Annotated in this window: 42 protein-coding genes and 2 pseudogenes (1 of these 44 cut by a window edge); 26 read left to right on the top strand and 18 right to left on the bottom strand. The window is 48.8% G+C overall.

Features of this window, described 5'->3' with window-relative positions:
* Window positions 1–141 precede the first annotated feature (141 nt).
* The gene (locus ACO0LK_RS22340; protein ID WP_422978995.1) at window positions 142–543 is read left to right on the top strand and encodes a hypothetical protein; all 402 of its coding nucleotides are present in this window, start codon (window positions 142–144) and stop codon (window positions 541–543) included.
* A gap of 195 nt (window positions 544–738) precedes the next feature.
* Window positions 739–918 (top strand): annotated as a pseudogene (locus tag ACO0LK_RS22335) (exonuclease); the annotation flags it as partial.
* A gap of 135 nt (window positions 919–1,053) precedes the next feature.
* Here the strand turns inward: ACO0LK_RS22335 and ACO0LK_RS22330 are convergent.
* A pseudogene (locus tag ACO0LK_RS22330) lies at window positions 1,054–1,113 on the bottom strand (hypothetical protein); the annotation flags it as partial.
* Between the two features lie 238 nt (window positions 1,114–1,351).
* Between ACO0LK_RS22330 and trhA the strand changes: the two are divergent.
* From trhA to ACO0LK_RS22305, 5 genes are all read left to right on the top strand, one after another.
* On the top strand, window positions 1,352–1,969 hold the full coding sequence (gene trhA / locus ACO0LK_RS22325) for a PAQR family membrane homeostasis protein TrhA (RefSeq protein WP_422978993.1): 618 nt from the start codon (window positions 1,352–1,354) through the stop codon (window positions 1,967–1,969).
* 679 nt (window positions 1,970–2,648) lie between these two features.
* Complete coding sequence (locus tag ACO0LK_RS22320) at window positions 2,649–3,494, top strand: AraC family transcriptional regulator (protein ID WP_422978991.1); 846 nt, start codon at window positions 2,649–2,651, stop codon at window positions 3,492–3,494.
* 267 nt (window positions 3,495–3,761) lie between these two features.
* Window positions 3,762–6,071, top strand: a complete 2,310-nt coding sequence (locus ACO0LK_RS22315) for a TonB-dependent siderophore receptor (RefSeq protein ID WP_422978989.1) — start codon at window positions 3,762–3,764, stop codon at window positions 6,069–6,071.
* 115 nt (window positions 6,072–6,186) lie between these two features.
* Window positions 6,187–6,600 carry a hypothetical protein gene (locus tag ACO0LK_RS22310; protein ID WP_422978987.1) on the top strand — a complete coding sequence of 138 codons (414 nt, stop codon included), beginning with the start codon at window positions 6,187–6,189 and terminating at the stop codon, window positions 6,598–6,600.
* A complete protein-coding gene (locus tag ACO0LK_RS22305) occupies window positions 6,587–6,991 on the top strand; it encodes a hypothetical protein (RefSeq protein WP_422978985.1) in 405 nt (134 codons plus the stop codon). The genes ACO0LK_RS22310 and ACO0LK_RS22305 overlap by 14 nt, the downstream gene beginning before the upstream one ends.
* 862 nt (window positions 6,992–7,853) lie before the next feature.
* Here the strand turns inward: ACO0LK_RS22305 and ACO0LK_RS22300 are convergent.
* Complete coding sequence (locus ACO0LK_RS22300) at window positions 7,854–8,426, bottom strand: helix-turn-helix domain-containing protein (protein ID WP_422978983.1); 573 nt, start codon at window positions 8,424–8,426, stop codon at window positions 7,854–7,856.
* Between the two features lie 90 nt (window positions 8,427–8,516).
* On the opposite strand from ACO0LK_RS22300, the gene ACO0LK_RS22295 reads away from it, so the two are divergent.
* The 9 genes from ACO0LK_RS22295 to ACO0LK_RS22255 all read left to right on the top strand — a co-directional run bounded on the left by ACO0LK_RS22295 (window position 8,517) and on the right by ACO0LK_RS22255 (window position 15,830).
* Entirely contained in the window at window positions 8,517–8,723 is a 207-nt protein-coding gene (locus tag ACO0LK_RS22295; RefSeq protein WP_422978981.1) for a DNA-binding protein, read from the top strand.
* Window positions 8,724–8,733: 10 nt separating this feature from the next.
* Window positions 8,734–10,995: a transposase domain-containing protein gene (locus tag ACO0LK_RS22290; RefSeq protein ID WP_422978979.1), complete on the top strand. Its 2,262-nt coding sequence runs from the start codon at window positions 8,734–8,736 to the stop codon at window positions 10,993–10,995.
* Between the two features lie 69 nt (window positions 10,996–11,064).
* A complete protein-coding gene (locus tag ACO0LK_RS22285; protein WP_422978977.1) occupies window positions 11,065–12,171 on the top strand; it encodes an AAA family ATPase in 1,107 nt (368 codons plus the stop codon).
* Between the two features lie 3 nt (window positions 12,172–12,174).
* Entirely contained in the window at window positions 12,175–12,612 is a 438-nt protein-coding gene (locus ACO0LK_RS22280; RefSeq protein ID WP_422978975.1) for a phage protein GemA/Gp16 family protein, read from the top strand.
* A complete protein-coding gene (locus ACO0LK_RS22275; RefSeq protein WP_422978973.1) occupies window positions 12,609–12,992 on the top strand; it encodes a hypothetical protein in 384 nt (127 codons plus the stop codon). The genes ACO0LK_RS22280 and ACO0LK_RS22275 overlap by 4 nt, the downstream gene beginning before the upstream one ends.
* Before the next feature lie 409 nt (window positions 12,993–13,401).
* On the top strand, window positions 13,402–13,965 hold the full coding sequence (locus tag ACO0LK_RS22270) for a hypothetical protein (protein ID WP_422978971.1): 564 nt from the start codon (window positions 13,402–13,404) through the stop codon (window positions 13,963–13,965).
* A 136-nt stretch (window positions 13,966–14,101) separates the two neighbouring features.
* Entirely contained in the window at window positions 14,102–14,485 is a 384-nt protein-coding gene (locus ACO0LK_RS22265) for a Mor transcription activator family protein (protein ID WP_422978969.1), read from the top strand.
* A 28-nt stretch (window positions 14,486–14,513) separates the two neighbouring features.
* The gene (locus ACO0LK_RS22260; protein ID WP_422978967.1) at window positions 14,514–15,137 is read left to right on the top strand and encodes a hypothetical protein; all 624 of its coding nucleotides are present in this window, start codon (window positions 14,514–14,516) and stop codon (window positions 15,135–15,137) included.
* A gap of 12 nt (window positions 15,138–15,149) precedes the next feature.
* Window positions 15,150–15,830, top strand: a complete 681-nt coding sequence (locus ACO0LK_RS22255) for a phage protease (protein ID WP_422978965.1) — start codon at window positions 15,150–15,152, stop codon at window positions 15,828–15,830.
* A 263-nt stretch (window positions 15,831–16,093) separates the two neighbouring features.
* Here ACO0LK_RS22255 and ACO0LK_RS22250 read toward each other — a convergent pair whose 3' ends face one another.
* The 10 genes from ACO0LK_RS22250 to ACO0LK_RS22205 form a co-directional block, all read right to left on the bottom strand.
* Window positions 16,094–16,363 (bottom strand): DUF4124 domain-containing protein, encoded by a 270-nt coding sequence (locus ACO0LK_RS22250; protein ID WP_422978963.1) that lies wholly within the window; start codon window positions 16,361–16,363, stop codon window positions 16,094–16,096.
* A gap of 323 nt (window positions 16,364–16,686) precedes the next feature.
* Window positions 16,687–20,481 (bottom strand): EAL domain-containing protein, encoded by a 3,795-nt coding sequence (locus ACO0LK_RS22245; protein WP_422978961.1) that lies wholly within the window; start codon window positions 20,479–20,481, stop codon window positions 16,687–16,689.
* A 133-nt stretch (window positions 20,482–20,614) separates the two neighbouring features.
* Complete coding sequence (locus ACO0LK_RS22240; protein ID WP_422978959.1) at window positions 20,615–23,137, bottom strand: ATP-binding protein; 2,523 nt, start codon at window positions 23,135–23,137, stop codon at window positions 20,615–20,617.
* An 8-nt stretch (window positions 23,138–23,145) separates the two neighbouring features.
* On the bottom strand, window positions 23,146–24,189 hold the full coding sequence (locus ACO0LK_RS22235) for an ABC transporter substrate-binding protein (protein WP_422978957.1): 1,044 nt from the start codon (window positions 24,187–24,189) through the stop codon (window positions 23,146–23,148).
* Window positions 24,190–24,369: 180 nt separating this feature from the next.
* A complete protein-coding gene (locus ACO0LK_RS22230; RefSeq protein ID WP_422978955.1) occupies window positions 24,370–25,185 on the bottom strand; it encodes an arginase family protein in 816 nt (271 codons plus the stop codon).
* Window positions 25,182–26,420, bottom strand: a complete 1,239-nt coding sequence (locus tag ACO0LK_RS22225; protein ID WP_422978953.1) for a sulfotransferase — start codon at window positions 26,418–26,420, stop codon at window positions 25,182–25,184. The genes ACO0LK_RS22230 and ACO0LK_RS22225 overlap by 4 nt, the downstream gene beginning before the upstream one ends.
* Window positions 26,417–27,127 carry a methyltransferase gene (locus ACO0LK_RS22220; protein ID WP_422978951.1) on the bottom strand — a complete coding sequence of 237 codons (711 nt, stop codon included), beginning with the start codon at window positions 27,125–27,127 and terminating at the stop codon, window positions 26,417–26,419. Before ACO0LK_RS22220 ends, ACO0LK_RS22225 begins: the two co-directional genes overlap by 4 nt.
* A 113-nt stretch (window positions 27,128–27,240) precedes the next feature.
* Window positions 27,241–28,863 (bottom strand): response regulator, encoded by a 1,623-nt coding sequence (locus ACO0LK_RS22215; protein WP_422978949.1) that lies wholly within the window; start codon window positions 28,861–28,863, stop codon window positions 27,241–27,243.
* A 429-nt stretch (window positions 28,864–29,292) separates the two neighbouring features.
* Window positions 29,293–29,853, bottom strand: coding sequence for a lipocalin family protein (locus tag ACO0LK_RS22210; RefSeq protein WP_422978947.1), 561 nt, complete (start codon window positions 29,851–29,853; stop codon window positions 29,293–29,295).
* 53 nt (window positions 29,854–29,906) lie between these two features.
* Window positions 29,907–30,296 carry a FlxA-like family protein gene (locus ACO0LK_RS22205; RefSeq protein WP_422978945.1) on the bottom strand — a complete coding sequence of 130 codons (390 nt, stop codon included), beginning with the start codon at window positions 30,294–30,296 and terminating at the stop codon, window positions 29,907–29,909.
* Between the two features lie 286 nt (window positions 30,297–30,582).
* Here ACO0LK_RS22205 and ACO0LK_RS22200 point away from each other — a divergent pair, with 286 nt between their 5' ends.
* Window positions 30,583–31,992, top strand: a complete 1,410-nt coding sequence (locus ACO0LK_RS22200; protein WP_422978943.1) for a patatin-like phospholipase family protein — start codon at window positions 30,583–30,585, stop codon at window positions 31,990–31,992.
* A 42-nt stretch (window positions 31,993–32,034) separates the two neighbouring features.
* Here the strand turns inward: ACO0LK_RS22200 and ACO0LK_RS22195 are convergent, their stop codons facing one another.
* Window positions 32,035–33,027 (bottom strand): helix-turn-helix domain-containing GNAT family N-acetyltransferase, encoded by a 993-nt coding sequence (locus tag ACO0LK_RS22195; protein WP_422978941.1) that lies wholly within the window; start codon window positions 33,025–33,027, stop codon window positions 32,035–32,037.
* Window positions 33,028–33,362: 335 nt separating this feature from the next.
* On the opposite strand from ACO0LK_RS22195, the gene ACO0LK_RS22190 reads away from it, so the two are divergent.
* From ACO0LK_RS22190 to ACO0LK_RS22180, 3 genes are all read left to right on the top strand, one after another.
* Window positions 33,363–35,228 (top strand): AI-2E family transporter, encoded by a 1,866-nt coding sequence (locus ACO0LK_RS22190; RefSeq protein ID WP_422978939.1) that lies wholly within the window; start codon window positions 33,363–33,365, stop codon window positions 35,226–35,228.
* Window positions 35,229–35,660: 432 nt separating this feature from the next.
* Window positions 35,661–37,703 carry an alpha-L-arabinofuranosidase C-terminal domain-containing protein gene (locus ACO0LK_RS22185; RefSeq protein WP_422978937.1) on the top strand — a complete coding sequence of 681 codons (2,043 nt, stop codon included), beginning with the start codon at window positions 35,661–35,663 and terminating at the stop codon, window positions 37,701–37,703.
* 43 nt (window positions 37,704–37,746) lie between these two features.
* Complete coding sequence (locus tag ACO0LK_RS22180; RefSeq protein ID WP_422978935.1) at window positions 37,747–40,629, top strand: glycoside hydrolase family 2 TIM barrel-domain containing protein; 2,883 nt, start codon at window positions 37,747–37,749, stop codon at window positions 40,627–40,629.
* A 149-nt stretch (window positions 40,630–40,778) separates the two neighbouring features.
* Here ACO0LK_RS22180 and ACO0LK_RS22175 read toward each other — a convergent pair whose 3' ends face one another.
* The 5 genes from ACO0LK_RS22175 to ACO0LK_RS22155 all read right to left on the bottom strand — a co-directional run bounded on the left by ACO0LK_RS22175 (window position 40,779) and on the right by ACO0LK_RS22155 (window position 48,031).
* Window positions 40,779–43,952 (bottom strand): TonB-dependent receptor, encoded by a 3,174-nt coding sequence (locus ACO0LK_RS22175; protein WP_422978933.1) that lies wholly within the window; start codon window positions 43,950–43,952, stop codon window positions 40,779–40,781.
* A gap of 412 nt (window positions 43,953–44,364) precedes the next feature.
* Window positions 44,365–45,933, bottom strand: a complete 1,569-nt coding sequence (locus ACO0LK_RS22170) for a glycoside hydrolase 43 family protein (protein WP_422978931.1) — start codon at window positions 45,931–45,933, stop codon at window positions 44,365–44,367.
* A 35-nt stretch (window positions 45,934–45,968) separates the two neighbouring features.
* Window positions 45,969–46,289 (bottom strand): hypothetical protein, encoded by a 321-nt coding sequence (locus tag ACO0LK_RS22165; protein WP_422978929.1) that lies wholly within the window; start codon window positions 46,287–46,289, stop codon window positions 45,969–45,971.
* Window positions 46,290–46,727: 438 nt separating this feature from the next.
* Window positions 46,728–47,144, bottom strand: coding sequence for a divergent PAP2 family protein (locus ACO0LK_RS22160; protein ID WP_422978927.1), 417 nt, complete (start codon window positions 47,142–47,144; stop codon window positions 46,728–46,730).
* A gap of 2 nt (window positions 47,145–47,146) precedes the next feature.
* Entirely contained in the window at window positions 47,147–48,031 is an 885-nt protein-coding gene (locus ACO0LK_RS22155) for a decaprenyl-phosphate phosphoribosyltransferase (RefSeq protein ID WP_422978925.1), read from the bottom strand.
* Window positions 48,032–48,069: 38 nt separating this feature from the next.
* On the opposite strand from ACO0LK_RS22155, the gene ACO0LK_RS22150 reads away from it, so the two are divergent.
* The 6 genes from ACO0LK_RS22150 to ACO0LK_RS22125 form a co-directional block, all read left to right on the top strand.
* The gene (locus ACO0LK_RS22150) at window positions 48,070–48,471 is read left to right on the top strand and encodes a GtrA family protein (RefSeq protein WP_422978923.1); all 402 of its coding nucleotides are present in this window, start codon (window positions 48,070–48,072) and stop codon (window positions 48,469–48,471) included.
* On the top strand, window positions 48,468–49,766 hold the full coding sequence (locus ACO0LK_RS22145) for an FAD-binding oxidoreductase (protein WP_422978921.1): 1,299 nt from the start codon (window positions 48,468–48,470) through the stop codon (window positions 49,764–49,766). The genes ACO0LK_RS22150 and ACO0LK_RS22145 overlap by 4 nt, the downstream gene beginning before the upstream one ends.
* Before the next feature lies 1 nt (window position 49,767).
* Complete coding sequence (locus ACO0LK_RS22140) at window positions 49,768–50,520, top strand: SDR family NAD(P)-dependent oxidoreductase (protein WP_422978919.1); 753 nt, start codon at window positions 49,768–49,770, stop codon at window positions 50,518–50,520.
* Between the two features lie 5 nt (window positions 50,521–50,525).
* Window positions 50,526–52,364 (top strand): hypothetical protein, encoded by a 1,839-nt coding sequence (locus ACO0LK_RS22135; protein ID WP_422978917.1) that lies wholly within the window; start codon window positions 50,526–50,528, stop codon window positions 52,362–52,364.
* A 789-nt stretch (window positions 52,365–53,153) separates the two neighbouring features.
* Entirely contained in the window at window positions 53,154–54,740 is a 1,587-nt protein-coding gene (locus tag ACO0LK_RS22130) for a DUF5597 domain-containing protein (RefSeq protein WP_422978915.1), read from the top strand.
* Window positions 54,741–54,889: 149 nt separating this feature from the next.
* Window positions 54,890–55,047, top strand: partial view of a LacI family DNA-binding transcriptional regulator gene (locus ACO0LK_RS22125; RefSeq protein WP_422978913.1) — the beginning only. It continues 967 nt past the right edge of the window; only the first 158 of its 1,125 coding nucleotides appear in the window; it begins with the start codon at window positions 54,890–54,892; its stop codon lies beyond the right edge, outside the window.

Here is a 55,047-nt window from a genome sequence, read left to right as displayed (position 1 = left end):
CACGATGGCTTTGGACGTACAATCATGAGCGGCCTAACATGGCCTTGGGAGGGTCTACTCCGAAACAAAAACTCGCCATTGCGGCATAGTGCTACTTTTAGCTGCGGTTAAAAATGGGGGGATTACCCATTGTTAGCCTTCATGGCCGCATTTTTCTTTTTCAGTATGGCGCACGAATTTGGGCACTGGCTAGCTGCAGAGGTAACTGGAGCCAAAGGTGGAAAATTCGGCTTCAGAGTGTTGCGTAAGAAATCCATTCCTTTGCTGGTTCCTACGATGACGCTATCCAACGAGGCAATTGCATCGGTGTCCTGCACTCGCCGACGTATTATTTTTATTTCAGGCGTCGCCGCCGAAGTCGTTTGTATGCTTTCGATATGGTATTTCCTTCCTGATTTCAGCTTGAGGGATTCGATTCAAAATGGGGTCTTTTTCGCACTGGCATTCCGGCTTTCTATTTGCCCACTGAACTTGCTGCCTTTTTCAATCGGTGATGCTCGTAGCGATGGCTGGAGGGTGATTCATCCCGAATCGATCGATTAATTTTTGGTAATCATCTGAATTGCCGGAATATGCAGGGCTATGTATTTGCTGATTGCGTCCTGGACATCTAAAGCTGTCTTAATAAGACCGTAACATTGTATTCTTTTGTTTGGTCTATCAATGACCGTGGATTTGGCTGGGGAATTGTTGCCAGATAAATTAAAGTGTTTAACGAAATTTTTTGTAGCGGTTCAATTGCAAGAAATTTATATCAGTACTGATGTGGAGACTGACGGGCCAATTCCGGGTCCAAATTCCATGCTCAGTTTTGGATCGGCTGCTTATACTGCCGATAAAAATTTGATTGGTACTTTCAGCGCCAATTTGGAAACATTGCCTGATGCGTCGGCTGATCCCGGCACCGCAGCATGGTGGCTTATCCTTCAATGGCAAATTAAGATGATGCTTGGTTCTCACCGATTTGCCAGGCTGTTGCGGCAGCATACGATTAACCACAGCCACAGGAGTCGATTGATAGTATTCATGTGCCCAGCCGTAGGCCATCACTACATGCAAGCGTTGCTTTAATCTACTGACCGTTTCAGCTTTATCTAACCAAGTAGGACGCAGAGTATCTGTGATATGCCTTGGTAAAATTTTATCAAGCGCAAACTACCGACAAAAGGCAGGGTGTACTCAATGAAAGTATTGATCCATTACAATAGGGCCACTTCTATCGGATAGAACTGGGACATGACAGGTCGTGTCAACGGTTGGTAGCCGTCGCCAGGAAGTACACAACGCGCCCACGCAAATTACAATGTTTGGGCCGCAGCTTTCAATAGTGGGAAATTTGTAGGGGATACGCATGTATTATGGAGAGCGCTTCAACAGCATTACCCATGCGGTGGGTGCTGTGCTGGCGGCAGTGGGCGGCGTATCGCTGATTACAATAGCAGTTCGCAGTGGTGAATATTGGAAGATTGTTAGTTTTAGCATCTACGCTGCCACGTTATTTGCCCTGTATTTTATATCTGCGCTGTATCACAGCTTACAAGGGCCAGCCAAGGACGTATTGCGTCGGCTCGATCATTGCGCGATCTACTTGCTAATTGCTGGTACCTATACTCCATTCACACTGGTCAGCCTAAGGGGGGCGTGGGGTTGGTCGCTGTTCGGCGTGGCGTGGGGGCTTGCCGTTGCTGGCGTCCTGCAAGAATTGTGGTACGCCAAAGGAATGCGACTAATGTCGTTGCTAATCTACGTGGTGATGGGCTGGGTTGGCGTGATTGCTGCTAAGCCGCTCATCAATGCGCTCACGATGGACGGCTTCTGGTGGCTGGCAGCAGGCGGTGCACTCTACACTGGAGGCATCGCGTTTTATGCAACAGATCACAAATGGCGTCACGGACACGGAGTTTGGCATCTGTTTGTGCTTGGCGGGAGCATGTGCCATTTTGGCGCGGTATTGCTGTACGTGGCGTAGTAGAGAGCAAGCAGAGCGATTTGACTTCCATAGCAATGCCATTTGCTGACTTAGCATCGACAGAATTTTTCCGTTGGCGCTGGTATCAAACTCGTTAATCAAGCCGGTAACTTCATGGGCGAAGTGGTCGCTAGTGTGAAACACGAATCGGATATTCATTATGTCGTCGCGTATTCAACACTGCATTCTGATGGCATATCCGATTTGAAGAAGGTGATTGTCGGATCAAATCAATTATTCAAAGTGGTGATTTTATCGAGCCAGACCTCCTTTCCGTCACTCAGAGTTTGCATAACTTGCCAAAGGCAGGCTGCTCAACGGCAAAGGCAGCGACCGCTAATTCTGTCGCTTCATCGACACGATTTCGGAGATTCTTTTTTGCAGTTAACATCAAGCAGTGCCTCGACACAGCCTTTGTCTACCGCAAATTGATAACAGTAATTATTACAATGCCATTTGTTTGTGTCCTGAATATCTTAACTTCAAAAATTTATTCGCCAACCTTCAACATGATCTGCGCAGTAGCCGCTTTTCGGGCCGCCATATGCTCAGCGCTTGAACCGGAATTATCGTTAATTCAAGGTTCCCCGATGTAATGGCTAGACGTTATTAAGCAAGTTGGTCATAATATTTTGCATTCAGGCCAATGCCTCATCTTCCATCCGAGGCTTTACACATAATGTCGAGCATTGCCATCACCGATCTAACTGTGCCTAGGGACATCGACAGCGTCTCGCGCCCCGTTGTGGCCTTGAGTGCCACATCGGTAACAAAAGACTGGGAAAATGCGAGGCATCAGCACCGCAAGGCGCAGCTAATCTACTCCGTGCGCGGCATCCTCAACTGCGAAATTGAAGACGGTGTCTGGATCGTGCCGCCGCAGTGCGCCATATGGATACCGGGAGACTTGCCCCACTCGGCACGGGGGGCGGGTGAAACGGAATGCTATTGTCTTTTCGTCGAGCCTGACGCCATACCGAATCTTCCGAAAACCTGTTGCACTATTTCGGTATCGCCATTGCTACGCGAGTTACTGCTGAAGGTGGCAGGTGTTCCTGAGTTGTATGCGCAGGGAGGGCGGGAAGACCGGTTGATTGCCGCATTGCTCGATGAATTGGTGGCGGCGCCGGTGGAAGACTTGCATTTGCCCATGCCGCGCGATCTCCGATTGCGCCGCCTCGCAGAAATGATGCTCGCCGACCCCACGGACAAAACTTCGAAGGCCGATTGGGCTACTCGCATTGGTATGAGTGAGCGAAGCATGAGCCGTCTTCTGTTGCACGAAATTGGAATGAGCTTCGGGGGCTGGCGTAGGCAACTGCATGTCATTCTTGCGCTTCAACGTTTGACCAAGGGTAACAGCGTGCAAACAGTGGCGTTGGAACTAGGATATGAGAACGCCAGCGGGTTCGTCACCATGTTCCGTAAGGCGGTGGGCAAGCCCCCGGCGCGCTACCTCTCGGATCGCACCATCGGCGCGGAGCTTGCTCCCGTGCCTGGCATCAGGCTCCCGACGGCATCTTAATCTGATTGGATATTGCGGTCTTGGCCCGGAACTGCCGACTGCTGTTTAGCGCCCGCTGTCCGGCAAAGCATGCTGGGCCGAGTGCAGCCTACCCACGTTGGCAACCTGTAGCATTGTGATATCAGGTCAAAATATTGCTCAATACGGCCAACGTACTGGTAATGATAGAGGTTGGCCTAAGCGAATAACAATCTGGCCTGGTTTCACTACTGCTTCTCCCTCTCCCTATTGTTAAATACGGCATCTAAATACAAATGAGTCTTGTTTATGCCTATCCTCACCACTCTTGGGAAGTTCCGTTGGTCAACCGATATGCGCGCAGATGCCGCCTTCTACCGTCATCGGGACGGGTCGTCCAAGGACGCCAACTGGAGCGCGCCTCGCACCGTGCTGGGCTCGGCAGTGGCAGCAGCAGTTCTCATTGGCGGGCAGGGCGCATTCGCCGCCGAGTCAGGGCAGGTACAAACCAAGGCAGGAGGGACGTCTCAAGAGGAGATAGCCTTGCCAGCCATCACCGTAACGGGCCGCAAGGATACGGCGACCACCGAAGGTACCGGCTCCTACACCACGGGCCAGACGGCGGCGACGCGCCTGCCGCTGTCGCTGCAGGAGACGCCCCAGTCGGTGACGGTGATCACGCGCCAGCGTATGGACGACCAGCAATTGAATTCGGTGCAGGGTGTGCTGGAGAACACTACGGGCGTCTCGTCGTACCAGTCCGACAGCGAACGGACGAGTTTTTATTCGCGTGGCTTTCTGATCAACAACGTTCAGTATGACGGCATCCCCACCGTCGTCGGTAACATCGTCAATGGGAGCGGCATCGGTTCTATCGATACAGCGTTCTATGATCGTGTCGAGGTCGTGCGCGGCGGCTCCGGCTTGCTGACCGGCACCGGCAACCCCTCGGCCGCCATCAACCTGGTGCGCAAACGACCGACCCGTGAATTCTCGGCGTCCGCCTCGCTCGGTGCGGGTAGCTGGGATACCCACCGGGGAATGGCCGACGTATCAACTCCGCTGACCGAGGACGGTCGCATTCGCGCGCGCATGGTGGGGACGTACCAGGACGGACATTCCTATATCGATGGCTACAAGCCGCAGAGGAAGGCGTTCTACGGCATTATCGAGGCTGATCTAACGCCACACACGACGGTGAGCCTGGGCTATGACTATCAGGACATCACACCGAAGGGATCCACCTGGGGAGGTTTGCCTCTATGGTTCAGTGACGGCACGCAGGCGGCGTATTCACGCTCCAAGAACTACGCGCAGGACTGGAGCCATTGGGACAACACCCTGAAGACGGCGTTTGCCGGGATCGAGCACCGCTTCAACAACGGCTGGAACATCCGGGCCGTCGCTAACCAGTACCGCACGGAATACGATGCCGAACTGCTCGGCTTGGTCGGCCGCCCCGATCGTGCCACGGGACTGGGCTCTTTTCCCTACGGGGCTTATTCGGTAGCGCTGGCGGCCGAAGGTCGCAGCCGTCAAAACACCTTCGACGTGATGGCGAGAGGCCCATTCGAACTACTGGGTCGCCAGCATGACCTGGTGATAGGGGCGACGAGTTCGCATCGCACGGCCAGCCAGGGGGATATCGCGCCGTTCTATGCAGGCTTTGCGCCGGTCAATGTCCATGACCTGAGCGCGGCCTATCCCCGCCCTGACTTCGATGCCATGACTTCGATACCGACCCGCACCCAAATCAAGCAGAGCGGTATCTATAGCGCAGCCCGGTTTTCGCTCGCCGAACCTCTGAAACTCATCGTCGGCGGCCGCTTCAGCAACTACGAAATAGACGACAACGTCAGTGGCGCGTCGTTGCACTACAAGAAGAGCAGTGAATTCACCCCGTACGCCGGCTTGATCTACGACATCGACAAGACCTATTCGGCCTACGTCAGTTACACGGGCATATTCAATCCGCAAACCGACTATCGCGACAGCAGGGGCAACGTACTCACGCCATCCAAGGGAAAAACCAAGGAAGTAGGCCTTAAAGGCGCTTACATGGAAGGGCGTCTGAATGCGTCAGTGGCCTTGTTCGAGACCGAGCTGGACAACGCGGCACAGATGCTGGCCGGAACCTATACGCCAGGCGGCGCCCAAGCCTATAAAGGCGCGGATGGGACGAAGTCGCGCGGGATCGAACTGGACTTGCAGGGCGAGTTGACGCGTGGCTGGAATGCCTACGGAGGTATCGCCCACTTCACTGCGCAAGATGGCGATGGCGCCCGCTTGAATTCGCAAATACCGCGCACCACGGCCCAGCTTTTTACCACCTACCAGTTGCCCGGAGAGTGGAACCGGTTAACGCTGGGGGGAGGTGTCAAATGGCAAAGCCGCTTCTACCAGGCACCCAACACAGGCACCAGTTCGCTGGGCGGGGAACAAGGTTCTTATGCCCTTGTATCACTGATGGGGCATTACGCCATCACGAAAAAGACCAACGTGGCCGTCAACCTCAACAACGTATTCGACAAGAAGTACGCGCTACAGAAGGGCGATTTCGACACCATAAGTTATGGCGCACCACGCAACGTGATGGTGACGCTGAACTATAGGTATTGATTTGTCCGCAGGCGAACGCTTCACACGTTGGAAATCCGCAGACATACAACCATTGATTATCGAGAAATCCCCTATGCCCCTTCAGCCCCCTCTAAGCCCCGCCCAGGACTTCGTCATGAACAACCCAAACAAGGTCGCCATGTTCTGGTTGACGACAGCCGCCGGTGCCGTGCTGTTTGTAACGTTCCAGCTATTCTTCTACGTAAACGACTTTGTGAGAGCGCAGGGAACGGCACCGGCGATGACGTTTGAGCCCGGCGTACTGTGGATGTTTTCCGCGTTTTATGGTTCCTGGATCGTCACGGTGCTTCTCGCATTGATCGGAACCCGTACGGCCCATTGGGTTGTCTTGATCCTCGGCAGCCTGCTCGTCATTCTCAATACCCTCGGGGGGATTTCCGACGGGCTGCGCGACGGCTGGCACGTTGCTTTCTCGGCAGTATTTTTCATCGCGTTACCGGGCGTGTTCGCCATCGCGGTCACCTGGCGTCGCATCAAAAGCAAAGGCAACAACCATGTCTATCAATAGTTCTCACTTCCCCTTGGTCTGGATGAATCTTACGCAAGAGCCGGGACATGATCACCAAAAAGACTTCGCCGAATTCGAGGCCAATTTGCAGCGCGGGGAGCCCTTTGTAATCTTGACCGATACCGTACCTGCCGAAGACCATGAGCACTCGCCGGAAGAAAAAAAACGCACCGCGCTCTGGATGAAAAAGCACAAGGTTCAATTGCGCAAGTTGGTTCTGGCAATGATCATGATCGAGCCCAACGCGGCCAAACGTCTTGGCTTCAAAGCGTTTGCGGTGGTTTTTGCCAAGTTCTGGGGCTATCCTTTATTTCTTGCTGCTTCACGTGAGCAGGCAATGGAAATGGCAAGAGCACTGCTTCTAAAGAAAGTCATCTCACTGATAGCCTAAGCTGGCGTCAGATCTGCCATTGAATCCTGCCGTCGCGCACGGTCGCGGCGAGCTGCTGCTTCGACCGTGGTTCGATCTCCGGCTTCCACGGCGCCAGCCAGGGCTCAGTCACGTAGGAGATGCAGGGGGAGGGCCTGCCGATCGACGAGGAGATCCTGGCCGGTCTAGCTCCATATCGAACCGAGCACATCAACCGGTACGGCAATTACACGCTCGATCTGCAACGACAGCTGCCTCCGATGAACTATAAAACGAGAATTCTTCAATAAATCAATCGGTTACAGCGCAATTTGAGTATTTTTACATCAATCCCGGCCGACCCTGAATAAGGCTAATCAAAGCATGTTGGGGGTATTTGATGGCCGCGACGGTGTTGCCGACATAACGTCAGACGTTGTAGCCCAAATAAACGGAATCGTTATCGCCTACGGTCATGGGCAAATTTATGCTCGAGATAACCGATTTCGATTTGCGCTGGCATCCGGAGAAATTCGTCGAGAGGACAATCTGTTGCAAGATTTCCCGTCACCAGTGTAGGCAGCGGCTCAACTGAGGGGGAGTGATTGAATTGAGATATTCAGCGAGGGGCAAGGAAAACGCTGAAAACTAAGCGCGGCGCGGCTTTCGCGGTATTTTCTGAAAATCTTGGCTCTGAAACTAAATGGAGAGATTTAGTAAATTCCGCACATATTTTGACACAGGAATGAAAGATAGTGATTTGATTGTGCTAGGTTTCTAAGCAATATCGGAAATATTCATGCAAAAGGCGCTACTACAACTAAATCGGAAAGCAACGTAATTCTATTCGTGTGCGTCAATTTGCATGCTATTTCCCGCTTGGGATCAAAGCGTTAAACCATATCTAGGAAGCAGCCAATTTAACTGCATCCTCTACCATGACTTTATCTATATTTCCGTTTGCCTTGAATGCACGGTAAAGCATCATGGTAACTGTGTAGTTTTTATCGAGAGATAACGAAATATTATTTTCGTGTTTAGCTGCTGCAATTGCCGTTATAACATCGGCCAATAAGTCGCCTGAACTACATAGCTCATCTACCAAATATAAGAAATCCGTTTGTTTAATTAGAAGCCCGTCCCCGCCCCAATTTTTGGATTCTGATTCTGCCGCTCTTTGAAGTATCCATAACAAAGCATCAATGTTTAGGCCCACTTTTTCGGCGACGAACGGTAATACATTTGCCGCCCCAAGAGCGTATGCAGTCGATGATGTTGTGCGTTCAGAAAATAAAAGATAACCAACGTCTACGCCCAATTCACCTGCCAAGTATAGGTATTCCCCACTAGGCCAACGAAGATTCGACTCATAGTTAAACTGAGCCGTCTTCCCAACTCCACAAGCAGATGCAAATTTGGCTTGGCTGAACCCTAATCGCTCTCGCTCTTCTTTTAATCGACCGCCGATGTTTTTCATTGAATACCTATTGACGCTATCACAAACGAGGTATATATTCACAAATGTGATATATATTCACAAACGAGATACTATTATATAGGGGAGTCTATGAAGCCTACAACATTAAAGACAGCCGCAGAAGTGTTAAGCGATTTTGCCACTAAGGGAATAAGCATATCTCAGTGGGCGCATGAAAGAAATCTACCCCCATCTGTAGTGTATGGGGTCCTTAAAGGAAAGCGCAAAGCGAGAATAGGGAAGAGTCACAAAGCCGCTGTATTACTTGGCTTAAAGCATGGCGAGATTGTTGACTGAGGTCGGACACATGAAATCGAAAAACGACCGTTTAATGTCCGACCTTCAACAGAAAAGGTTGGACACTCAAGCTGTGAATCAAATAAAAGTGTCCGACCATGGTCAAGCCATTGAAAGTACTCATATTTTTGACGAGTCGAGAAAAAATGCTGTCCAACCATTGGAAAATCCGGTCGGACAAAGGTTGGACACATTGTCTGTCATTTTAACGGTGGTTCAGGTTGCCGATTTAATAGAAGAACACGTTAAAAAAATACGTCGCCACTGTGCAGCCGGAAAATATCTAGGTGCGCAAAAGCAGACTATCAACGGCGGTGAAGGCTGGCTAATTCCCTTATCTAGTTTGCCCAAAGCCGCCCAGAAAGCCTACGCAGCGCGAAAAGCTGCGGAAATCTTAGACAAAGCCACTACATACGATGTGGTTGAGTTGGCCCCTAAATCGGCACTTCCAAACGATGAATACAATCAGCTATGGGAGCGTTACGAACGCAAGGGCAGCAACTTCAAAGAAAAAGCCAGGAACGCTTTATTAGTCGCGCGTGCCTACCATGAGCTACTGGAAACCGGCGTTAGCATTGGTTTTGCTGAAAAAGCCATCGAATCCAGTCATGGGGCTTCTCGTGCGACATTACGGCGTTACCTTGACTACACCAAGGGACATCCCCGTCAGCACTGGGAGCCGCTGCTCTGCCCTGATTATCACGGCGGACGCAAAAGGGCGGAATTTACACCAGCGGCATACGAGTTCTTATTAGCGTTAAAAATCAAATCTCCTGCCAGTAACTTAAGAGTGCTGATTCGTGCAACGTTAAAAGAGGGCGTAGGTAAGGGCTGGGTATTGCCGAACGAAGACACGATTGCAAAGCGATTGAAGGAAGAACCGGCATGGGTGTTTAACACACGCGAGCAACTAGAACGCAGTTTCCCCACTGCCGAGCGTGATTATTCGTCATTGGCACTGCATGAGATGTGGGATTCAGACGGGCGCAAAGCTGACGTTTGGTGTGTCTGGCCAGATGGCACAATCAACCGCCCATTTGTTATTGCTATTCGTGAAGTCAGGACACGGCGGGTTTTGTCCATTCGCGTTTGTCAAGCCCCTGATGCTGAGGCGGTACTTGGTGCCTATGGTTCAGCCTTGAGCAGAGCAAATGCCGTTCCAAAGTATTTCAATCTGGACAATGGCCGCGAATATGCCAATAAGGCATTCACCGGACACCAGCGCACCCGCTACCGCTTCAAATATAACACTGAGGAAGCGCAAGGCATATTGACTGCAATGGATGTCAAGGTGAAATGGTCCAAACCCGGCCAGGGGCGCGGCAAATCTATTGAATCATGGTGGAACGTGATTGGCGACAATTGCGACAGAGCGCCCGATTTTATAGGGGCTTATTGCGGCCACAACCCATTAGCGAAGCCCGAAGACTTTGATAAAAACCGCGCCGTTTCCATTGATGTCTATGCGGCCAAGCTGATCGAGGTCATTACCCAGTATGAAAAAGGAGATTTCGGAGGTCATCGCGGCCAAGGCATGAACGGAAAAACGGTATTGCAAGTGTATGAAGAACTTGCCAAGGTTGCGACCGTTCGCCAGCCCACAGTGTCAGAAATTCGCCGTTGTCGCATGGGCGTTAAATCGCTGAAGCTGGATAAGAAAGATGCAACGATACGCTTTGCCATTGAGGGTTATTTAGCCCGTCGGTATTGGCATGAAGCCTTATCGAACTTGCCGCCTGCAAAGCGAGAACGGCATTTTAACGTGCATTACGAGTGGGGCAATCCAGACGCGTCGATTTCCGTTTACTGCGGTGACGAGTTCATTTGTGATGCCGCGCCAATAGGCAGCATTCCATTCAATGACCATGAGGGGGAATTGGTCAGAAAACACATGGCAGACAAAGGGGAATACTTGAAACCACGTGCCAATTTCATCAAAACGATGAAGGCAAAAGCAGGAATTGACTTGCCACAGCTTGAAAATGGCGCATCACTGAGCCTGCCGCCGATTGCTTCAGGTGCCGATACCGTCATTGCACCGTCCACCAAATTGCAGACCGTCGAGGAGTTGCCGTCTGCATTACAACCAGTGGCAGGCAACAAAAACCAACTTGTCAGCACCAAAACAGGTCAGATTTATCAACGTAAAGACCTAGAGAAAATCGACAAAATGGCAGAGGAGCAGAAAGAAACTGACGCAAGAAATGCAAGGCTGGAAGAATTGAGGAAGAGGAAGCTGGAGAAGGATTTAGCCCACCTCAAGGCAGGCTAAACACCAAAAAACCAAACTGCGTAACGGGGCGCATCCCTTTACGCAGCATTATTTAACGCTAGGAGCCATATGTTAAGCGAATTGAGAAATGCTGTAAACAACGGATTTAACGGTCGCACAACTGACCATCACGCCAGACAGCACATGCTGAATTGGATAGATGAAAAATACGGGCAATTGGAAGAGGCAGAAGCCGAAACCTTGCTCAAGCAGGAATTTGAACACTGGGAATCGTTAAAAAATCGGCTGGCAGATGAAATATCAAGGGGATTTTCTGTTACGCGCATTGCCAATGAAACAGGCTTAGAGGTTGAGCATATCAGCGCATGGGCGAAGGATTTCACGCATTTTAGGATGGCACGAAGGATAGGGGATGATTGTCAGGCAAACCTGATCGAAACGGCATTGGCACAACGTTTTCAGGAAATTGACCAGGAGCGCACCACGCAACGACGCAGGGAACCTGGCCGGATTGAAACTAGCGTCATTCGTGAGGTCACAGCGGCCATCAGCCGGGCGCGTGAATTTTCTGTGATCGTTGATATTTCTGCTCCTTCCGGCAGCGGCAAAAGTGAAGGCGTTGAAGAATACCTTGCCAGAATACGCAAGGCAGAAGGCTTTGAATGCCCGGTCTGGAAAGTGACACTGAAACCGTCCCACAGCACCACCAAAGCACTGCTTGAATTGATTTCGCGTGAGTGTATAGGCTCAGTCCATGAAAACCGTAGCGAGAGCCGCGTTTTTGACGACATCATGAGTGCAACACAGGGGCGGGGAGGGGTGCTAGTCATTGATGAGGCACAGCAAATGGCTGATGCCAAGAACGCCAACGGTATAGCCATGATTAATACACTGCGCAGCTTTGTGGATGCCAAGGCTTTTGGCGTTGCCCTGATCGGCAACAATGAAATTTACAGGCGACTGAACAAAGAAAACGCTTTCCAGATTCTTGGACGTATGAGTCCTTGGCGAGTAGAAATCAAAGGTGCCAGTGAGGATGATATCGATGACCTGATTCGCGCATGGGGTGTTTCCGGCAAAAAAGAGAGGGAGATTTGCCATAAGCTCGTCAGGGGAGGCGGTGGCCTGCATAAACTTATTGGCACATTTAAAGCATCCCTAGGCTCATTTGATGAAATCAGCGCAGATACCTTAGCTGCTCTATCAAAAGGATAAGCCATGCCAACCAGAAATGATTACATTAAATTAATTCATGTCGGCGCACATCGTTTGGGCTATCTGGATGATGCTGATTATCGGGCATGGCTGGAAAGTTTAACGGGCAGGAGGAGTACCAAAGACTGCACAATGACCGAATTGAGTGCAGTTGCCAATACCTTACGCGCTTGCAATGCGCTGAATCATCCGCGCATTCAGGCGGTGCAAGGTGCAACAATCACTGATGACCGTCCGACTAAGGTGCAGTGGAGTGTAGCCAATCGCCGATGTCAGGCTTTGGGGATGACTGGATGTGATGACGAACGGTTTACCGCCTTCGCCAAAAAGGTATGCAAAGTTGATCATCCAAGGTTTTTAACGCGAGAGGCCATGCGTAAGCTGATCGCTGCGTTAAACAACTGGATAGCAAATAATGGGAAAAAGGAGATGAAATCATGAAACCAGCAAGCCAATGTGAAATCTTGTTCAATGATGTGCATGACCTTGGCTCAGGTATAGCTGCGATAGGGCAGCTACTGAGATTCAGCCACGAAGAAACCTACCCAGATGTACTGGATGGAATCGGCGCGGCCCTGCACCATCTTGGCCGCAGCATGTGCGAACTCAATGCCAAGTTTCTTGATGGCGCGTATCAAAGCATCCGTGATTTGGAAGACGGGCACGAACAGGGGGCAATGCCGCGATCATCACTGCCTGGCGATGAAGCGGCTATCGCAGAACTGAGGCATTTGCTAGACGCTGTGAGTAATACGACTGATGTAAATCGTATCCGGCCAGCACGGGCAGCACTCAGACTAGTCTCTGTGCAGAAACCATAGAGCTATTAACGACGCGCAAAAAAACCGCTGGCAACAGCGGTTTTTGCTTTCCTGTAACGATAAGTTCGCGCTTAACAGCAAAATTGGCTAAACGCGCTACAAGGCGTTTTTATTCTCTGCTGGTAACTTTCCATGTCCGCAAGATTTCGGCAGTTTTTAACGGGGGTTTAACGCGCTTGCTATTGATATTCTGTTGAGGCAGGCAAACGAATGAGTAGGGGGAATGTGTAGCAACGGCGGGCTAATGTTTACTTTCCTTAACCATTACGTCCCAGACGATGCCGTCTATGAGTGCTACACACGGAGAGATTTTACTACCTCATGTGCTGACTGCACAGCTATATCCTTTGATTTAGTGACAAATGTCAGTCACACTAAACTTCAGATGAAATACCAAGGCTTTCTTACCATGACCATATCCGTAACCTTAGATGCCAATGTTTGGAATTATTTATTCAATTCCAAGATTTGCCTCGTGGATGAGTTGCCACCTGAATTTTTTTCATTGTATCAAACAAGAGAAGTGGAAATTGAGATTGAAGAAATCCCAAATTTCGGCAAAGACTCCTCGGACAAACAAGCACTTAAAGAATATATCGGACGCAGCATACAAGCTAGCAACGTTATTACTTCAGCGATTTTTGGCTTCGCTGAAGCGAGCGCAACAGGCGGACCAGTAATATATGCTGGTTTTGGCCAAGGCACTTTCGAGTCTGAACAAGAGCGTGCATGGAGAGAGCGTGAAGAAACCAAGCGTTTTATGAATGCTAAATCACGACGACCAACTGGCTTAGCAAAGAATGAGGCAGATGTTTCTGTCGCAGTCGCATCGTTAAGCTCCGTGGTAATAACCGCTGATAAAAAAGCAGGTCCGATATCTGATGCCGCAAAAAATGGTGGTCGCGTTCTCTATTTAGATGATGTTATAGCAAGTGGTTTATCTTTGAGTGAATTTATTACGAAAAACGTCTAGATTCATCGCACTAATTTGAATTGATACGATTTAACGCCACCAGCCCCATCCCTACTGAAGCACTTCTAATTATGTCACTGATCGCTATCAGGGACAATTCTCCCATCGACTACGTAATAGGATTAAAGGGGGAATGATGACTTGCAATCGACATGAAACAAGGGCGTTGCTTATTAACGTAATCGGCACAGACGCTGCATTCAAGCTGATGCAGACCAGGAATTTGGCCGGATGTACGTTTGACATTCCTAAAGGCGGTAATGGCAGAGGCGAAAAGACAATCGCTCTTTTTAGCCAGGCAATCGGCAGCGAAGCCACAGACAAGCTGATGTCTCATTTTGGCGGCGAACGAATCTACATTCCACGTGACCAGGAATATAGAAGAATGCTTCGTAATCGTCGCATTGTTGAAGCATATAACAAAGGCCAATCGGTCAATGAAATTGCCAGTGACTTTGATTTGTCAGATCGCCGTGTTTGGGAAGTCTTGAAGACAACCGACATGAGTGCTGTGCACTAAACCCAAATTACTCTATCTAGGAATTCACATGAAACAAAACGATATAAGCGACTCGCTCGCGGCAGTCGAAATAGTTAAAAACTCTCTTGCCGCCCTGCGTGAACAGCGCGAAGCCATCATTGCAGAAGAAAGCGCGTTGACTCAAAAGAAAAAAGAACTGAAAGCGCAGCCGGTGCCAATATCTGATGTAAAACGAGCGCTGATGGACTATGTAGATGCGAGAGCGTCATTATTCTTACAGGATGGCCAATGGGTACGCAACTTGCGCCAGTTCCTCTACCCAAATCGTGACCCCTATACCATTCAAAAATCCCCGGCAGCGTTGAATTACGACGAAGCAACTGATTTAAGTACAGGGGATACTTTGCGAAAAGTGTTCCCTATGTCGCATCCAAAGTTGGTCATTCCAGACGTGGGATTATTTGAAACGACAGATGTACCCTTGCTATTCTTCTTTGGTGATCTTATCAAGGCCAAAATTGGCGCGTATTTTGACGCAATGCAGATAAGCCATGAAGACAAAGATTTAAACAAGATAGGCACGCCAATTGCCGAGCGAACATTAGAAATTGAGCGCATTGACACGCGCCTCAGTGACCTTGTTAGTCAGCGTAGCGCTATTGATAGTCAAATTAGCTCACTCAGTGTTTAACGGGGACACGCAATGACTCATTTAACCATGTGCGCGTCGGCACTGACACAGCCGCTTACGCTTAGCAAAGAATTTCGTATTCTGCCTGCTGGCCGCTTTAAAGCTGTCGATGGCAGACCTGGACAGGACCAATACTGGAACTTGAGCGAAGCCACAGGCCAGCGCCTTGTGGCAGAAGCTGTTAGCCGTAATCAGGACTACTTGATTGATTACGAACATCAGAGCCTGTCCGGCCAGCAATCGCCAGCAGCAGGGTGGTTTAACACCCTTGCATGGAAACCGGATGGCTTGTACGTCCAAGCCGCAGAATGGACAGCAGCAGCAAAAGCCATGATCGTGACGAACGAGTATAGGTTTATCTCGCCGGTATTTACCTATACAAAAGATACCTATGAAGTGCAATCTCTTGTTAGTATTGCATTAACTAATACACCGGCATTACCTCAACTAACTGACCTCAGTAGCGTAGCTTTGACCCAAGAAAACCTGTTACAGGTTGCATCTTTAACGGACAAAGATATTCTGAACTTGGCGCGTATGACTGGGAAAACTGTCCCTGAATTCACAGCGGCACTTAGCAATGGAACTCTTAATCCGCCTAAGAGCGAAGATAAGAAACCAAAGATCAAGACCGAAATGCAAGGAAGAAGCCTTGAAGTGTTCCAACAGAACTTCCCTGAAATGTTCAGTTAAGGCTATAGGATCGAGTGCCATCGAGTGCCAGTAAGAACAGAGCGCCACGAGCACCACGGATAGTTAGAAAAAGAGGCTGCAATTTTTGCGGCCTTTGTTTTATATAGAATCAATAGCGGAAATATCAAATCAATTCCGTATGTGTGTCAAATCAATTTCGGCCCGTCAGAAGGGTGATTTTTTGAAAAGAGGCAGAAACAGTGCCTATTTCAATACAGCCTGCGATTTGACATAATATAAATTATGCGAAAATTAGGAGTGTTTTAAAATGGCTGCAAAAGGTGCTGAATTTTGCTCACGTAGATTGAATTTTGATGCGGACCCGGAACAGAAACCGGTGCTGGTGCCGGACTTAACGGTTTAATTTGCGGCGGCTGGGCAGGATCGCGAACAATTCTGGCAACTGTGGTTCCTGGACACTCACCGTCGGTGTACGTCTTCTTGCCATCCGTATCTACACAAGCTGTTATGTGAGCATTGCCTATCAACGGAAGGAATAAAGCAAAAATCAAGAGAAGCCGAACACTAAACATTTGACATGGTTATATCACTTTGGGATATGAAACGATAAGGCGCATCTTTCATATATGTCAAGTATTTCGAGTCCGTACGAACCATATGCCGTACCTCAGAAATAGCCCGTTACAAGTAAGCTTGCCTACATCGCGCCTCGATAGGCCGCACCTTCCGCAAATATCCACCAGGCAAGATTTTTACAGACATAGACCGGATGTCTGACATATGCGCAAAATCCGGTGTCTACTACTCCCCTACTCGTCAAATGTACAAATCCACCGTCAAATAGTTCACGTCGCGGACGTGTCTCAGGAATGTCTTTTTGAAACGCCTGACAACATCAGGCATTTTTTTTCTGCAAGGTTGTGGTCAAACGTTTTCCTTCAACCAGCATGGCCAGGAATTTTTTTGCAGGTACTGGCGGACTAAAATAATAGCCTTGAAGTTCATCACAATGGTGATCCAACAAAAACTGCAATTGTTCCATGGTTTCAACTCCTTCCGCTACAACACGAAGCCCTAAACTGTGTGCCATTGCAATGATGGCTTTTGCTATGGCAGCGTCCTCCGGAGAATTACACACATCAGTAATAAAGGCCCTGTCAATTTTAATAAAATCAAATGGGAATCGTTTTAAATACGCCAATGACGAGTACCCGGTACCAAAATCATCCAGCGATAATTTGGAACCTAGATCCTTCAACTCTTGCAAATTGCTAATCGCATCTATGGGTTCATCCATTACCACAGATTCAGTTAATTCAAATTCGATATATTCTTGAGGTAATTCATATTTTGCAACGATGTCACGTACGGTCTGTAATATTTTCCCTTTTTTAAACTGAACTGCCGATAAATTGATTGCTACCGGAACTATTTCAATTTTCTCCTGGCGCCACAGCGCTTGCTGAGCAGATACCGTATCGATAACCCATTCACCGATAGCGACAATCTGCCCGGTATCTTCTGCAAGAGGAATAAACTCTATGGGGGAAATTTGACCGCGTACAGGGTGATGCCATCGAATTAAAGCTTCCGCACTGACGATACTGCCAATACGTAAATCAACACGGGGTTGATAATATATTTCAAATTGCCCATTTTCCAGGGCCTCCTTTAATGCGTTTTCCAAAGCGATTCGTTCAGCAATTGCCTCATTCATCTTCCGGGAGTAATACAGATATTGTTCAGTTGATGACTTTGCTTTCTTTAAAGCGACTTCGGCATGTTTATACAGTGTCTCTGCATCTTCTCCATCAGCAGGATAAAGAGCAATGCCGGCTCGAATAGAAAGCCGGATTTCATGTTGTGACAATTTGAAGGTCTGACCAAGCGGTTCCAGTATTTGCTGCGTTAACTGTGCGATGACATCGGCCTCCCGTTTGATTGCACCGAAAGCGATAGCAAATATATCTCCGCCAACACGCGCAAGACTATATGGTTCTTTTAATCCCGCACTTAAATGGTTGGCAACCAATTTAAGTATTGCATCGCCTGAATGTCGTCCATGAACTTCATTAAATTGCGCAAAATGGTCGAGATTGATCATAATCACTGCAACCAGATCATCCGAATTAAACGATGCGTGTAGCAATTGCGTTAATCGATCATGAAACAACATGCTATTGGGTAGCCCGGTCAGCGCATCGTAATAGGCAAGATAATTGAGTCGCTCTTCTTTTTCTATAAATTGCAAACCAAATGATAAATCGCCAGCTAATTCATCGAATAGTTTTCTCGTGTCTTTTTGGGAAAAACAAGCAATAGAATCTGCTACTACAACAATCACACTGATGACCTGATTATCAAGGGTCAAAGGTAATGCGATTAAGGATTTAAAACCGTTTTCCAAGAATTTTGTCTTCAGAGCTGACTGCGCTAAGTCTGTTTGAATATTGTCGTAAATTATCGGCCGATTTTCCTTGAAAACTGCACTAGCCGCCCCATTATTTATCGTTGACTTTATCGCTTTTACGAGCGGATTTTTTGAATCACCAATCTCGCATACAGACCATGCGCTCATAATGATGTCGTTTGTATTCGCATCAAGGACACTAGCCCAGGCAACACAAAACTCACCTTGATTGACCAATACCCTGCACGCCTCGTGTAGTAGTTCATTTCTGTTGCGAATACGAACGATGGCAGAATTGATTCCGCTCAAGACAGCATAAATACGATTTAAGTGAGCGATGTTCTGCTGCTGTATTTTTTGTTCGGTCACGTTCTGAATGGTATTAAACCAGCGCAGCGAACTATCCAGATAGTTTTTATCGGGTAAAGGTTCCATGACTTGTCGCACATGAATTAACTCACCATCACCACGCCTGATGCGATATTCAATATCCTGACGCTGCTTGCTTTTACCTGCGGCAACAGAAATGGCACGAAAGCGTTCGCGATCAATTGGTTCAATTATACTTAACCAATCACGTGTATTGGTTGGCAGGGCTGCGCTCGTTGTTCCAACTAGCTGAGGTAAAGTAGCCGACCAACTTTCAAACGAACCATCTGACTGAGTAATAACATGAGAGAGTTTTGCAATTAACTGCGCTCTTTGCAAACCAGCCTCACGCTCCAATAATGAAGTTTGCAAATTTTCCTGCGCTGTAATATCTTCGGCAACACCGGCGATTCTATATATGTCCCCAGCGTCATTGCGAATTGGAAAACCACGAACGTGTATCCACCTCACAACTCCATCTGAGCGAATTATTCTGTATCGGTGATCGAAATTGTGATCTGCTGTCACCGGCAAGGGAAATTTCCAATTTTTCTCCGCAAGCTGTATGGCCGACATATCATCGGGATAGATCGATTCTCGCCAGGATTGTGGTTTGGCATATAAACTTAAACAACTACGCCCCCAGATTTTTTCATATGCTGGACTAATGTACAAAACAACTACATTTACCGGATCGATCAGAAAAAAAACTTCATCGATGTTCTCGGCCAATTGACGAAAGCGAGTCTCGCTTTCGTATAGTTGATCTGCAATTCGTTTGCGTTCAGCAAGATCAATTTCCAGGCGATTTGCATGCTCTTGAACTACTTCAAACAAATCCAGGTTTTCATAAGCAATTGCCAATTGGGTGGCGACTGTCATCACTGTTTGTTCATCAATTTCATTGAATTCATTGGCATCAAATTTATCAACGAGATAAATCCAGCCGTAGCAGCGTTTTGAACTGGCAATCGGCACACCAAGAAATGAATGAACGGGCGGATGATCAACCGGCAATCCCACTCTCTCTGGATTCCCGCCAGGGTTTTCAAAACGCACGGGATTTTTTTGTCTCAACAGTTTTCCAAGCACTCCCGTAGCAATTGGGAGCGAAAAGAAATATTCACTGAACTTGGGTTCTAATCCTCTTACACAAGAATTCAATATTGTTTCATAATCAGAATGGACTATGCCTGCAACAGCGTATTTTGCGACACAGACATGGCGAGCAACACGGCAGCCACTTTCCAACAAGCGAATCGGATCCCTTTCAGAATTCAATTCAATACCCATATCGATCAACGCCGTTAGCCTCAGGCTTACCGCTTGTAGATCAGCAAGTGACTGCGACAATCTTTTATTTGTTTCTTTTACTTCGTCGTTCTGAGGAAGCTGTGAATTTGTATCTTCCGCTATTTTGGAAATTAACTGACTGCTGCTTTCCAATTCACGTAAATATTCGGTCAACTGATGGTCGATGGACCCGAATCGGTTTCCTGCCTGGGGTGCATTGAGAGGTAGAGCAGCAATCTTGACTGGTGTCGTTGTTCCAAGCGCATCGCGCACGGTTTTCAAAATTAAATCCGGTGGCGAAGGTTTTTCCAGTACCCATTTGACGCCACAAGAACGCGCCATAACGTCCGCTTCACGTGTGCTATAGGTTGAAGTATAGAAAATGACTGGTATGTTGGCGATAGAAGGCTCAGTACGAATGCGCAACACGAATTCGTAGCCGTTCATATGTGGCATCAAGATATCTGAAATAACCAAATCAGGATGTTCTTGTAAAGCTAATTTCAAACCTTCCAAACCATCTGACGCCAATAACAATTTGTGATGCTGAAAATTGAGCAATGCAGCCAAAAATTGTCGATTTAACGCGTGATCATCTACGATCAATATAGTAGCCATTCATGTTCCTTTCATGAACTACTAGCAAACGTCGAAGCAATCGATGATTGCAAGAAAATTAATTTAATAATACCTCCAATATTAAATTGGTACATCATGCCTTACTGTCATCAACACTTACTATGCGCACCTGTCACAATATTTTTCTTAAAGCCTCTCGCAACTCAGATAATTTAGGTGGCTTGCTGAGCACGCAATTTACGTGCGTCGGCTCGTCTCCATCATCAACCAGTCGTTGTCCCCAGCCGGTCAACATAATAATCGGTGTCATGGGTGACATTTTCTTGATTGAGCTGGCGACTTTGCGACCATCAACGTAAGGCATTCCCAAATCAGTGATGACGACAGCGAATGACTCACCTCTTTCTTGTGCCTCACGAAATGTATCAATTCCAAGTTGACCGCCGTTAACAGCAACAACACTGTGACCATCTATTTCCAAAATATCCCTTACAGATTTAAGGACCATAGGGTCGTCGTCTACCACAAGCATACGCTTGTGAGTGGGAATAGCACGTGACGTTACAGCTTGCGACACTTCTTTAATTGCTGTCGGTACCAGAAAACTCAAGCGCATCGTTGTTCCTTTATTGAGCTCAGTGTCAATCTCAATATCAGCGCTATGCCTTTCTATCATTCCATATACCATTGCCAACCCTAAACCGGTACCGCGCTCGCCTTTGGTTGTAAAGAAAGGTTCCAGGCATCGACGTCTGGTATCCTCGCCCATACCTACGCCACTATCGCTAACCTCTATCAAGACCCGCATTACTTTCATGTCGTCAGTTGACAAATGCGAGTGCTCTACCAGTCTCGTTCTCAGTGTTAAGATGCCTCCATTCGGCATGGCATCTACTGCATTGAATATGATATTCGTCAGCGCTTCCCTGATTTCACCATTAACGCCCATAATGTCAGGTAAATCATTGGCCAGTTCGGTTCGTAATTCAATCACTATCCCGCGTTGCTGTGGCATATCGCTCCATCTTGCGCGCGTCAGATCAATTACTTGTTGCACTAATTTATTTACTTCCACTGGCATTAAATTAAGTTGAGGTGGGCGCTGCCGATAAAATTCCCTCATCCTGGCGACCGTGGCGGCGACATCATCGATCGCCCGAGAAATTATTTCCAGGTAACCTCGTCCTTTTTCACTAAGATTTTTTTCCGTTTCAAGTAAAGATTCGGTATACAGTGTCACCGGGGAAATTGCATTATTAATATCATGCGCAATGCCACTCGCCATTTGCCCCAATGCACGCAATCGTTCCTGCTGCATTACTGATTGCTGTGTTTGCCGCAGATCATCGTAAGCCTGCTGCAATGATCCATATAATTGAGCTTGATTAGCCGCCAGAGCGACATGTTCACTTAACTGCTGCAAAAATTCACATTCACCACTGTTAAAACTAAATGCCTGATTTTTTGCAACAACGAGCACGCCGAATACCACACTTTCCGCTCTTAATGGAGCCATCACTAATGCGTTCAAGCCAGCTTTAAGCAAACGCTGAGGGAAAGAAAAAGCAACATTACTGATGTCGGCTTCATAAACCAAATGCCCACGTACGCAACGAGACAAACCATTTTCGTCAATAGCGATCTCGCTATTGACAGTCATGGCCAGTTCTTGCGCCAACATTTCGCTGTGCAGGCCAATACTGGCAACCAGAAGTATATTTTTTTGTTGGTCGTAGAGACAGATGCAACTGAAATCGACGGGTAAATGTTCTTCAAGACTACGAATAACTACTTGAAAGATACTACGCAAATCCTGGCGCTCACCGATAGACCGGGTAATTTGATGTAAGAGATTTAAACGACTAAGTTGCGCCTGCGCTTTCTTTTCTACTTGCTGTCGCTCAATAATTTCTGTCTGCAACGAATTATTGATGTCTGCGAGTTTGTCGCGCGAAACTGTGGTCAATTTCAATTTTTCTGTCATGCCATCGAACGCACGAGCAAGATCACCAATTTCATCCTGCGTCTGGATATTGAGTGAAAACTCCAAATCCCCTCCCCCAACAATAGCTGTGCCTTGGCGCAATTTTTCAAGTGGTTTGGTTACGCTTCTCAGCGTCAGGTAGATAGTGAAGGTGACAACGAGTATCACCATACCTCCAAACAGAATTACTCCATTAAATGATTGTCGTTGTGCGTCTAAAGCACCAGTCCTGCTTTGTTCGGATAGATTTATAGCATCAGAGATCATACCCTGTGCCTTATTGGAAATTTGCCCCAACAGTCTGGATTCGAGCTCTTTCAGCATGTCACTTTTATTGCTGTCATTCTCCAGCTCTGAACGATTGGCAATTAATAAGGCAAATAATTTTTCAAGATTTTCATTGGTATATATCAATCCTTTTATAACGCTCTTTCCCTCAGGCTCAGTAAACTCCTCTATTGATAAAAGACGTTTTTTCAATGAGGCATTTCTCATTTTCCACTGTGCTATGGTGCGTTCCTCATGGAGCAAGGCATATTCCAAAGTCAGATATCGAAGCGAAGTAACCGCTTGCAAAAGTTCTCCAGCAATTTCATTTTTTGCAATTTCACGACGCATCTGCAAGTTTGTCGATAACAAAACGACGACAATTGCTGCAACTACTGCAAGAGAAAATAGTTCGGCGAATTTCAGTCGAGTTGAAATTTTCACTTTATTTCTCAATGAATAATGGTAACTGATGACGGTTTTACTGCCTCCAAACCATCTAGATAAATGTAATCAAGATAATTAGGAGTTGCCGTTTTATTTGTTAGCTTATTTTTGATAGCCCATCTCGCTTCATCTTCCAATGCGAGAAGTAAGCCCTGGTCAAGAGCGAGGTCAAATCGATAGGATGGCCATGCGTCTGCCAGATTCTTGGTGTCAGTTTTTATCATGCCATCCACCAGTTTTCGGGCCGCTTCGGGCATCTGATTACAAAAACGTCCACCCAGGGCCAAGGCCCGCAATGTTTTTTTAATTGTTTCAGAATGTTTGCTTACATAATCCCTTACGCCCACAACGGCATATAGGCTTTCATACACGTCTTGTCCGTTAAAGGCGATGCCGTTGCTACCTAATTGCGTCAGAATATTGCCTAGAAATGGCTCCCAACCCGCTACCGCATCAACTTCTCCCTTTTCCAGTGCTTTGCCCAGTTCTTCAGGTTTATAGTTGTGCTTGGTCACGTCGTCAGGATTCAATTTTTGTCTGTTAAGGAATGCATCCAGCGTAAAATGTGCAGAAGTGCCTTGTGTCACTCCGATATGTTTACCCTTAAGACTAACCGGTGTTGTTACCCCCCGATCCTTCCTGCCGACGATACCATGATCTTTCTCTGCCTTGAATATGGTGGCAATAACTAATATTGGCCGGTTATCAAGGCCTGCAAACATAATTGGAATGTCGGCAACCGTTCCCAAATGGGCCTGTCCTTGCATGACAGCTTCCATTGCGGCCTTACCGCTTGAGTGAGACTGTATCCTGACCTGCAAGCCCTCATTTAGAAAATAACCGTTCTCTACGGCCGCAATAATGGAGCAGGTTCCTACATATTCAGTATTAGTTGCAATCGTTATCTGTTCGAAAACTTTGGGGCGATCATTTGCAGGAGTACGCGACATCAACATATAAGCCGCGAGCGCAATAATTACCATCAAAATACTTGCGGTAGCATAGATATAAACTGGGGGGATTTTTTTTGTACTCGTCGCATATCTCATTGCGATTCCTCTTCCACATTATCGAGACTCGTATAACAAACAAAAGAGTGAGGCGAATACAACAAAAGACAAATTTACAAGAAACACCCAACTTTAATTGCAACGAGGAGAAATTGAAAAGACGCGGAAGCTGAGCATACAATCGGTTCTAACTACCACTAAGGCAAAGAAACTTGCTTTTTATTCTAGTTCCTTTAATAAACTTAGGCAAGCAATTGCAGTTTTATCATCTTTATCCATTTCCTCATGCCAGGCAGAGACTGAAATGGCAACGATTTTTCTATTACGCAACATTCGAAAGAGCTGGGCAATGTCTGCGTAGCCGGGCCCATGTTTCACATGATATTTAAGCGCCGGCATTTCTACTTCAGCATCAATGACATCTGTGTCAAAATGCAGATAAATACTTTCATCAATCGATAGATACGTGAAAATGTCTTCTAGCTTGCAGACAGTGATGCCAGAATTTTGAACAGCTTCACGTTCGCCAACATCCAAATCGCGTGCATCAGATAAAACGATTCTTTTTTCCGGATAAGCTCGTACGCCGACCATGTTAGTAAAGGCTGCTACAGAATCCCGCTCCCTTTTTCTTCTGTCACCCTTGCCAACCAAGAAAGCCAGCGGCATTCCACCAAGATATTTCGTTTGTGTCGTCTCCCACGTGTGGAAATCTCCATGCGCATCCAACCAAAGAATGCGATCCGGTTCTTTCCCCCCGTGTTGTAGCCCACTCAGTACACCCAGTGTAGAGATGCAATCACCCGCAACACAGACAGGCCGTAAGCCGTGGTTAAGGATACGCTCTACGGATTCGGAGAGACGTCGGTAAATTATTCCCATTCTGTGCAGTTTTTCATTTGCATCGCCAATATCTGTTTCAGAAAAATCAGGCACATCCAATATGTCCCACACATCGCCATCTATGTCACGAATACGGCATAAACCGTCGCGACGCTGTCCTGTTAAAAATGGAATTATGAGGCGGTGATTCATATCCATGTTTCCGGGGCCATCGAATAATCAAGCGCCGCCATCATTGTGATGACTTTTGGATCTGTTCCCAAATTCGTCAGCAAATTCTTTCGTTTTTCCCATCGTTTTAATTTGGGTGTTTCCGTTGCCATCATGGGTCGAAATTCTGGCAGTGATTGCATTTTACTGAGGCCAAGATATTCAGTGATTTTTATTATTACGTCGATTGGTCGCAATAAAAATTCTTCAAAAGTTACGCGTAGTGTTTTTACTCCGCTGTCAAGAACTGTCTGGTGTGCCGACAGCCATTGATTGAGGCAAACATTTTCTAAGCGTGCTCTGGTAAATTCTTTCCAGTTTGGTGGCAAGTCAAATTTCCACCATTTTTCACCAAAATCGACCACGTTTGAATAGCCCTCGATCGCCAGTTGCACGTCGACTTGGCTACAGTCCAGCGAAAAGAACCCTATTGGAGACAACCAGCCATCCATCAAGCCATTCACGGACTGTGCATATCCTCTTGTTAAATGTATGTACTTTATTTTTGCATTAGGGAAAAGTTGCTCGTACATGCCAACACGATAGACATCCGGAGGGGATTTGAATAGCAAGGTCTTTTCTAGAGCATCCTGCCCGGTAAACTGTCGTCGATACAGTCCTGGCAATACGAATGGTGGTTCTTCCAATTTTATTTTTTCATTAAAACAAACCGCGCCCGCTGTATCTTTTCGACCATCATAATATGCCATTCTCCATGGCGTACGCCGGAATACTTTGGTGAGCATTATCTCTTGCAGAGCGAATTCGTCTTTGCCGCTGCCGGCCTTAAATTCATCCAACGCCTCATCCAGAGAGTCCATTAAATCAAGATGCTGCTGAGAATCGGAAAATAAACTCGGGAATTGCAATAACAAACGTTTTTCCCATTTTTTTCTTAAAAATCCTGAATCCGGTATCTCCTTTGCAGCCACGGTCAAGTCATCAAGTGTATTATCAGCCAATGTATCTAAATTTGAAAAACTATTGATAGCATCACTATCTGAATTGAAGCCAAAACCATTATTTGTAAGAGTCAAAAATGGAGTAATTTCTCCATCTAGGGTAGCGATATCTGGATGAGATGCCAGTACGCTTTTCAATAAGGTAGAACCGGACCTGGGTGAGGTTAAAATCACCGCCACCTTTCGGACCTGCAAATTAAGGCTTGAGTGCGTCACGTTGCGCAACTCATTGACTGCTCGAATAGTCTTTATCATGTAGGTTTTCTGGCTGCAATCCTTTTCATAACAAATGCAAAAAATTTCTTCGTTTCTTCTTGGTCTGCCGCAGCACTACCTATTGCACGAACAGAAAACCCCGCTGCCTTTGCCAGGACTTTCATTTCTTGGACGCCCCCAAAATTGGATTGCGCAAAATAAATTCGTCCGTTTGGTTTCAAATAGTGACCGACCTCTTCAAAAAAGCGAGCATTCGTTTTGAAATCTGTATCCCATTGAGATTGCGCTACGACATCATGTGCAAATTTATTCCTGAAAGGAAGATTCGCTGTAATTACATCAAATTGAATATCTTTAATTTTTTGAAAAAGATCTGAGTTTTTGACTTGCATTATTTTGTCAAATCCATGCAATTTTGCATTGTGCTTTGCGCTCTTGATGGCGGACGGATTGATGTCTACTGCCAATACCTTGCTTGCACCTTGATAACAGGCGAAAATAGCAATAACACCTGAACCCGTACCAATATCCAACACGCTGTCTTCGGGCTTAATTCGAAAATTCCGGACAAGCGGCTGACTATCAACAAATGGCCAAAATGTGCCCGGATAGAGCAGAAATTCCTTACCAAGATATTTAAACGTTTTTCCTGTTGAGGGAATTGCCTTGAATGCTTTTTGTCTACCTTTTTGCCAACGGTCTATACGCGCAATGTTGTCAATATTTTCGTTAGAAAAATGCTTCATCTTTTCCCCACTTTCATAAAAGTGACTTCAAGACTACGCAGCAAATTTTCATGGCACGTAAATTCAAGTATCAAATACATGCTGACTGAATGGATTCGTTAAAAACTATCGCTTCAATTCAGTTTCAGGGCCGCGTCTATGGCTTCAGTGAATTTATTGATATCGATGGGTTTGGTAATGTAACGAAAGAAACCCGAAGCTATCCCCCTTTCTATATCAGAGGGCATCGCATTTGCCGTAAGAGCGATAACCGGAATATGTGCCGTTCTTAAATCCTCACTGAGAATTTGCCGTGCTTCAATTCCGTCGATGCCGGGTAAATTAATATCCATCAAAATAATTTGAGGTGAATGCAAGCGAGCCAATTCTATTCCTGAAAATCCATCCGTGGCAGACAGGAAACTGAAATCTGGACGAAATCGCATAAGCTCTTTGACCAATCTGAGGTTCGTCGGATTATCTTCTATGTAAAGGATGGTTTTTTCTCCCTTTACAAGAGAGTCATTAAACGAACTGGGCGCCGTTCCTTCGACCGAATTACACACTAAAGTTGGCATCGAAGAATCACTCATGGGCAGTTCTATCCAAAAAGTACTGCCTACTCCTATTTCACTGGCAATACCGATTTTTCCATGCATTGCATCAGCCAGGTGTTTTACTAATGCCAGGCCAATTCCTGTACCTTCTTCGTCAAAAACTTCACGCCCCAGGCGATTGAATGGTTGAAAAATAGTTTCGAGTTGTGCCGCAGTGAGCCCGATACCGGTATCTTGAACATAAATGCGCAATTGTTTTCCGTCGGTTATTTCGCAATTCACTGTAACCATGCCATCTGGCCGGTTATATTTAATTGCATTTGACAGCAGATTAATCAATATCTGTTTCAAACGTATCCGATCAGCAAAAACATGCAAGTCATGAACGGGTTTGAATTCAACACCAATAGTACGTTTTTTTGACAAAGGTTCGATCATCGTACTGCATTCAGCAAATACATCTTCAAGTGCAACCGGTTCAAGTGATAAACTCATTGAACCAGATTCCACTTTCGCCAAATCGAGTATTTCGTTGATTAAAGTAAGCAAGTGAATCCCTGCTTCTTCTATGTGCTGTGCAAATTCTCTTTTTTCATCCAGTGTTGTTGATAAGGTCTCAGACGTTAATATTTGCGCGAAGCCAAGGATGGCGTTAAGTGGCGTACGCAATTCATGGCTCATGTTGGACAAGAAGGTAGATTTCGCCCGATTCGCAATATCTGCATGCGTTTTAGCCAATTCAAGATCTTTGTTCAAGACAGCAAGTTCGGCAACATGAGCATGTAAGAGGCGTTCGAGATTGACGTTTTCCATTCGCAACTTCCGCGCCTCCAACGCCCTGGCAAGTACAGGGAGAAGTACAGAAATTTTGAATGGTTTAATAATGTAATCAAATGCGCCCACTTTCATTGCTTCCACCGCAGATGCTATCGTCCCCTCCCCGGTCATGATAATGCATGCCAGGTCGGAGTCAATAAGACGAGCCGCTTTCACCATTTCAATGCCGTCGAACTCGGGCATCATTAAATCTGTCAGCAGGAGATCAAATGTCGTTTCCCGCATTTGAATCAATGCTTCCGAACCAGAGACAAAACCGGCGGTGTCGTAATCTTGATCGCGTAATAAATCACTCAGCGCACTCATGTGCAGCACTTCGTCATCTACGATTAATATTCTCGGACGCGTATTTGGCGTTTCCATCCAAACTCCTGACATACTTCATCACGTTGCTTTGTGAATAAATGCTTATATAAAGTTACATGCTTTCAATATAGCTGGACTTTTTTTAAAAACAATAAGTATCAAAACAGAAATTTCTTTTTTTGCATTTTAGATAGCTATAGATTTAAAATCCCAGTATATCCAGAAATTATTGCCGTAAAGTTAATTAATTCCAGATTAAATCTGATCCTGTAAATGCATTCCGGCATTTCTACCAGTTGCAACGGAGTTCCGTGCTAATCAGCTGTTTTTTAAGTCGGTCGCGAAGTGCCGGGGTTGCCCTCAATTAACCGATGATGAATAAGGATGAGTGTGAGCAAGGTGATTCGGGATGCCGTGCAGGGCGCGTCGTAGCTAAAGAGGAGCCTTAGCAAGCGGTGTAATACAGTAATGCGCCTGAATTGACTGCTAATAATCCTGTCTAGTCAAAACCAGCTTGCTCACATCAAGCCCCTGGGCTGTCAGGCGGGCTATTAAGGCGTCGTACTTTGCCTGATCAACTTTTTTTGTGCGTGACAATATCCAGAGATACTCGCGAGTGCCTTCGCTGACGGCGGCCAGTTGGTAACTTTGGTCGATGTCGATGACCCAATAATCGCCCCAAACCATGGGAAGGAAGGACAAGATGGCCGGGGCAAAACGTACTTTTAACTTGGGCGAATCTGCTGCACCTATCTGGCGGGCCACGCCGATAGCCTCTACCAGGTCTCCATTTTCGGCCCGACAGCGATTGATAACCTGCACTTTGCCATCAGGCATCGCAGAGTAGCTTGCAGTGGTAAAACTGGTGCATCTCTTTTGAAAGCGATTGTCGAATTTCGCGATTTCGTACCAGGTGCCCATATAGCGCGGAACGTCCAGGGCGGCAATGGTTTCAAGTGGTTTGACGACTGTAGCCTGGGGCGCATCACTGGCATTTGCGTTGACGCTTAGTGCAAACAATAAAGCGGTGAGGAATCTTATCTTCATTAGCATGTCCAAATAGCTGAATGCCCCATTGTATACTTCAGCGACCGCAGGTGTCACACGAACGCATCCACATTACCACCCAAGACGGGGTCCACTGCTTTTTTTACATGACTGATCTGTGTATCAGCAGAAGCGCCCTGCTTCCCGGTCTTGTTTGATTCCAATGCGCGCTGGGCTTGCTGTGCCTGTTGGGCGATTAGCTGCTCCATTCTGGCCTGGGTGACTTGTATCTGCATTTGAATCAGCTTGGCTTTTGCCTGGCCTTCCTTGCTTTGCTCGCTGACTGCTTCCTTAAAGTCTTTTTGCAGCGAAATGAGTTTTTTCTTCAAGGCTTCAATCTGCGAGCCGACATCTGCACTATTTGTTCCAGTACTTGCACCCTCACTTTGATTGACTACGCGATTAACTACGTTTCTAAGGTCAAATGAAACTGACTCTGCCATGTTGATCTCTCGTTATTTATACATCCAACGTCGTTAACGGTGTAAATTGCAAAAAACTTTATATAATCTTATATCTTTGTACCCTGCTCTCTTGGCAAAGCTGGTACTTGCCGATGTTGATATGGATATGCGTGCAACGGTGCGGTAAGGTACTGCAAGGTCTTGGTGTGCTGATTTTACGCCCGCACAATCAAATACCGCAAATACCGCAAATACTGCCAAACTGGGTGGTACGATTTAATGAATTGAGCGAATTAAACGAATAAAGATGAGATTATTTTTAAACATGAAACGCTGTGCGGTGCTTGGCCTGGCAACGCTGTTAAGTGCCTGCTCGACATTTCATCCCTGGCAAAATGAAATTGCCAGGGCGACCCCAGCCAATGCCGTTCAAAGCAAGCCGTCAAAACCCCAATCCATCGTGGTGGCTGTCACCATGTCGGGTGGCGGTGCACGTGCGGCGGCGTTTGGTTTGGGCGTGCTGCGTGAGTTGAAAGACACCAGGTTCACCTGGGAGGGTGAGTCGACGACGATACTCGACAAAGTTGGCATGATCAGCGGTGTGTCTGGCGGTAGTATCCTGGCGGCGTATTACGCTGCCTTTGGCGAAGATACGTTCAGTCGTTTTGAATCCGAATTTTTGCTGTCCAATTTTGAAGGCAGTCTGATACAAAACACGTTTTCGCCTAAACAAATGTATAGACTGCGCTCTCCCTGGTATGGTCGTAGCCAGGTGTTAAGCGAGCAGTTGAACAGACTTTATCGTGGCATGACGTTTGGTGATTTACAAAAAAACCCGCGTGCGCCTGAACTTGTGGTCACTGCCACTGACCTGACCACCGGTGCGCCATTCGAATTTACGGCAGATCAGTTCGCCCTGATCTGCTCTGATCTGGACAGTGTGCCTTTGTCTTTTGCAGCAGCAGCATCGTCGGCCGTACCAATCGTTTTGACGCCACTCACGCTGCGCAATTACGCCCACGATTGTCCAAACCGGCCAGACGCTGCCAGAATCAGCAAGGGCAATCTGGGTGAAGACAATTATAGATCCCGCATCATCAAAGCAACTGAAGACAGTTATAAAAATGCCGCTGAGCGCCCTTACCTGCATCTGGTGGATGGTGGTCTGACAGATAATCTGGGTGTCAGGATGCTGCTGGACAGGGCAATCGCCGATGGATCAGTGCAGGCCAATTTTCGCGGGGCAGCACCGGGTTCTATACGACGTGTGGTGTTGATCTCGATTAATTCAGAGCGTGATCTGGCAGAAAGAATCGATCAGAACGACAAGGTACCGACAACGGGGCAAGTCGCTGATGCGCTTTTGTTTGGGGTTGGTTCTCGTGATTCCCAGGTCACCTTGGCCATGCTCAATGATGATGTCACACGCTGGAACCGTGAAATCGTCGAACATCGCGGTAAAAAGGACAGCCCTTTTGCCGCCGATGCAGAAATGCACGTCATCAGCGTCAGTCTGCGAGATATCAAAGACCGTCGCCAACGTCGCTCGCTGTTGCAGGTGCCTACCGCTTTTACTATCGCGCCCGACTATGTGGAGCAATTACAATCGGCTGGCCGTGATGTTTTACGTCAATCCTCAGAGTTCCAGCGAATGCTGGAAAGTCTCAAGAAGAGTTCGCTCCCCCAGCAGCAAGAGTCTAAGCTTCAAGCCTTCAAGCAACAAATGGTGGAATAATGCGGGTGGCGGTTGTAACGCGGTGCTTGCAAAGTTGACGTTTCACTCCACACCATTAGCGTAAGATCGGGGTAGCTTTCTACTGAACCTTTGTTCGGTAACGCTGGTTCCCCATTGCTGACCTGGTTCTTCATTGGTCAGTTGAAAACCGAAGGATTCATATAAGTGGCGTGCGGCATCCAGCCCCTTGAAGGTCCAGAGATAGGTTTCGCCAAATTGCTGATCCACGTATTGTATTGCTTGCGCCATGAGTTGCCGCCCAATGCCGGAGCCACGCAAGGAATCATCTACAATAAACCATCGCAAATGCGCGATGCCCGTTTCATGATCGCCATCGATAGCAATAGAAGCCAGCGTACGTCCATTATCTGAATACGTCCACAGTGCCTTGCCGTCTGCGGGCAAGCTGCCTGCGAAACTGGCCAGTTCCGTTGCCACTTTTTGTTCAAAGAATGCGCCGAAATGCCAATGTGCGGAGTAGAAACGGGCATGCAAACCGGCAATATCGCCAATGCAGCCCGGCTGGTAAGCTTCAAGAATGGACATGCCCGCAGGACTGTCCGTATCGGTATCCACCATGTTGTTTTGCGCAAGCGCATCGGCATACAAGGCAAGCGTACGCACCAGTTCTTGCTGATCGGATGGCGTTATGCGGCTCAGCGCACCGGACACCTGATTGCTTGCGTAGCGATCGATTTTTTTACGGATCTTTTGGCCCTCACTCGTCAAATACAGATTTGATGAACGGGCATCTTCGCTTGCTGTTCTGCGCTCGACCAGCCCGCTGTTTTCCAGCTTGCCTACCTGTCGACTGGTGTTCGATTTATCCAGTCGCAGGATGTGGCCTAAGGCCTTGGCATTCATACCCGGCCGGGTACCAATTTCAAGAATAGCGTGTACCGCAGAAGGCGCAAGATCGCTATCGGCCAGGGTGGGTCGCATAAAGCCGAGTTCACGCACGAGCTTGCGCGAAAATTCGCGTAGTTCCAGAATTGTGGTTTCCCGGGAATGGCTTGAAGCATCGTTAAGGTCCATTGATGATCTCATATCTTGTGTTTTTCCCCACATCAAGCGAAAATTAGTTGCGATTTACAACCAATTAATGATTAATATAGTTGCAAAGCGCAACCTTTGCAAGCTTTGCAAGCCGTGTGTGCGTTGATTGCCGGGTCAGTCGTCCATTTGCGACAAATTACGGGCGATTAAACCTGCAAGAACCTGATCATTCCGTTTGAATAAAACGCCTTGATATCTGCGCCGGAGTGCCGAATTTTTCTGCAAGAAAAATAGGACAGAAAATACGTGCGATGTTTCGTATAATCCATGCTTCCTATTAATACGCCTTCGTCCTGACTACTTTCGGACCCTACATGCTTAGTCTCCCTTCCATTCCCCGGCTTACTTCCAGTTCAATTGTCACTGTGACCTGTGTACTCGCGCTTTTGCATTTTGGCCGTGAAGTGCTGGAACCAGTCGCGCTGGCATTGATCCTTAGCCTGATTATCGCGCCGCTGATCAATGGCATGCGCCGTATTGGGATGGGACGTTTGACGGCAACATTTGGCGCTCTCCTGATTGCCGGAATAGGTGTAGCCGGGATAGGCACGATACTCACCTACCAGTTGGTGGCGGTGACGACAGAACTTCCACAGTACCGTTCAGCCATTCACTCCAAGCTTGAAGCAGTGCGCGAAATGACCGAGAAACCGTTTGCGCGCCTGGAGGCAGAACTCAAGGCGGTGACGCCACCTGCTCCCACCCCCGTACCAAAGTCCAGCGCAGAAAGAAAACTTGTCAGCGGACAAGTTCAGCCTATACCTGTGGAAATACGCAAGGCACAGTTAACCACAACCGAGACGGTCACCCGACTGATTTCGACGATCTCTGGCCCGGTTGGCGAAACGGGCTTGGTATTGGTGCTATTGGTGTTTATCCTGCTTGACCATGAATCGCTAAGAGATCGCCTGATCCGCCTTACCGGCAAAGGCGATGTCAGCAGAACCATCAAGGCACTGGGCGATGCAACTGAAGGCGTGTCCCGTTTTTTCTTTTCACAATTTTTGGTAAACGCCGGCTTTGGTGTTGTCGTTGGACTGGTGCTTTGGGCTGCCGGCGTTCCTCACGCGGTTTTGTTTGGCGCACTCAGTGGCGTATTGCGTTTCGTCCCCTATCTGGGGGCACTCGTTGCCGGCGGCGCGATCACTCTCTTCGTTGCGGCCATTGACCCTGGCTGGACCCTGCCGCTGTTATGTCTTGCCATTTTTGGCGTGATTGAACTGATCGCAGCAAACGTGATAGAACCCAAGGTATATGGCCATAGTTCCGGACTGTCGCCACTTGCAGTGATGGTATCGGCCCTGTTCTGGAGTGCCATGTGGGGGCCAATCGGTCTTTTATTGTCGACTCCCCTCACCTTGTGTATGGTGGTCGCTGGCCGGCACGTCAGTGCGCTGGAGCCGATCACCATCCTGTTTGCTGATGCGCCAAATGTGGATGAAGCCCATCGCTTCTTTCACCGAGCGCTGGCGGCTGATGTCGATGCCATAGTGCGCGATGCCAAAACATATCTGCGTAAATTCAGTTTTGCCAAATATTGCGACCATATCCTGCTGCCTGGCCTTGCCCTCGGTGCAAATGATCTTGAGAACGGGAACATCGAGAAAGAGCAGCAGAACAGCATACGAGCCACCATCGCCATTCTTGCGGAAACAATTGGTCAAGTACCTGTCGGTACAGTGAAGAAACTGAAACAGCGCAAAGTATCCATGCTGGATGCCAGTGTGGGTGCACATTTGCGCCAGATGCGACAGCAACGTCTGGGACGCTGGCAGGGGCCACTGGACGTGCCGCAGCGATCTATCGTCTTATGTGCCGGATTTGCCAGCGAACGTGATGATTTGCTGAGCGAACTCTTTGTCATGGCCCTGCGCGAGGTAGCGGTCGATGCCCGCAGCATCTCATTTGGGGATAACAGTGAAACACCCGGCGAAGACACTGCCAACCTGGTATCGACGATATTTATTACCTACCCGCTTGTCTCGATGATGGATAGCTGGATACCTATTGTGCAAGAATTACGCACCAATCTGCCGCATGCAATCATTGTCTCCATTCGTCTGTTTTCTGAAGAAAACCAGGCCGATCAGTCAATTATCAAAAAACACGTTGATATGGTATTGCGCTCGTTTGAAGAAGGCCTGGCATTCGTCGCACCGAACCGGGCGAACAGGTCTTAACGCCTGACTTGTGCCTGAACGGGTTCGCGAGCTGGCGCGTAATTGGTATGTAATAAGTCCCGCCAAGCTCAATCGATACGGCACAAACACAATACTGCTGCGCTCCCGGTGCAGCATTACAAGCTGGGCTTTGGCAACACAATGGCAGCGCGCGCCCATGCAAGATGGGCCAAGAGCAGACATCTGCGCAGTCACCCGCTACGCCAATACGAAAGCCCGACTGATCAACAACGTGATAATTCACGTCTTATCCATTGGCAAACGCTTAACTCGTTTCATAATATGAATTCCAATTGACATTGGAAACCGTGCGCATGGCCTTTTTTCGCCGCGATTTCATTTAATTCGTCTTCGTTTGCCGCAACACAATCAGCCTGCCAGGCGGGTATCAGTGTCTTTTACTTTTCAGTGCAATTTGCAAAGGTTACGCCCATGAGCAGTCACGCCAAACTTGTCCACTCCTGTCATACTCGATTGACGAGCCGTCGTTACCTGCCGCTTCTGGTGCTGGCAAGCACACTGATATCCGCATTCGCCTCGGCGCAAACGACAGTCAAAATAGACCTGAGCAAACCTGGCATCCCCGTCAGTTCCACCCTGTACGGTTTGATGACCGAAGAAATTAACTACTCTTATGATGGTGGACTGTACGCAGAACTGGTGCGCAACCGCATTTTCAGGGATGACGAGAAAACAGCAGTACACTGGTCGCTGGTGCAGGATGCGGACGGCACCGCATCGATTGCGCTTGACACCCGTTATCCGGTTGCCGGAACTGCATTGACGACCAGCCTGCGGCTTGACGCAGCACAGGCATCGACAGGCCACCGTGTTGGTGTCGCGAATGATGGTTATTGGGGCATTCCCATCAAGCCAGATACCAGCTACCGTGCCAGCTTCTATGCCAGAACCGCAGGCGCAGGCGGAGTACCGATCACAGTCAGCCTGGAAGGCAGTGATGGCAAGACCGTGTATGCACAGGCAATAGGTGGCGAAATCAATGGCGAATGGAAACAATATACCGTCACATTAAAAACCGGAACAAATATCAAACCGACTGCGGCCAGTAGACTGGTGCTGTCGACGGAAAGCCCTGGCACGGTCTGGTTTAACCTCGTTTCGCTGTTCCCGCCTACGTACAAAGACCGGCCAAACGGCAATCGCATTGATCTGATGCAGAAACTGGTGGACATGAAGCCTGGCTTCCTGCGCTTCCCGGGTGGTAATTATCTGGAAGGTGATACGGTTGCCACCCGCTTCAAGTGGAAGGAAACACTGGGCCCGCTCAATCAGCGCCCGGGACATCCTGGCACCTGGAAATACCGTTCTTCCGATGGCATGGGACTGCTCGAATTTTTGGAGTGGACCGAAGACATGGGTGCTGAGCCGGTACTGGCTGTGTTCGCTGGATATGCACTGAAAGGTGAGACCATTCCCGCTGGCCCGGCATTGCAACCCTTCGTTGATGAGGCGCTGGAAGAAATCGAATATGTCATGGGTGACGTTAACACCAGGTGGGGAGCGCAACGCGCCCGAGACGGCCATCCGGCACCGTTCAAATTACGATATGTCGAGATTGGCAATGAGGATGGATTCGACAAACAAAAAACCTACGATGGCCGCTATACCCAATTCCATGATGCGATCAAGGCCAGGTATCCACAGTTGAAACTGATTTCGACTGTCAACGGCAAGGATGATCTTGGTCAGCGTCAATTGTTAACCAGCCGTGTTCCAGATCTGATAGACGAACATTATTATTACGACCCGCTGGCAATGATGAATGACGCCAAACGTTACGATACGTATAGCCGCAGCGGGCCGAAGATTTTTATCGGTGAATGGGCTGCACGCGAAGGGGCACCTACCACTAACCTGATTTCTGCACTGGCCGATGCCGCATGGATGACAGGCATGGAACGCAACGCCGATATCATTGAGATGTCCTGCTATGCACCTTTACTCGTCAACGTCAATCCGGGTGGCATGCAATGGCGCAGCAACCTTATTGGCTACGACGCGCAGACCAGCTACGGCTCACCGTCCTATCATGTGCAAAAAATGTTCCAAACCTATCTGGGCGATGTCTCTTTGCCGCTGGTAGCGGAGAATATCCCTACTCAGACCTGGCAGCCCAAGGCGAAAAAGGACCAGCCTGCACCAGCGGCCAGGCAAGTGCCAGGTTTGTTTTTTTCAGCTACTGCATCGGAACAGCGTGGCGAAATTTATCTGAAGGTCGTCAATGCTATAGATACACCGCAAATGGTCAAGATAGACTTGGCGGGTCCGATCAGGGTGGCGCCGCAAGGAAAAGCGATAAGCCTGCGTTCGGATGCCCCGGGCGATACCAACACCATCGACGCACCAGACAGGATAGTACCGGTAAGCAGCGCCGCACATGGTCTGGGCGCGCAGTTCAATTACAGCTTCGCGCCTTATTCTGTGACCGTGCTGGTACTGTCACGGACCAGGTGATAGCTCAAGTCCAAAACGAAGAAATTACGGATGGCCCTATTCCATGAAAAAAATACTCAGCTGTTTCTGTATTGCTTTTGCCTGCACCAGCGTTAGCGCATCCAGCCACGTCGCCGCTGCCAATAAAGTAAACGCGGTAAACGCGGCAAACACGGCAAACACCCAGGTTCAATACCTGAGCGGCACCGACAAGGATCACCGGGTGGATTGGGAATTTTTCCTGGACGCTGGCCGCAACGGCGGTGCCTGGAAAACCATCCCGGTTCCGTCGAACTGGGAACTTGAAGGTTTCGGCACCTATCGTTATGGCCAGGACTGGGGCAAGGAAGCGGTGCCCGACAATGTCGGTAAATACCGCCATCAATTCCAGGTACCGGCTGGCTGGAAAGGCCAGCAGATCGAAATTGTGTTTGGTGGCGCCATGACCGACACCGAAGTAAAGATCAACGGCCAGCTTGCCGGGCCTGTCCACCAAGGTGGCTTCTATGAATTTCGCTACGATATAACGCCGCTGCTCAAGGCCGGTGAAAACAATCTGCTGGAAGTGAGTGTCAAGCGGGTATCCGACAATGCATCAGTAAACCGGGCTGAACGCAGTTCGGATTTCTGGCTGTTCAGCGGCATTTATCGCCCTGTATGGCTGGAAGCAAAGCCAGTCGCCAATATCGATCACGTCACGCTCGATGCGCGTCATACCGGCGAATTCGATGCCGAGGTCTACCTGAGCAGGCAAGTACCTGCTGGTACCAAAGTCCGGGCCAGTTTGAGCACGCTGGACGGCAAGCCGCTCGGCAAACCGGTTTTGGCCACCTTGGCCACGTTTGCCGGTGCGCAGCAACCACTGCATTTGCATACGTACATCGACCATGTCATTCCGTGGTCAGCTGAAAATCCTCAGCGCTACAAGGTCTTGTTTGAACTGCTCAACGGTCAAAAAGTCACGCACCAAATCAGCAAGACGATAGGGTTTCGCACCATAGAATTGCGCAAACAGGATGGTGTGTACGTCAATGGCAATAAAATCCGGCTGAAAGGTTCAAACCGTCATTCATTCTGGCCCACCTCGGGCCGAACGACCAGCAAGGAGCTCAGTTACACCGATGCACGCCTGATGAAGGAAATGAACATGAACGCGGTGCGCATGTCGCACTATCCGCCCGATGAACACTTTCTCGACGTTGCCGATGAAATTGGCCTGTATGTCATCGACGAGCTGACTGGCTGGCAAAAAGCCTACGACACAGAAGTTGCCGCGCCACTGGTCAAAGAACTGGTCAGGCGAGATCAGCACCACCCTTCCATCGTGTTCTGGGCAAACGGCAATGAAGGCGGCTTCCCGCGTGGTGTCGATTCACATTACGACCTGTATGACCTGCAAAAACGTCCTGTTATCCATCCATGGGAAAACTACGGTGGCATCGATACATCGCACTACCCCTATTACGACTGCTGCGCGACATCGCTGTTTCATGGACGCGATGTGTTCATGCCGACTGAATTCATGCACGGCTTGTACGATGGCGGTGCTGCCGCCGGTCTGAACGACTGGTGGAACGCGATGCTCGGCAATCCTTTAAGTGCAGGTGGCTTTGTCTGGGCCTTTGCTGACGAAGGCATCGTCCGTACCGACAAAAACGGCGAAATCGACGTCTGGGGCAATCGCGCGCCCGACGGCATCGTCGGGCCTTACCGTGAAAAAGAAGGCAGCTTCTTTGCGATCAGGCAGATCTGGTCACCGGTGTATCTGCCGCTGTCAGAAAAGGCGTATCTGCAACCCACTTTTGATGGTCGCATTCAGTTGGAGAACCGCTACGACTTCAATAACCTGAGCAGCGTCAAACTGACATGGAAACTGTTGAAATTCGAAACACTTGCATCCAACAAAAACGGTTATCAGGTCATGGCACAAGGCAAGGTCAGGTCGCCGGATGTGGGCCCAGGATTGCGTGGCAATACCCGTATCGACCTGCCGCAAAACTGGTCGCAACAGGATGCGCTGTACCTGACTGCTACGGATCGCAACGGCCACGAAATTTATACCTGGAGCTGGATGATCGCCAGCGCCAACGCAGTCGCCAGACATACTGCCGACCAATGGCAGGCACAGCATCGTGCTATCGCTGCAGCAAGTGTGCAGGAACACGCCGATGCATTCGAACTCAAAGCTGGCGATATTAGCGTCAGTATCGACAAGGGTACGGGCTATCTGCGCCAATTGCGCAAGGGCAGCACGGTGGTACCACTCACCAATGGCCCGCGCCTGGTGACCGGCACTGCCACGCTGAAAGAAATTCGCTCCACTGAGCAAGGTGGAGATATCCTGGTTGATGCCAGCTACAGCGGTAATCTACAGTCAGTGCAATGGCGTTTGAGCGCCGCTGGTCGTCTGACCCTGTCGTACCAATACAGGATGGAAAGCCGTTCGCAAAGCGCTGATTATCTGGGTGTGAGCTTTGATTATCCTGAAGCACAGGTCAAGTCTATGCGCTGGCTGGGCAAAGGCCCTTACCGGGTCTGGAAAAACCGCACGCAAGGCGTCGAATTCAACGTCTGGAAGAAAGACTACAACGACACCGTCTCAGGACTGGGCTGGCAATATCCTGAGTTCAAGGGTTATCACGATAAGGTCTACTGGGCTGAACTGGAAACAAAAACCCTGCCACTCGTTTTTATCAACCACAGTGACGATATCGCGTTGCGGATGTTTACGCCCAAAGAAGCGCCGGCAGACGAAGCAAGTTCCCCGAAAGCTACCAAGGTAGAATTTCCACTTGGCGATATATCACTGTTGCATTCGATTTCGGCTATCGGCGACAAGTTTCATCCAGCGCCGGAACTGGGGCCAGCCGGTCAAAAGGGACGTGTTCCGAATCTAGGTATCACCCTGTCGAACACGGTTGACATCGTGATCGGTGATCCGCGTTGACTACGGTAGTACGCTAGCGTAGAAATGAACTCATAAAAAAGCCCGGCAAACATGACATTTGCCGGGCTTTTCAGTTTTGTGATTGCTAGCTTATTATGCCCTGCCCAGCCTGTTTTTGGCGAGCCACCCGCAGGTGGCTCGCTGTAACATCAGAACGAAGTGCGCATAGACAAGGTGTAAGCTGCACCTGGTTTGTATTCGTCAAACACGGCATTGCTGAACTGTGTGTATGACTGGCTGATCGCCTTGTTGGCATTCCATACACTCAGGGTCAGATCTGTGTTGTAAGGGAAATTGAACAGGCGTTTTAGATTGGCACCTACCGACAGATCGATTTGTGTGCGATCAGTGGTGTAGGCATATGCACCACCTGGCACGTTCAAACCTGTACTGGTGTTCACCACGTGCGATGCTGTGTACTGACGTGACACGCGGAAGTTCAGGCCATTACGTTCGTAATACAGTGTCAGGTTGCTGGTACGTGGTGGCACGCCAGCGACTGGTGGTGCATTTGGTGCTTCGTCCTTTTGATTGGTGTAGGTATAGTTGGCCGTAAAACCAAAACCCTTGACTGGCAACATGTCCAGCGGTTGTTGCCAGGTCAGCTCGATACCGCGCACTTTCAGCTTGGTGTCGATGTTGTAAGGCTCGGTAATTTCGACCAGATGCTTGTCGCGTCCACCGCTGGCGTCTACCGACTGTTGCTGCGCTGCTGTCAGACCAACCGGACCAAACATGGAATCCAGCTGTGCCAGTGAGTAGGTGATGATGCGCTGGCCGGGACGGCTGACGATGTCCTTGGCGAAAGCACTGGCAGACACATAGGCTTCGCGGGTCATGTAATATTCCAGCCCCAGGTCGAGGTTGTTCGCCCCGAAAGGTTTCAGATTGGGGTTGGTCACATTACCCTGACGCGCACCCTGATCACCAATGGTCAACATGGTTTGTCGCAAATCGGCCGGATTGGCACGTGTCAACGACTTGGAACCCGACGCACGGAAAATCAGTTTTGGGGTGATGTTATAGGCAATGGTGGCGGATGGCAGCACATTGCTGTAGCTGGTAGTTTCATACGCCCACACACCAATATTGTCATACTGGCCGCCATTCTTGAGTGTGGCATTGCGCGGATCAGCAACAACGCTCAAGGCACCGATGGTCTGCTTGGTGTTGGCGTAACGCACACCAGCGTTGTAGCGCAACATGCCGTCGAACAACTTGAAGCGGCCATTGGCTTCAGTGTAGAAAGCATCCACTACTTCGCGGATATAACCACCGCTGCCGCTGCTGAAACCTTTGTAAATATTGTCTCTGAAATACTGATAGTCGGTGTCCTGACTAAATTTTGGCCAATTGACACCAATGAAGCCATGATTTGTGGCATACGCATAATTGGGTACATTGGCATTGGTAACCACGGAACCCAGATACGTCAACGGCGTTGTCACACCAGCCGTAGAACCGGTACCATAACCCGGGTAAGCTGTGGCGACATCGGTAATCGCGCCAGGTGTACTGCGACCGTCACAACCAGGCTGGCGAATCTGTGTGTTTGGTGCAAAGAAACGGTAGTTGACGTTATTGCCGCAAGCAACGTTCATCCACGCATCTGCCGCTGAATAGCTGCGATAACGGCGCTCGATATCGTCATATGACACACCGGACTTGATGCTAAAGGTACTGTCACCCCAATTGACATTCAGACGTGAGCCTTTTGTCTGATTTGTGCGCTCATACAAATCCATGCGCAGACCGGACAAGCCCTGCCCTGCCTGATTCCAACCAAAATTGGTCGGATCGTTGATATTCAGGTTGGCACCATAGGTTGGTGACTGACCTGGAACCGTATTGTCATAAGTGATGACAGAGTTGGGTGACTTGGTGGCCAACAATACGGTAGGCATGTCACGGAAGAATGTGCTCTTGGTGAAGTTGACGTGCCCGTCTATGGTCCACTGGTCGTTAGGGCGAAACTCAAAGCCAGGGTTGAAGCTGCGGAACAGCGTCTTTTCTTCCATAGGCCGGTATTCGAGAGACCAGAAGGTATTGGCAAACGTCGCCTTGGTCAGCACGCAACCAACGGTACAGTCACTGCGGTCAAATTCCATGCCGATAGGGATGACGGTATTGGCACGTGTGCCTGCGTTCATCGCTTCGTAAACCATCTTGTTGGATTTCTGGGCGAATACCATGTCCATATAGATATCCAGCTTGTCATTCGGCTGCCATTGCAGACTGACGACTTCACCGTAACGCTTGCGCTCACCTTCATAGATCAGGTGGCGGCCGAGACGGGCCATCAGTGCATTATCAATCTGCTGAATGGTGGCACCGGGGTTCAGTGCCAGCAACATGGCGCGGTCTATCTGTTTACCGGGCACCAGAATCGAACGTGCATAGGCAGGTAAATCATTCAGCGCTAAACCTGAGGGTACGGTATCCGGCGTGGATTGAGAACCGCCGCCTGTGCTGTTAGGATTATCTGCCGCATTTGCCTGGAAGGATTTCAACTGGAGATTACGCATGTCTACTGACTGGAAGCCGTCAGTCTTGTATTTGGTGTCGCCAAACGCCGCACCGACCAGGACACCGAATTTACCGAGACCGGTATCCCAGGTATTGCTGATCAGGCCTGAGCCTGTGGTGCCGGTTTTGCCGCTCTGATCGCGGTAGTTACCGCTGAGTGTAATCGCGGAACGGAAACCATTTTTGTCGAAAGGCCGTACGCTGCGCATATCTACCGTACCCGCAATCCCGCCCTCAATCAGGCTGGCTTGCTGGCTCTTGTAAACACTGGCGCTGCGAAACAGTTCGGACGGCAGGAAGTCCATATCAACTTCGCGATTGGCACTGATGGAACCACCCCAGCTACCTGCCGAGGCCGATGCCATCGGTGCACCATTCAGCAATACACGGGTAAACGCCGGCCCCATACCCCGAATGGAAACGTTGAGACCTTCGCCATCAATTTCGGCGCGTGTCACCTTGACGCCAGGAATGCGTCCAAGTGCATCGGCAATGTTAGGATCAGGGAATTTACCCATGTCTTCCGAAAACACGGTGTCACTCAGGCCCACGTTCTCGTACTTTTCATTGGCAGACAGGGCCAGAGAGCTGCGATAACCACTCACAGTGACGGTTGGGGTTACTTTTTCCTTTTCTTTTTCTTTTTCAGCGGCAGTACTTGACGCTGGCGCTGGTGCAGGCGTTGGCACAGACTGGGCATAGGCACTGGAAATCAGGCCAGCGAGAACGGTGGTGACAAAGACCTCGCTCCCGGTACCCAATCGACGCCGAACGGCCCCCTTTGTTCTTTTGTTCATGCATGTCTCCTTTTATGCGGCATCTTGTGCCATTGTTGTTCGCGTCTTTATTGACGCTTCAATTTTTTATTTATTACGAGAAACAGATTGTGGTAACGCAAACAAATATCGCACATACTAACCTTGCTACGTTGGCGATTAACTGTTTCGTCAGCAAGCTCCAGTTTGATTTCCTCCTCGTTCTCTGGTACTGGATATTTTGCCAATTTGTTTGCGCATAACAACGATCGCACTGCAATAAATAGCGCTACCATTTGTATAGTCGCTGTTTTGGAATCACGCGTCAATCATCTTTAGTGCTTACGTTGTTACGCGGATACGATTTTTCACATAAATTGTTTGCGCTAACATTTTAGATCAAAAAACTACCCGGAAAGATTCCGGGTAGTATCAAAATAAACTATAAAAGAGCCTATGGCTGGTCGGTAAAACGGAAGGCGTCGATGTCGATATAGCCTTGGTCCGGACGTGGGTTGTAGCAAAACAAGGCAAACTGCTGCCCCTGAAAGGTGCCGGTTTGCCAGTCGTAACCCAGCTCAAAACTGCCACCCAACACATTCCAGGTCTTGCCATCCAGGCTATACGCGACTTCCGCCAGGTTCTTTCTGAAATCCATGTCGGTACGCAGATGTATCCTGTTGCCGTTGATGGGGCGAGACGGGACCCGTACTTCAGTCTGTCGCCCGATTGCGGTATCTTCTATTACCTCCATACTCAGGAACAATTTATCTGACGCGTCACGCTGGACAGTGATGTGGCCATTGAATTTGCCCAAAGTACCAAAGCCACAAACATCGCCGGCCTGCACATTACTGACGTCAATCTCGACTTCGCCACGGCTCCAGGGCCCCTGCCCTTTCTGCGTCAGTGTGTTGCGTGCAGCCCAGAACTCATTCGCTTTGGTTGCCTCCAGCCGCAAGAAACCACGCCGCTCACGCAAGGACCACCGGTTATCATCAGGATTATGATTCCACTGCCACTGCATGCCCAGGGTGGTCGCACTGAAATCGTCGGAAGTTGCCAATTTTGTCACTGGCTTACCTAGGATGGGCTTGGGCGCAACTGCGGGCACCTTACCTGGCGCATCTTTAGTGCCCCACACAGGCCAGTCATCCTCCCAGAAAACCGGGCTGATATTCGTCATGCGCCCTATGGGGCCAGCGTCAACCATCACAAAGCCATACCAGTTGCCATCTGGCAGATCAACAATCCCGCCTTGATGCCCACCTGTGCGATCATCGATTTGCGCATGCGATTCCCAGGGGCCAAACAGACTCTTGGCGCGTGATACGATCAAGGTCAGACTGGATGGCAACGCATTAAAGAGGTAATAGTACTCACCGCGCTTGACGAGCTTGGATCCTTCCGCCCCTTTGTAGTAATGAATCTTGCGCGAATCAGTCACCTTCGAATAGTCACTGTTAAGGGTCAGCAAGGTAACTGTACCATCCCAGGCGCCTGAAGTTGCAATATAGGCTTTACCATCTTGCTCGATAAACAAGGCAGGATCAAACGCCACACGATCCAGTTCATGATAAGCCCAGGGACCTTTAATATCCTTGCTGTAATAGATGCGGGTATTCTGCTTGACCGGCGTTACTACGGCATAGAAGGTGTCTTTGTAATGGCGCAAGCTGGCAGCAAACAATCCGTTGCGATAAGCATTTCCATTCTTCAGATCATATTGTTCCATCCCGTTCAGTTTTGGCACGATGTGCGAAGCAAATTCCCAGTTAACCAGGTCCCTGGAGTGAAGCACGGTCAGGCCAGGGCTATTGGCAAATGTGGTGCTGACAAAGTAAAAATCCTCCCCAACCCGAATAATGTCAGGATCAGGATAATCAGCATACAGCGGTGGATTGGTGTACGTGCCGTTGCCATTATCCCCGGACCTGGCGTGCGCATCCGGCATGGTGACATCGAACATACATAGCGCCGCGATCAATACCATTGCAGTGCGTTGCGCTATATGACGTGTCATGGAGCGCACCGCGTTATGGCCATACGATGCGCCGCTCATTGCTGAAAGCCCAGGACGGCGACAGACTGCGGCGCCACTATTAACGCCAGCCTTCTATTGGTAATATCGTTACGACTGCCACGCGCACCAGGAATCAGCGAAGTCGGCACACCCTGCACACCTTCATAACTACCGTGCCCAAAGTGCTCATCAAAATGACCGAAGATATGCCGGCCCATGACACCCCCTGGCTTGCTGGCATCTGCTGTGAGTGTAGTAGTCTTGGTGGTCTTGGTGGTCTTGGTCGTATCAGCAGCAGTCGCGGCCGACGATAGGGCTAACGCCAGCGCGGCGAGGCTGGAATAAAGATATTTCATGAAGTCTCCTGTTTTTTTATATGTTTTGTCACCACCATTCGGCAATTTCATTCTATTCAAACGAATTGCCATTCACTGGTAGCGCAACCAATTATAATCACAGAAAACAGTAATTACCACAAAATCCCAGCCTGCGGAGAGGAGGCAATTGAATCGGGAATGCCGATGTAAGGCACTATTTGTGGAACTATGGACAGTGGTGAAAAAGCGAGATACGCAACGGCCCAAATGCATGAATCCTTGGGATCAGTCATATGGAAAAATCGGCCGGGTAGCCGATTTTCAGGTGTACATCAAGGAGGCGGCGAGTCACGATATGTCACTACAAGTCACGGCGACTTGCGCGAATACAGCAGCAGCGCTTACCAGGCTGGCTTATCCCTGACCGCAATGGGGGGGCAAATCGCCTCCTGCCTCATGGTCAACGCCAACTCAAAGTCAGCTCAGCACCACTTTGACGGCAGCGGCAACGGCAATACCGACCAGAATACCTGCCGCGATCTCGATACGCGTATGCCCCATACGCTCTCTCAAATCTGAATGATCTTTTGAGCCAGCAGCCAACTTGTTGATTGCTGCGGCATGTTTACCAACCTGGCGACGCAAACTATTTGCGTCAAGAATCACGATAAAAGCGAGTGTTACAGCCACACCAAAAGCAGGATGAGCAATCCCCTCTTTCAGGGCGATCAGTGTCGCCATGCTGCTCACGATGGCGCTGTGATTACTGGGCAAGCCTCCATAACCGATCAGGCCAAAGGCAAGTTGTCTGGCCTTGATACTGTTGATTGAAAACTTCATGACCCCGGCGACAAGCCAGGCGAGAAAAGGCGCCAACGCATATGAATAATCCATGTTCAGCCCCGCACTGGCCACAAGGCCCAAATACAAACCGCTATCCATGATACAACCGTCAGCAACAATGGCCAGTCTGCCAGCAATGCCTCAGTAGGCGATTCACCGCCATCCAACTCCTCGACGACATACCAGTAACGAAACAGACCAAACAACACCAGAGGAACAGTAAGAATGAGCTGAGGTTTGGCCGACATCACAAACATGCTGTAGAAAACCAGTGCGCCAGTTGCAGACATTTCCGCGTAGCGATCCACCAGCGATACCGAGTACTTCTGTAACACCTTGCGACCTTCGGTACCATTCTGGCTCAGCTCCTGCCGTCGCTTCACCGCAGCCAGATAAAGGGCAAGACATAAGGTGGTAACAAACATCCATGCCGATACCGGCACTGCCAAAGCCACAGCACCGGCATACACCCGCAGCACAAAGCAGATGGCAATAGTAAAAATATCGACCACTGGTTGATGTTTGAGCACAAAAGTATAGGCAATGTTTAAAGCGGTATAAGCAGCGATAACAAATACCACCTGTGGCGCGACCAGCCATCCACATATCAGCGCTGCATACAGTATGGCCAGCAAAACCAGGGCCATCGGCACTGATACGATACCAGCAGCCAATGGTCTGGACTTTGATTTCTTGGGGTGGCGACGATCGCTCTCAATGTCATGGATGTCGTTGATGATGTATGTCGCAGAAGAGCCGAGGCAGAAAAGCAGTACGGCAATCAATGCATGACTTACTGCATTCGCATTCAAGAACTCACCGGAAAACATGAGTGGCGCGAGAACAAATCCGTTTTTAACCCACTGCTTGGGCCGCATTAACTTGAGCAGGCCAAGCAAGCGCGCTGGTGCCGTGTGAGTTATTACGTTATCATGCATAAATTCTACCTGTCTTCCTATAAGATGATTTTGCTTGCATGAACTTAACAATCAAATATGCAATTTTCGCACTAATCGCGACAGCAGTAAACATCGGGGCTCAGGATATTGTCATTCACAATTTCAATGGCCCTTTCGCACTCATTATTTCAGTTATCGCAGGCACAGGTACTGGCCTTGTCGTCAAATACATCCTCGATAAACGCTATATTTTTCGCTTTCGCGCCAAAGATGCGACTCACGACGGGAAGACGTTTGCGCTTTATACCTTGATGGGTTTGCTGACCACGGTAATTTTCTGGGGTTTCGAGTTCGGCTTTAATTTTTTGTTCGAGACGAAGGAAATGCGCTATCTGGGTGGCATCATCGGTCTTGCGATTGGTTACCTGTGCAAGTATACACTCGACAAACGCTACGTCTTTCGCGTGGAGCCGGCATGACGCCAATGAGCTCCTGGGGGCGTCTCAGTGCCGACTCACATCAACTGCTCACCCTGAATGATCCCGCAAAAATACAGGACATGATTTGCAGCGGCAAGCATCCCGCTCTCGCTCATGGCATGGGCCGCAGCTATGGTGATGTCTGCCTCAACCCTGATGGTGTGCTATGGCTTACAACTGGACTGGATCATTTCATAGGCTTTGACCGCTACACCGGCCGCCTTGTATGTGAAGCTGGCGTGCTGCTGCGGGACATACAGCAATTATTCATACCACTAGGTTGGATTTTGCCCGTCACACCCGGCACCCAAATGGTGACTGTGGGCGGCGCTATTGCCAATGATGTACATGGAAAAAATCATCATCAACTAGGCTCCTTCGGCGATCATGTTCAGCGCATCAGGCTATTGCGTACCGATGGCGAAATCATCGAATGTGGTCCGGAAAACAAACGGGATTGGTTTTCAGCCACGGTAGGGGGTCTGGGATTGACTGGCTTGATCGTCGAAGCAGAGATACAGCTACTTCCTGTAACCGGCCCCTGGCTGGATATAGAAACCATTCCCTACGATAACCTCGACGAATTTTTCCGTCTGGCCGATGGCTCTGAAGCTGACTGGCAGCACACTGTATCCTGGATCGATTGTATTTCAGGCAGTGGTCGCGGCATATTCATGCGAGGCAACACTTGCGATACAGGGCAACGTAGCGAACCCAAAAACAGTAAACGCACCATGCCGTTCGTACCCCCGGTCTCGCTGGTAAATCAACTGTCTTTGCGACCTTTTAATATCGCCTATTACCATATGAAAAAATGGCAGGCGGGTCGCAGCATTGCACATTATCAGTCCTTTTTTTATCCACTCGATAATCTGCTGGAGTGGAACCGCATGTATGGTCCCAAAGGCTTTTACCAATACCAAAGCGTAGTGCCACGCGATATTGGCCAGGCAGTGGTACAGGAAATGCTGAAAGAAATAGCACGCTCCGGAGATGGCTCTTTCCTCGCTGTTTTGAAAACCTTTGGCAACCGCCAGTCTGTAGGTATGCTCAGTTTTCCGCAGCCAGGCGTTACTCTTGCGCTGGATTTTCCCAATCATGGAGAACGAACGCACAAACTGTTCGAAAGATTGGACGCAATCATCCGCGAAGCAGGCGGACGTATATATCCGGCAAAAGATGCGCGTATGCCACGCGAGCTTTTCGAGGCAGGCTATCCACAACTCAATGAATTTATAAAATACCGTGACCCCGGCATCAGTTCCGGGCTCTCACGCCGCTTGATGGGGAACTGAATTGAACAATAAAAAGAGAATCGTCATTATCGGCGCCACTTCTGCCATGGCTGAACATTGTGCCAGAATCTGGGTGAAAGGCACGTCGACAGATATCACCCTGGTTGGGCGAGATGCCGCCCGCATAGAACGTGTTGCGGCAGATCTCAAGGTGCGCAGTCCAGAGTCAAGCTTCCAGGTGTTAGAGGCAGAGTTTCTCGATCCGGCAGCCATTCAGGCCACGGTAGACAATATTATTTCTGCGGGAGCAGTAGACATAGTACTGATCGCACATGGCTCGCTGCCTGAGCAGGCAGACTGCCAAGATAATCTGCTGGCGGCCAAGAATGCACTCGATATCAACGGCATATCCCCCGTACTGTATGCAGAAGCATTTGCAAAATTCATGCTACATGCGGGACGTGGCACCATTGCACTGATAGGATCAGTAGCAGGCGACCGCGGACGAAAATCCAATTACGTGTATGGCGCGGCAAAAGGCATGGTGACGCGCTACGCCCAAGGCATGCAACATCGATTCGCCGGCACGGGAGTCAAGGTGGTGCTGATCAAACCAGGCCCGACTGATACGCCAATGACGGCACACCTGAAGAGCCAAGGCGCGAAAATGGCATCGGTTGAAGATGTCGCAAGGCAGATAGTGAATGGAATCGAATCAGGGAAGACCGTAGTCTATGCGCCTGGAAAATGGATGATCATCATGATGATCATCCGGCACCTGCCAACATTTATATTCAATAAAATGGATATATAAAAAAAATGAAAAGGTCACCTGTCGCATCTATTCTCCTTATCTATGCGCTGTTTTCTGTACTGACACTCTCCATCTGGGAAAGAAAAAACGCCAATACTGTCACTGGTGATGAACCACATTACCTCATCATGGCGAACGGAATAGCAAAACACGCTACATTGAAACAAACTGAGCCATACAGGGAAGAGTTTAAAACACGGCAAATATTCCGGTCTGGGCTAGCGCCGCAAGATGCAGAGCCCACGCCCGCCAATTCACATACTGTTAATGGTCCAAACGGATTGTTCAATGTCCACAATATTGGACTTCCTCTACTGCTTTCAATTCCATTCATTTTGGGAGGAGTCATAGGCGCAAAATTATTCATGATTTTTTGCAGCGCCTTCGTAGTGGTATTGGCCTGGAAATTTAGCGCCCTTTTCTCCACCAACGAAAAGCATCGATTTTGGTCGGTCATTGCAACATGTATTTCCATGCCGTTTATCCCGGCTTCCAATCAGATATATCCTGACATTCTGGCTGGATTGATTGCGCTGACTGGCTTGTACTGGCTGATAACAACCGAGAAAAAACGCTCGAAGGCTGCTGAGCTACTTCTTACGTGCATCATTGTATTTTTACCCTGGCTACAAATTAAATTTGCCGCAACCTGCGTATTGATCATATTGGCGATAGCAACAAAAATATATCTTGAATCCAAAGATATTCAGAGGATTATGAGGCTGTTCCTTGTCGCCGGAGCTTCCTGTATTTTTCTGGCATTTTATAATTACTACGCTTTCGGAAAAATAGCCGGTCCCTATCAATCTGGCGCACTGGAAGTCAGCAAAACAAGCCTTATGGTATTGCTGGGTCTGCATTTTGACCAGAACCAGGGTTTTCTGATTCAGAACCCGATCAATCTGATTGGTGTCCTTGCAATTCCATGGCTTTATCGATTCAATCGCCAATTCACCCTCGTATGGGGTCTGGTCTTCTTATCGTTGATAGTACCGAACGCGCTGCACCCCAACTGGTATGGAGGGTGGAGTTTTTCCGGACGATTTGCCTGGCCCGCTGCAACCGTTTTCATTGTAGCCACAATTTATGGGCTCATCCGCTTGGCTGAAGCAAAAGAAAAATTATTTCGCGCAGCAATAGTCTCATCCATGCTGCTGCAATTTTATTTCTTTTATTTATACGCAGTCAGATCTGTTAATTCATACAATAAAAATGTAGACACCTGGTTTGACAGCTATTCAACCTTCTACACGCCCTTCTATCGCTGGTTACCCATGCTGTATGACTCAACATGGGCACATACTTACCTTCCTAATTATGCCTGGCTAGGGGTAGTAGTCACACTTTTCATTTTGGGCTTTCTCAAGAAGAGCAAACTAAATGCAGTCGCACCATATGTAATGATTATTTTTGGTGTTGGCGTTGCAACTGCCGGACTATATAGCCAGCATCCAAGCAATGAAGTCATCTTTCAAGCCAATAAGTTACCGTCTCAGTCCGGCAGGCTTGCTGGGTCAGTACGAATTGCGGAACAAGGAATTGATCAACCAGGATTTCTTACTTACGGCCCGTATTTCAATCTTGGCAAAGGCAAGTATGAAATCGTACTCACATACAGCAGCACAGGAGCTGAAAATCAGATTGTTGGATCATTTGACATTTGCGATTCAACCAACGGTACACAAAATATGATTGTTCCATTGCATGGAACAAACGATGTCACCAAAGAAATGACCGTTAAGTTTGAATTAAGCCTTTTTAGCCCGCACAATTTTGAGTTCAGGAGTAAATGGGACGGCGCATTGAATCTGAAAATTCACAACATACGGTTACGAAAAATCTGAATAGCTTCATTGCCTGAATGTCCCTTCAAGGCCGATAGGTCCCATTTTGCTTGCCAGAATGCATTTCTGGCAAGCTTAATAATGGACATCCCGAATTGTTTTATCTTCTACACACACTAACCGATCAAATCTCCAGGTTACAAGCTGCCGCCCCGCAATCATCAAGCTATTCGCAATCAAAGCTGTTCCCGTCAATGCCAATAACAAGCTAACCAGCTGACCAATCTCCCATGCAATGGAGAAAGCGCATCATTACATTCAAATAAAATGTTAGCGAACAACATTTTATTTAATATATTGTTGACACCCTCTTTATTTAGCTTATAAACTCAAAATGATCGCGATACCATTGCGCACTGAAAAACCGACAAAAACAAAACACTATACATAAAACTGAAGCAGGAGACATCAATGCCCTACCCGCCTGGTCACCTTTACCGCCACTGGCTGATTCACTACCCTACCCAGTTTCAGAGCTGGTAACGCACACTCAATGCCACACTCAATGCCACACTCAATGCCACACTCAATGCCACACTCAATGCACTACTGAATCAATTGGCATATTCCAGATGCAGGTACTTCGTCAGATTTACGACCTGGATGTCAGTTTGAGCATGTCAACTTCTCACTTGCCGTCCGATGCTAAAACGATCGGACGGATTGCCCCACCGTCAGGTCTCATCGGCGGTGTTTTTTCCATAAAACGCAAGGAATGCAATGAAAGCCTTGAAGCACCGTACCTGCCTTTTCACCTCATTGTGCTTGATGTCCCTGCTGGATTGGTCAATGGCAGTCGCAGCAGATACTATTCCCTATTTACGCAAGCAGGGTTCAGCTACGCAACTCATGGTTGACGATCAGTCTTTCCTCATTCTGGGTGGTGAACTGCATAATTCATCGGCCTCGAGCCTGACTTATCTCAACAGGCTGTGGCCTGCCTTGAAAACAGCAGAAGTCAACACAGTACTGGCACCTGTTGAATGGGATCAGATTGAGCCTGTGGAAGGCCGTTTTGATTTCAGCATTCTCGATGGCATGTTGCAACAAGCCCGCGCCAATAACACCCGGCTTATCTTATTGTGGTTCGGCGCCTGGAAAAATTCCATGTCCACCTATGTTCCGGCATGGGTCAAGCAAGATCAACAACGTTTCCCGCTGTCACGAAACCGCAATGGCGTGGCGCAGGAAATACTCACGCCCTTCAGCCCGGATACCCTGGCGGCGGATACGGCGGCCTACCGGGCTTTGCTCGCCCACCTGAAGCAGGTTGATACGCAACGCACGGTCATCATGATTCAGGTCGAGAATGAAATCGGCATGCTGCCAGACCCGCGCGACTACGGCGCACTGGCCAATGCCGCACTAAAGGAGCCGGTTCCCAAGCTCTTGATGGACTATCTGCAAGCGAATCGTGCCAGCCTGCACACGTCGGTCAAAACTCTCTGGGCTGCCAATGGCAATCGCATGAACGGCACCTGGACCGAAGTATTCGGTGCCAGCATCGCTGCGGAAGAGATTTTCCAGGCTTGGTCTTACGCCCGTTTTGTTGAAGTGATGACTGCCGCCGGCAAATCTGTTTATCCTTTGCCCATGTACGTCAATGCAGCCCTGAACCGACCCGGCAAGAAACCGGGCGAATATCCCAGCGCCGGGCCACTGCCCCACCTGTTTGACATCTGGAAAGCCGGCGCGCCATCTATCGATGTGCTGGCGATTGATACCTATTTCCCCAACTTTACCGAATGGGCCGTGCAGTTCAAACTGCCCAATAATCCGCTGTTTGTGCCAGAGGGAAACAACGCCGGGCGACACGATGCTGCTGCTAAGGCTTTCTATTCAATAGGCGAGCATGATGCGTTCGGTTTTTCGCCGTTTGGCATAGAAGACAGCACGGGCAAAGGTGACGATACGCTGCCGCAGGCTTTTCGTGTGCTCAGGCAACTGGCACCCGTCATTGCTCAGTACCAGGGCAGCGGCAACATGCGCGGCTTCAAGGCCCATGTTTCTTATGAAGGGGCAGTCGATCCCACGCCGCAAAAAGTTACCATGGGTTCCTTTGCACTACAGGTTGATCTGAACAATCGCTGGAGCAAGACTGAAAACAAAGACCTGGAAGCCCATGGTGGCCTGATCATTCGCCTGTCGGATAACGAATTTCTGATTGCAGGTAAAGGCTTGACCGTCAGCTTCAAGGATGCCACTGACCCAGCCACGCTGATAGGCTTTGAGAAAATCACCGAAGGCAGCTATGAAAATGGCAAATGGCTGGAGGGGCGCTGGCTAAATGGTGACGAAAGTCACCAGGGACGGCAGATCATGTTGTCAAACAGAGAGTTTTCCGTACAAAAGGTAAAGCTTTACAGGTATCGTTAAGTGTCTACACACCCATCCCAACAAACGTGGCAAAAGCTTTAAGGCCTCGCCGCAGCATGTTAGCCCAACATAACACCCCTTGTGGTAAAGTTAGGTTCTAACATAAGTACATTTTTAACGGACTCTCAAGGCAGATGACAAAAAGCAAGGTGAAGCAAAACCCAGCGCCGACATCAGTAACAGCGCCGGTATCAGCCCAAAACGCCGACACCCGGCTGCATGCGCCGACCATGTCTGACGTCGCAAGACTGGCGGGTGTTTCGTCAATGACAGTATCACGCGTGATGAATGGCGACACCAATGTGCG

Source organism: Undibacterium sp. Ji49W (assembly GCF_049340205.1).
Taxonomy (GTDB): Bacteria; Pseudomonadota; Gammaproteobacteria; order Burkholderiales; family Burkholderiaceae_D; genus Undibacterium.
Note: the sequence above shows the minus strand (reverse complement) of the source record. Positions and strands in the feature narration are given on the sequence as shown.

Excerpts from the sequence above, each read along its gene's own strand:
- ACO0LK_RS22210 (WP_422978947.1), bottom strand. The coding sequence starts at position 29,853 with ATGAAGATAAGATTCCTCACCGCTTTATTGTTTGCACTAAGCGTCAAC.
- ACO0LK_RS22280 (WP_422978975.1), top strand. The coding sequence starts at position 12,175 with ATGCCAACCAGAAATGATTACATTAAATTAATTCATGTCGGCGCACAT.
- ACO0LK_RS22175 (WP_422978933.1), bottom strand. The coding sequence starts at position 43,952 with ATGAACAAAAGAACAAAGGGGGCCGTTCGGCGTCGATTGGGTACCGGG.
- ACO0LK_RS22185 (WP_422978937.1), top strand. The coding sequence starts at position 35,661 with ATGAGCAGTCACGCCAAACTTGTCCACTCCTGTCATACTCGATTGACG.
- ACO0LK_RS22180 (WP_422978935.1), top strand. The coding sequence starts at position 37,747 with ATGAAAAAAATACTCAGCTGTTTCTGTATTGCTTTTGCCTGCACCAGC.
- ACO0LK_RS22130 (WP_422978915.1), top strand. The coding sequence starts at position 53,154 with ATGGCAGTCGCAGCAGATACTATTCCCTATTTACGCAAGCAGGGTTCA.
- ACO0LK_RS22160 (WP_422978927.1), bottom strand. The coding sequence starts at position 47,144 with ATGGATTATTCATATGCGTTGGCGCCTTTTCTCGCCTGGCTTGTCGCC.
- ACO0LK_RS22250 (WP_422978963.1), bottom strand. The coding sequence starts at position 16,363 with ATGTTTAGTGTTCGGCTTCTCTTGATTTTTGCTTTATTCCTTCCGTTG.
- ACO0LK_RS22265 (WP_422978969.1), top strand. The coding sequence starts at position 14,102 with ATGACTTGCAATCGACATGAAACAAGGGCGTTGCTTATTAACGTAATC.
- ACO0LK_RS22290 (WP_422978979.1), top strand. The coding sequence starts at position 8,734 with ATGAAATCGAAAAACGACCGTTTAATGTCCGACCTTCAACAGAAAAGG.
- ACO0LK_RS22205 (WP_422978945.1), bottom strand. The coding sequence starts at position 30,296 with ATGGCAGAGTCAGTTTCATTTGACCTTAGAAACGTAGTTAATCGCGTA.
- ACO0LK_RS22190 (WP_422978939.1), top strand. The coding sequence starts at position 33,363 with ATGCTTAGTCTCCCTTCCATTCCCCGGCTTACTTCCAGTTCAATTGTC.
- ACO0LK_RS22285 (WP_422978977.1), top strand. The coding sequence starts at position 11,065 with ATGTTAAGCGAATTGAGAAATGCTGTAAACAACGGATTTAACGGTCGC.
- ACO0LK_RS22155 (WP_422978925.1), bottom strand. The coding sequence starts at position 48,031 with ATGCATGATAACGTAATAACTCACACGGCACCAGCGCGCTTGCTTGGC.
- ACO0LK_RS22225 (WP_422978953.1), bottom strand. The coding sequence starts at position 26,420 with ATGATAAAGACTATTCGAGCAGTCAATGAGTTGCGCAACGTGACGCAC.
- ACO0LK_RS22305 (WP_422978985.1), top strand. The coding sequence starts at position 6,587 with ATGTCTATCAATAGTTCTCACTTCCCCTTGGTCTGGATGAATCTTACG.
- ACO0LK_RS22320 (WP_422978991.1), top strand. The coding sequence starts at position 2,649 with ATGTCGAGCATTGCCATCACCGATCTAACTGTGCCTAGGGACATCGAC.
- ACO0LK_RS22270 (WP_422978971.1), top strand. The coding sequence starts at position 13,402 with ATGACCATATCCGTAACCTTAGATGCCAATGTTTGGAATTATTTATTC.
- ACO0LK_RS22170 (WP_422978931.1), bottom strand. The coding sequence starts at position 45,933 with ATGACACGTCATATAGCGCAACGCACTGCAATGGTATTGATCGCGGCG.
- ACO0LK_RS22230 (WP_422978955.1), bottom strand. The coding sequence starts at position 25,185 with ATGAATCACCGCCTCATAATTCCATTTTTAACAGGACAGCGTCGCGAC.
- ACO0LK_RS22150 (WP_422978923.1), top strand. The coding sequence starts at position 48,070 with ATGAACTTAACAATCAAATATGCAATTTTCGCACTAATCGCGACAGCA.
- ACO0LK_RS22340 (WP_422978995.1), top strand. The coding sequence starts at position 142 with ATGGCCGCATTTTTCTTTTTCAGTATGGCGCACGAATTTGGGCACTGG.
- ACO0LK_RS22220 (WP_422978951.1), bottom strand. The coding sequence starts at position 27,127 with ATGAAGCATTTTTCTAACGAAAATATTGACAACATTGCGCGTATAGAC.
- ACO0LK_RS22215 (WP_422978949.1), bottom strand. The coding sequence starts at position 28,863 with ATGGAAACGCCAAATACGCGTCCGAGAATATTAATCGTAGATGACGAA.
- ACO0LK_RS22145 (WP_422978921.1), top strand. The coding sequence starts at position 48,468 with ATGACGCCAATGAGCTCCTGGGGGCGTCTCAGTGCCGACTCACATCAA.
- ACO0LK_RS22165 (WP_422978929.1), bottom strand. The coding sequence starts at position 46,289 with ATGAAATATCTTTATTCCAGCCTCGCCGCGCTGGCGTTAGCCCTATCG.
- ACO0LK_RS22260 (WP_422978967.1), top strand. The coding sequence starts at position 14,514 with ATGAAACAAAACGATATAAGCGACTCGCTCGCGGCAGTCGAAATAGTT.
- ACO0LK_RS22310 (WP_422978987.1), top strand. The coding sequence starts at position 6,187 with ATGAACAACCCAAACAAGGTCGCCATGTTCTGGTTGACGACAGCCGCC.
- ACO0LK_RS22245 (WP_422978961.1), bottom strand. The coding sequence starts at position 20,481 with ATGGCTACTATATTGATCGTAGATGATCACGCGTTAAATCGACAATTT.
- ACO0LK_RS22295 (WP_422978981.1), top strand. The coding sequence starts at position 8,517 with ATGAAGCCTACAACATTAAAGACAGCCGCAGAAGTGTTAAGCGATTTT.
- ACO0LK_RS22235 (WP_422978957.1), bottom strand. The coding sequence starts at position 24,189 with ATGAGATATGCGACGAGTACAAAAAAAATCCCCCCAGTTTATATCTAT.
- ACO0LK_RS22195 (WP_422978941.1), bottom strand. The coding sequence starts at position 33,027 with ATGGACCTTAACGATGCTTCAAGCCATTCCCGGGAAACCACAATTCTG.
- ACO0LK_RS22255 (WP_422978965.1), top strand. The coding sequence starts at position 15,150 with ATGACTCATTTAACCATGTGCGCGTCGGCACTGACACAGCCGCTTACG.
- ACO0LK_RS22315 (WP_422978989.1), top strand. The coding sequence starts at position 3,762 with ATGCCTATCCTCACCACTCTTGGGAAGTTCCGTTGGTCAACCGATATG.
- trhA (WP_422978993.1), top strand. The coding sequence starts at position 1,352 with ATGTATTATGGAGAGCGCTTCAACAGCATTACCCATGCGGTGGGTGCT.
- ACO0LK_RS22200 (WP_422978943.1), top strand. The coding sequence starts at position 30,583 with ATGAAACGCTGTGCGGTGCTTGGCCTGGCAACGCTGTTAAGTGCCTGC.
- ACO0LK_RS22275 (WP_422978973.1), top strand. The coding sequence starts at position 12,609 with ATGAAACCAGCAAGCCAATGTGAAATCTTGTTCAATGATGTGCATGAC.
- ACO0LK_RS22135 (WP_422978917.1), top strand. The coding sequence starts at position 50,526 with ATGAAAAGGTCACCTGTCGCATCTATTCTCCTTATCTATGCGCTGTTT.
- ACO0LK_RS22300 (WP_422978983.1), bottom strand. The coding sequence starts at position 8,426 with ATGAAAAACATCGGCGGTCGATTAAAAGAAGAGCGAGAGCGATTAGGG.